General features: G+C 66.8%; 54 protein-coding genes, 2 tRNA genes and 1 pseudogene (1 of these 57 only partly in view). 31 read left to right on the forward strand and 26 right to left on the reverse strand.

Annotation, left to right across the window (positions count from 1 at the left end; genetic code table 11):
* Positions 1-253 precede the first annotated feature (253 nt).
* Both AC5P60_RS14875 and AC5P60_RS14880 read right to left on the reverse strand, forming a co-directional pair.
* Positions 254-2,359, reverse strand: a complete 2,106-nt coding sequence (locus AC5P60_RS14875) for a phosphoglycerol transferase I (RefSeq protein ID WP_111109162.1) — start codon at positions 2,357-2,359, stop codon at positions 254-256.
* Positions 2,360-2,603: 244 nt separating this feature from the next.
* A pseudogene (locus AC5P60_RS14880) lies at positions 2,604-4,250 on the reverse strand (ABC1 kinase family protein); the annotation flags it as partial.
* Between the two features lie 207 nt (positions 4,251-4,457).
* On the opposite strand from AC5P60_RS14880, the gene AC5P60_RS14885 reads away from it, so the two are divergent.
* Positions 4,458-5,384: a DUF808 domain-containing protein gene (locus AC5P60_RS14885; protein ID WP_005411357.1), complete on the forward strand. Its 927-nt coding sequence runs from the start codon at positions 4,458-4,460 to the stop codon at positions 5,382-5,384.
* Between the two features lie 214 nt (positions 5,385-5,598).
* On the opposite strand, the gene AC5P60_RS14890 is transcribed toward AC5P60_RS14885, so the two are convergent.
* Complete coding sequence (locus AC5P60_RS14890) at positions 5,599-7,137, reverse strand: GGDEF domain-containing protein (RefSeq protein WP_033833889.1); 1,539 nt, start codon at positions 7,135-7,137, stop codon at positions 5,599-5,601.
* A gap of 106 nt (positions 7,138-7,243) precedes the next feature.
* On the opposite strand from AC5P60_RS14890, the gene AC5P60_RS14895 reads away from it, so the two are divergent.
* The 3 genes from AC5P60_RS14895 to AC5P60_RS14905 all read left to right on the forward strand — a co-directional run bounded on the left by AC5P60_RS14895 (position 7,244) and on the right by AC5P60_RS14905 (position 9,222).
* Entirely contained in the window at positions 7,244-7,879 is a 636-nt protein-coding gene (locus tag AC5P60_RS14895) for a Rossmann-fold NAD(P)-binding domain-containing protein (RefSeq protein WP_231522943.1), read from the forward strand.
* Positions 7,879-8,586, forward strand: coding sequence for a helix-turn-helix transcriptional regulator (locus tag AC5P60_RS14900; protein WP_049454149.1), 708 nt, complete (start codon positions 7,879-7,881; stop codon positions 8,584-8,586). Before AC5P60_RS14895 ends, AC5P60_RS14900 begins: the two co-directional genes overlap by 1 nt.
* A gap of 249 nt (positions 8,587-8,835) precedes the next feature.
* On the forward strand, positions 8,836-9,222 hold the full coding sequence (locus AC5P60_RS14905) for a VOC family protein (protein WP_033833887.1): 387 nt from the start codon (positions 8,836-8,838) through the stop codon (positions 9,220-9,222).
* Positions 9,223-9,347: 125 nt separating this feature from the next.
* Here AC5P60_RS14905 and AC5P60_RS14910 read toward each other — a convergent pair whose 3' ends face one another.
* From AC5P60_RS14910 to pdhA, 4 genes are read right to left on the reverse strand one after another with little or no spacing between them, the layout of a single operon-like run.
* On the reverse strand, positions 9,348-10,739 hold the full coding sequence (locus AC5P60_RS14910) for a dihydrolipoamide acetyltransferase family protein (RefSeq protein WP_033833886.1): 1,392 nt from the start codon (positions 10,737-10,739) through the stop codon (positions 9,348-9,350).
* Positions 10,736-11,089: an SH3 domain-containing protein gene (locus tag AC5P60_RS14915; protein ID WP_005411349.1), complete on the reverse strand. Its 354-nt coding sequence runs from the start codon at positions 11,087-11,089 to the stop codon at positions 10,736-10,738. The genes AC5P60_RS14910 and AC5P60_RS14915 overlap by 4 nt, the downstream gene beginning before the upstream one ends.
* A 1-nt stretch (position 11,090) precedes the next feature.
* Positions 11,091-12,158, reverse strand: a complete 1,068-nt coding sequence (locus AC5P60_RS14920; RefSeq protein WP_005414714.1) for an alpha-ketoacid dehydrogenase subunit beta — start codon at positions 12,156-12,158, stop codon at positions 11,091-11,093.
* Positions 12,151-13,233, reverse strand: coding sequence for a pyruvate dehydrogenase (acetyl-transferring) E1 component subunit alpha (gene pdhA / locus AC5P60_RS14925; protein ID WP_005411347.1), 1,083 nt, complete (start codon positions 13,231-13,233; stop codon positions 12,151-12,153). The genes AC5P60_RS14920 and pdhA overlap by 8 nt, the downstream gene beginning before the upstream one ends.
* 335 nt (positions 13,234-13,568) lie before the next feature.
* On the opposite strand from pdhA, the gene AC5P60_RS14930 reads away from it, so the two are divergent.
* From AC5P60_RS14930 to AC5P60_RS14945, 4 genes are all read left to right on the forward strand, one after another.
* Positions 13,569-14,444 (forward strand): tryptophan 2,3-dioxygenase, encoded by an 876-nt coding sequence (locus tag AC5P60_RS14930; RefSeq protein WP_033833885.1) that lies wholly within the window; start codon positions 13,569-13,571, stop codon positions 14,442-14,444.
* Between the two features lie 181 nt (positions 14,445-14,625).
* Complete coding sequence (locus AC5P60_RS14935) at positions 14,626-16,125, forward strand: peptide MFS transporter (protein ID WP_005411345.1); 1,500 nt, start codon at positions 14,626-14,628, stop codon at positions 16,123-16,125.
* A gap of 19 nt (positions 16,126-16,144) precedes the next feature.
* Positions 16,145-16,750 carry a thioredoxin family protein gene (locus AC5P60_RS14940; RefSeq protein WP_033833884.1) on the forward strand — a complete coding sequence of 202 codons (606 nt, stop codon included), beginning with the start codon at positions 16,145-16,147 and terminating at the stop codon, positions 16,748-16,750.
* Between the two features lie 222 nt (positions 16,751-16,972).
* A complete protein-coding gene (locus AC5P60_RS14945) occupies positions 16,973-18,112 on the forward strand; it encodes a hypothetical protein (RefSeq protein WP_033833883.1) in 1,140 nt (379 codons plus the stop codon).
* A gap of 31 nt (positions 18,113-18,143) precedes the next feature.
* Here AC5P60_RS14945 and AC5P60_RS14950 read toward each other — a convergent pair whose 3' ends face one another.
* Together AC5P60_RS14950 and AC5P60_RS14955 are read right to left on the reverse strand one after the other, a co-directional pair.
* Positions 18,144-19,199 (reverse strand): PDDEXK nuclease domain-containing protein, encoded by a 1,056-nt coding sequence (locus AC5P60_RS14950; RefSeq protein WP_033833882.1) that lies wholly within the window; start codon positions 19,197-19,199, stop codon positions 18,144-18,146.
* Between the two features lie 375 nt (positions 19,200-19,574).
* Positions 19,575-20,132: a MarR family winged helix-turn-helix transcriptional regulator gene (locus tag AC5P60_RS14955; RefSeq protein WP_005411341.1), complete on the reverse strand. Its 558-nt coding sequence runs from the start codon at positions 20,130-20,132 to the stop codon at positions 19,575-19,577.
* A 66-nt stretch (positions 20,133-20,198) separates the two neighbouring features.
* On the opposite strand from AC5P60_RS14955, the gene hppD reads away from it, so the two are divergent.
* Complete coding sequence (hppD, locus tag AC5P60_RS14960) at positions 20,199-21,311, forward strand: 4-hydroxyphenylpyruvate dioxygenase (protein ID WP_005411340.1); 1,113 nt, start codon at positions 20,199-20,201, stop codon at positions 21,309-21,311.
* An 85-nt stretch (positions 21,312-21,396) separates the two neighbouring features.
* Complete coding sequence (gene hmgA / locus AC5P60_RS14965) at positions 21,397-22,695, forward strand: homogentisate 1,2-dioxygenase (RefSeq protein WP_005411339.1); 1,299 nt, start codon at positions 21,397-21,399, stop codon at positions 22,693-22,695.
* Between the two features lie 84 nt (positions 22,696-22,779).
* Here hmgA and AC5P60_RS14970 read toward each other — a convergent pair whose 3' ends face one another.
* Positions 22,780-23,316, reverse strand: coding sequence for a hypothetical protein (locus AC5P60_RS14970; protein ID WP_033833880.1), 537 nt, complete (start codon positions 23,314-23,316; stop codon positions 22,780-22,782).
* A 125-nt stretch (positions 23,317-23,441) separates the two neighbouring features.
* Between AC5P60_RS14970 and AC5P60_RS14975 the strand changes: the two genes are divergently transcribed.
* Both AC5P60_RS14975 and AC5P60_RS14980 read left to right on the forward strand, forming a co-directional pair.
* Positions 23,442-24,098 carry a hypothetical protein gene (locus AC5P60_RS14975; protein WP_033833879.1) on the forward strand — a complete coding sequence of 219 codons (657 nt, stop codon included), beginning with the start codon at positions 23,442-23,444 and terminating at the stop codon, positions 24,096-24,098.
* A gap of 73 nt (positions 24,099-24,171) precedes the next feature.
* Entirely contained in the window at positions 24,172-25,131 is a 960-nt protein-coding gene (locus tag AC5P60_RS14980; RefSeq protein WP_033833878.1) for a sodium:calcium antiporter, read from the forward strand.
* A 74-nt stretch (positions 25,132-25,205) separates the two neighbouring features.
* On the opposite strand, the gene AC5P60_RS14985 is transcribed toward AC5P60_RS14980, so the two are convergent.
* The 8 genes from AC5P60_RS14985 to AC5P60_RS15020 form a co-directional block, all read right to left on the reverse strand.
* Positions 25,206-25,595 carry a Na+/H+ antiporter subunit G gene (locus tag AC5P60_RS14985; RefSeq protein ID WP_049402775.1) on the reverse strand — a complete coding sequence of 130 codons (390 nt, stop codon included), beginning with the start codon at positions 25,593-25,595 and terminating at the stop codon, positions 25,206-25,208.
* Entirely contained in the window at positions 25,592-25,876 is a 285-nt protein-coding gene (locus AC5P60_RS14990) for a K+/H+ antiporter subunit F (protein ID WP_005411334.1), read from the reverse strand. The genes AC5P60_RS14985 and AC5P60_RS14990 overlap by 4 nt, the downstream gene beginning before the upstream one ends.
* Complete coding sequence (locus AC5P60_RS14995; protein WP_005411333.1) at positions 25,873-26,379, reverse strand: Na+/H+ antiporter subunit E; 507 nt, start codon at positions 26,377-26,379, stop codon at positions 25,873-25,875. Before AC5P60_RS14995 ends, AC5P60_RS14990 begins: the two co-directional genes overlap by 4 nt.
* On the reverse strand, positions 26,376-27,911 hold the full coding sequence (locus AC5P60_RS15000; RefSeq protein WP_483693774.1) for a monovalent cation/H+ antiporter subunit D: 1,536 nt from the start codon (positions 27,909-27,911) through the stop codon (positions 26,376-26,378). The genes AC5P60_RS14995 and AC5P60_RS15000 overlap by 4 nt, the downstream gene beginning before the upstream one ends.
* Positions 27,908-28,300 carry a Na+/H+ antiporter subunit C gene (locus AC5P60_RS15005; RefSeq protein ID WP_012481447.1) on the reverse strand — a complete coding sequence of 131 codons (393 nt, stop codon included), beginning with the start codon at positions 28,298-28,300 and terminating at the stop codon, positions 27,908-27,910. The genes AC5P60_RS15000 and AC5P60_RS15005 overlap by 4 nt, the downstream gene beginning before the upstream one ends.
* Positions 28,300-31,128, reverse strand: coding sequence for a monovalent cation/H+ antiporter subunit A (locus tag AC5P60_RS15010; protein WP_483693773.1), 2,829 nt, complete (start codon positions 31,126-31,128; stop codon positions 28,300-28,302). Before AC5P60_RS15010 ends, AC5P60_RS15005 begins: the two co-directional genes overlap by 1 nt.
* 333 nt (positions 31,129-31,461) lie before the next feature.
* Positions 31,462-31,947, reverse strand: coding sequence for an Mpo1 family 2-hydroxy fatty acid dioxygenase (locus AC5P60_RS15015; RefSeq protein ID WP_005411329.1), 486 nt, complete (start codon positions 31,945-31,947; stop codon positions 31,462-31,464).
* 139 nt (positions 31,948-32,086) lie between these two features.
* On the reverse strand, positions 32,087-33,013 hold the full coding sequence (locus AC5P60_RS15020; protein WP_005414703.1) for a phosphoribosylaminoimidazolesuccinocarboxamide synthase: 927 nt from the start codon (positions 33,011-33,013) through the stop codon (positions 32,087-32,089).
* Positions 33,014-33,157: 144 nt separating this feature from the next.
* Here AC5P60_RS15020 and AC5P60_RS15025 point away from each other — a divergent pair, with 144 nt between their 5' ends.
* The 10 genes from AC5P60_RS15025 to AC5P60_RS15070 all read left to right on the forward strand — a co-directional run bounded on the left by AC5P60_RS15025 (position 33,158) and on the right by AC5P60_RS15070 (position 41,831).
* A complete protein-coding gene (locus AC5P60_RS15025; RefSeq protein WP_231522938.1) occupies positions 33,158-33,487 on the forward strand; it encodes a J domain-containing protein in 330 nt (109 codons plus the stop codon).
* Positions 33,488-33,516: 29 nt separating this feature from the next.
* The gene (gene rpe / locus AC5P60_RS15030; RefSeq protein ID WP_005411326.1) at positions 33,517-34,191 is read left to right on the forward strand and encodes a ribulose-phosphate 3-epimerase; all 675 of its coding nucleotides are present in this window, start codon (positions 33,517-33,519) and stop codon (positions 34,189-34,191) included.
* A 59-nt stretch (positions 34,192-34,250) separates the two neighbouring features.
* Positions 34,251-34,733 (forward strand): GNAT family N-acetyltransferase, encoded by a 483-nt coding sequence (locus tag AC5P60_RS15035; RefSeq protein WP_012481443.1) that lies wholly within the window; start codon positions 34,251-34,253, stop codon positions 34,731-34,733.
* Positions 34,734-35,058: 325 nt separating this feature from the next.
* A complete protein-coding gene (gene yegS, locus AC5P60_RS15040) occupies positions 35,059-35,988 on the forward strand; it encodes a lipid kinase YegS (protein ID WP_242898904.1) in 930 nt (309 codons plus the stop codon).
* A gap of 300 nt (positions 35,989-36,288) precedes the next feature.
* Entirely contained in the window at positions 36,289-37,764 is a 1,476-nt protein-coding gene (gene trpE, locus AC5P60_RS15045; RefSeq protein WP_483693772.1) for an anthranilate synthase component I, read from the forward strand.
* 66 nt (positions 37,765-37,830) lie between these two features.
* On the forward strand, positions 37,831-38,610 hold the full coding sequence (locus AC5P60_RS15050) for an SIMPL domain-containing protein (RefSeq protein WP_049402337.1): 780 nt from the start codon (positions 37,831-37,833) through the stop codon (positions 38,608-38,610).
* Between the two features lie 2 nt (positions 38,611-38,612).
* Positions 38,613-39,200 (forward strand): anthranilate synthase component II, encoded by a 588-nt coding sequence (locus AC5P60_RS15055; RefSeq protein WP_012481439.1) that lies wholly within the window; start codon positions 38,613-38,615, stop codon positions 39,198-39,200.
* Between the two features lie 16 nt (positions 39,201-39,216).
* A complete protein-coding gene (gene trpD / locus AC5P60_RS15060) occupies positions 39,217-40,248 on the forward strand; it encodes an anthranilate phosphoribosyltransferase (protein ID WP_005411320.1) in 1,032 nt (343 codons plus the stop codon).
* Between the two features lie 75 nt (positions 40,249-40,323).
* The gene (trpC, locus tag AC5P60_RS15065) at positions 40,324-41,118 is read left to right on the forward strand and encodes an indole-3-glycerol phosphate synthase TrpC (RefSeq protein ID WP_483693776.1); all 795 of its coding nucleotides are present in this window, start codon (positions 40,324-40,326) and stop codon (positions 41,116-41,118) included.
* Positions 41,115-41,831 (forward strand): haloacid dehalogenase-like hydrolase, encoded by a 717-nt coding sequence (locus tag AC5P60_RS15070; protein WP_005411318.1) that lies wholly within the window; start codon positions 41,115-41,117, stop codon positions 41,829-41,831. Before trpC ends, AC5P60_RS15070 begins: the two co-directional genes overlap by 4 nt.
* A 116-nt stretch (positions 41,832-41,947) precedes the next feature.
* On the opposite strand, the gene AC5P60_RS15075 is transcribed toward AC5P60_RS15070, so the two are convergent.
* Both AC5P60_RS15075 and crp read right to left on the reverse strand, forming a co-directional pair.
* Positions 41,948-42,709, reverse strand: coding sequence for a sulfite exporter TauE/SafE family protein (locus AC5P60_RS15075; protein ID WP_005411317.1), 762 nt, complete (start codon positions 42,707-42,709; stop codon positions 41,948-41,950).
* Positions 42,710-42,771: 62 nt separating this feature from the next.
* Complete coding sequence (crp, locus tag AC5P60_RS15080) at positions 42,772-43,461, reverse strand: cAMP-activated global transcriptional regulator CRP (protein WP_012481435.1); 690 nt, start codon at positions 43,459-43,461, stop codon at positions 42,772-42,774.
* 149 nt (positions 43,462-43,610) lie between these two features.
* Between crp and speD the strand changes: the two genes are divergently transcribed.
* Positions 43,611-44,405, forward strand: coding sequence for an adenosylmethionine decarboxylase (speD, locus tag AC5P60_RS15085; protein ID WP_005411315.1), 795 nt, complete (start codon positions 43,611-43,613; stop codon positions 44,403-44,405).
* 168 nt (positions 44,406-44,573) lie between these two features.
* A complete protein-coding gene (locus AC5P60_RS15090) occupies positions 44,574-44,894 on the forward strand; it encodes a DMT family transporter (protein WP_005411314.1) in 321 nt (106 codons plus the stop codon).
* An 82-nt stretch (positions 44,895-44,976) separates the two neighbouring features.
* Here the strand turns inward: AC5P60_RS15090 and coq7 are convergent, their stop codons facing one another.
* The gene (gene coq7 / locus AC5P60_RS15095; protein WP_005411313.1) at positions 44,977-45,621 is read right to left on the reverse strand and encodes a 2-polyprenyl-3-methyl-6-methoxy-1,4-benzoquinone monooxygenase; all 645 of its coding nucleotides are present in this window, start codon (positions 45,619-45,621) and stop codon (positions 44,977-44,979) included.
* Positions 45,622-45,819: 198 nt separating this feature from the next.
* On the opposite strand from coq7, the gene rplM reads away from it, so the two are divergent.
* Positions 45,820-46,248, forward strand: coding sequence for a 50S ribosomal protein L13 (gene rplM, locus AC5P60_RS15100; RefSeq protein WP_005414692.1), 429 nt, complete (start codon positions 45,820-45,822; stop codon positions 46,246-46,248).
* Between the two features lie 2 nt (positions 46,249-46,250).
* Positions 46,251-46,643 (forward strand): 30S ribosomal protein S9, encoded by a 393-nt coding sequence (gene rpsI / locus AC5P60_RS15105; RefSeq protein ID WP_005411311.1) that lies wholly within the window; start codon positions 46,251-46,253, stop codon positions 46,641-46,643.
* Between the two features lie 322 nt (positions 46,644-46,965).
* Here rpsI and AC5P60_RS15110 read toward each other — a convergent pair.
* Together AC5P60_RS15110 and AC5P60_RS15115 are read right to left on the reverse strand one after the other, a co-directional pair.
* A tRNA-Gln gene (locus AC5P60_RS15110) sits at positions 46,966-47,040 on the reverse strand.
* Positions 47,041-47,095: 55 nt separating this feature from the next.
* Positions 47,096-47,172: transfer RNA gene (locus tag AC5P60_RS15115), tRNA-Met, on the reverse strand.
* 121 nt (positions 47,173-47,293) lie between these two features.
* Here AC5P60_RS15115 and AC5P60_RS15120 point away from each other — a divergent pair.
* From AC5P60_RS15120 to bfr, 3 genes are all read left to right on the forward strand, one after another.
* Positions 47,294-47,914: an RNA pyrophosphohydrolase gene (locus AC5P60_RS15120; RefSeq protein WP_005411310.1), complete on the forward strand. Its 621-nt coding sequence runs from the start codon at positions 47,294-47,296 to the stop codon at positions 47,912-47,914.
* A 108-nt stretch (positions 47,915-48,022) separates the two neighbouring features.
* Positions 48,023-48,232 (forward strand): (2Fe-2S)-binding protein, encoded by a 210-nt coding sequence (locus AC5P60_RS15125; protein WP_005411309.1) that lies wholly within the window; start codon positions 48,023-48,025, stop codon positions 48,230-48,232.
* 142 nt (positions 48,233-48,374) lie between these two features.
* On the forward strand, positions 48,375-48,845 hold the full coding sequence (gene bfr / locus AC5P60_RS15130; RefSeq protein WP_005414691.1) for a bacterioferritin: 471 nt from the start codon (positions 48,375-48,377) through the stop codon (positions 48,843-48,845).
* A 1-nt stretch (position 48,846) separates the two neighbouring features.
* Here the strand turns inward: bfr and AC5P60_RS15135 are convergent, their stop codons facing one another.
* The 3 genes from AC5P60_RS15135 to AC5P60_RS15145 are packed head-to-tail and all read right to left on the reverse strand — an operon-like array spanning position 48,847 to position 53,631.
* Complete coding sequence (locus AC5P60_RS15135) at positions 48,847-51,081, reverse strand: ATP-binding protein (RefSeq protein ID WP_483693771.1); 2,235 nt, start codon at positions 51,079-51,081, stop codon at positions 48,847-48,849.
* A 1-nt stretch (position 51,082) separates the two neighbouring features.
* Positions 51,083-52,969: an EAL domain-containing protein gene (locus AC5P60_RS15140; RefSeq protein ID WP_005411306.1), complete on the reverse strand. Its 1,887-nt coding sequence runs from the start codon at positions 52,967-52,969 to the stop codon at positions 51,083-51,085.
* Positions 52,970-53,013: 44 nt separating this feature from the next.
* A complete protein-coding gene (locus tag AC5P60_RS15145) occupies positions 53,014-53,631 on the reverse strand; it encodes a DUF4126 domain-containing protein (RefSeq protein ID WP_005411305.1) in 618 nt (205 codons plus the stop codon).
* A gap of 179 nt (positions 53,632-53,810) precedes the next feature.
* Here AC5P60_RS15145 and AC5P60_RS15150 point away from each other — a divergent pair, with 179 nt between their 5' ends.
* Positions 53,811-54,554, forward strand: a complete 744-nt coding sequence (locus AC5P60_RS15150; protein WP_005411304.1) for a DUF6776 family protein — start codon at positions 53,811-53,813, stop codon at positions 54,552-54,554.
* A 4-nt stretch (positions 54,555-54,558) separates the two neighbouring features.
* Positions 54,559-54,915 carry the 5' portion of a bactofilin family protein gene (locus AC5P60_RS15155; RefSeq protein ID WP_024958552.1) on the forward strand. 108 nt of this gene lie beyond the right edge of the window, so 357 of the gene's 465 nt are visible here — the first part of the coding sequence; the start codon lies at positions 54,559-54,561; the stop codon falls past the right edge of the window.

Genomic DNA, 54,915 nt, shown 5'->3' on the forward strand with positions numbered 1-54,915 from the left:
GCGTGAGCCGCATGGATGCGGCGACCGAGCTTACATGGGTGAGGGCGCTTTGCTTGCGAAGCACTGCTTCGCAAGCGCCCGAACGCACAGCCGCCAGCGGCTGGGCCGGGCCCCGGAAGGGGGACTTGCAGCGTCCCCCGCGACCGGACCCACCCCGCCCAACCACGGAATGCCCGCTGTTGCCGTTGCTTCTGAGGTTGCCGGCCAGCGGCCGGCACTACCACGGGTGCAGGGCGCAGCCCTGCAAAGAGCCCTACCCCCGCGGTCGGCCGCGCGAGGGCACCAGTGCGAACGTGTCCACCGCCAGCTTCTCGGCATGATTCAACCACGCGCGGATCTCCAGATCATCCACTTCATGGTCCAGCCCGAACGACACGTTGATCTTGCCGTTGGCATCGGGCTGCACCCACTGCTGGGCCAGCACCACCTTGCGCTGCGAGGACACCGCCTCGATCCAGAAGCCGCGATCCGGGCGCGTGCTCGCCACCAGCTGCAGCATGTACTGGCCGGCGCGGGTGCGGCGACCCTTCTGGGTGATCATGTGCGCCTGGCGCACGCTCGGGCGCGGGCCCTGGAATGCGTCCAGCGGTGCGTCCACGGCAATGCCGCCACGCAGGTCGTTGTCGCGGTACAGCTTGATGCCGTTGTCACGGTTGACCAGCAGAGCGCACCAGTCGCCATCGGCCGAGCCGTCCTCGAACGCGGTGCAGCGGTCGACATAGGCCAGGGTGTTGTCCGGGTCGGCATCATCAAACTGGCGCGAGGTGTTCTCCAGATACACCGACTTCAATCCCCAGTCCTTGTCGTATTCCAGCAGCACCGGCGGTTGCACGTGCTGCAGGCCGACCACCACCTGGTCGTCGCCGTCGATCCTCAGTTCGCGGGTCGGCTCACCCAGCCACAGCGAGCGGGCGAAGGCGAGGTACTGCGGGTAATCTCGGCCGCCATCACGCTGGGTGGCCACGCTGGCGCTGGGCGCGCGCTGGGTATCGATCAGTGAACGGCCAAAACCCATCGTCTTCAGGTTCGGGTCCAGCAGGCTGAGCAGGGTCGCACCCGAATCCAGGGTGGTGCCGGCGTCGGCGCTGAGCTGCTGCGGCGCAATGCCATCGCCCAGGAACAGCAGCAGGTTCTCGCGCTTCTGCCGGGTCAGGATGTGGGTCAGATCGTTGGGCATCGCTAGGTGGTCGGAGGCGATCACGATCAGCGTGTCCTTGTCGTACGGGCTGGCCTGGATGCGTTCGACCAGCTGCGAGATCAGCCGGTCACTGCACTTGAGCGCGTTGAGCATGTTGATGTTGCCGTACTGGCTCTGGTAGCGCTCGCCCTTGCACGACACCGGCAGATGGCCCGCCGGGTGGTGGGTGTCCATGGTGAGCGTGGTGAGCATGAACGGCGAGCCGGCGCGCGAGAGCTGTTCGAAGCGCTGGTAGGCGGCATCCAGCAGCACGTCGTCGTGCACGCCCCAGGCGGAGTAGTGGATGCGTCCGATCTTTTTCTGCTGCTTGAACCAGGCGAGGTCATGCACTTCGTCAAAACCGTGGCTGGCCAGGAACTGGCCCTTGCCGGCGAACTGGCCGTTGGCCCCGCCCAGGTAATGGTTGGTATAGCCCTGCTGCTTCAGGTAGTCGCCCAGGCACACCGCCTTGGGCAGGAAGCTGCCCATCCGGTCCATGCTGTTCTCATCGCCCTGCGAAGTGGTCAGCGGCACGCCGCACATCGACGACACCAGGCCGGCAATGGTCCAGCCGCTGCCCTCGGCCGAGGCCAGGTTGCGCACGTCCAGCGACTCGGACGCCAGCCGGTTGAGATTGGGCATCAGGCCCGGGAATACGTTTTCGTCCAGGTAGGTGCGCTCCAGGCTCTCGCCGTAGATCCAGACGATGTTGCGCGGGCGCTGCAGCGGCTGCGTCGGTACCTGGTATTCGGGGGCGATGCGGGCGAAGTCGACCGGGCGCAGCTGCTGGTACAGGCGTTGGCCGTCGCGGGCCAGCGGGCTGATCATGATCGTGGCCACCCACACGGCCGCGAAGCCCGCGAACAGCGCGCCACCGTGGCCGGGCCGGCGCCAGCGCTTCACCCGCGTGGCGAACAGCGGCAGCAGCGAGACCAGCGCCAGCACGATGAAGCCGGCGATGTAGCCCTTGAAGTCGGAGACTCCGGCGCCTTCCATGTCGGCGCCGAGGTGGTACAGCGTGGCGGCGTTGAGCCCATCACCGGACAGCTTGTCGATCAGCCACCATGCGCTGAGCGTGAGCAGCAGCAGCGAGAACGCACTGGCCTTCCACCACACCCATTTGCCGGACGCGAGGAACAACCAGCACAGCAGCAACAACGACAGCAGCAGTATCCAGAGCATAGGCAGCTTCGGCAGTGACGGGGTGGTGGTGATGGACGTCGTACCGACGCGTGTCCATCCGACCGGCGCTGCCGCAAGCACATGCATGTGACAGGCCGATGACCCGATAGTGCATGCACGAACCTGACTGAAATGTTTGTTGAAATGACGCGCGCGAAATCGCGCTCAGAAGGTAAAACGAGCGTGAAAGGCTTCGTTGGATTGCATTAAAAACCGCATGAATACGGGTGTTTTCGTAGATTCGCTAGCGATGCCCGCGCTCTTCGCGTGCCCGCGCGCGACGATCGAACAGCAATGCACTGGTCACGATGCCAAGGCCGAGCACTACGCCGATGAACAACAGAATCAGGGCGATGAGCGGGTAGCCGAACAGATGCCAGCCGGTGTCGATCTTCATCATCATCGCGGCGGCCATGATCAATGCCGCGCTGATGATGCCGGCCGCCACGCGGTTGGCGATCTTCTGCAGGTTCTCCATCAGCCGCGATTCTTCCAGGCCCGTCACCTTCATCTGCAGACGGTTCTCGGCCAGCAGCGCCATGATGTCCGACAGCTTGCGCGGCCCATCGCGCAGCAGCTGCTGCAGCTCCATCGCCTCGCTGGCGATGTTGGCTGCCGACAGGGACTTCTTCAGGCGCGCACGCATCACGTGCTGCAGCTGGCGTTCGACGATACGGCGGGTATCCAGGTCCGGTGCCAGCAAGCGGCATACGGTTTCCAGGTTGAGCAGCGCCTTGCCGAGCAGGCTCAGTTCCGGCGGGGTGCGCAGGCCGCAGGCGGTGGCGATGCGCACCATGTCCAGCACCACGCGGCCTTCGGAGAAACTGCCGCTGGCGGCGTAGCGCGCGATCAGCTGGCCGGTCTCGCGCAGGTAGCGCTCTTCGTCGAAGGCCTCCAGCCGCGTGCTGATGCTGATCAGATCGTCGGCTACTTCCTCGCCACGGCCATCGACTGCGGCGAACAGGATCTTCAGCAGCCGCTCGCGAAGGCGCGGCGGCATGTGCGCGACCATGCCCAGGTCGAAGATCGCCAGCCGTCCATCGGGCATCACCCGCAGGTTGCCGGGGTGCGGGTCGGCGTGGATCTCGCCGTGCACGAAGATCTGGTCCAGGTAGCCGCGGATCAGCGCCGCCGCCAGCGGGTCCATCGATTGTTCGGTGCGGCGCACATCGGGAATCGCATCCACGCGCACGCCGGTGGCCAGTTCCATGGTCAGCACGCGCTGGCTGCTGTAGTCCCACAGCGGCTGCGGAATCCACAGGCGGCGGAACGGCTTCAGGTGTCGGCCGAAACGGGCCAGGTTCTCGGCCTCGGCGTGGTAGTCCAGCTCCTGCATCAGGGTCTTTGCGAACTCGTTGAGCCAGTCGCGCAGGCGCACGCGGCGGCCCACCTGGGTCAGGTGGTCGGCGGCCAGCGCGAAGCTGCGCAGCGCCTCCAGGTCCGAGCGAAGTTGTGCAGCCACTTCAGGCTTCTGCACTTTCACTGCCACCTGGCGTCCGTCGTGCAGCACCGCGCGATGCACCTGCGCGATCGAGGCACAGCCCAGCGGTTCGGGATCGAATGAGGCGAACAGCTTGTTCACCGGTGCGCCCAGCTCCTGCTCGACGATCGCATGGATGCGCTCGACCGGAATCTCGGCCACCTTTTCCTGCATGCGCTCCAGGGCTGTGGCGAACTCCACCGGCACCATGTCCGGGCGCGTGGATAGCATCTGGCCCAGCTTGACGAAGGTCGGGCCCAGCGCTTCCAGATCGCTGACGAACTGTTCCGGGTTGCCGTCCGCGGGAACGTCGGCTGGATTGCCTGCGGCATCCAGGTTCATGCCCGAGAACACCCCTGAATGGCGATAGCGCATCAGCAGGCGCAGGATCTGGCTGCGCCGGTTCATGCCTTTGACCAGCGGAGGATTGCCATTGGCGGTGGGCGGATTGCTCAAGCGGAACTCCCATGCGACGAAGACAGGTAGCGCCGGCCACGGGCCGGCGATGTCCGGATTCCGCAGTGTCGCCGGGGGGCGGTGGGCACGCGGTGAATCCGACGTCTTCCGCAGTCCCCACCGGATCGGTCAGAATCCGCTCATTCCCTCTCTGGACTTCCCATGGCCGGTGCCAGCCTGTTCGCCCTGCTCGACGATATCGCCACCCTCCTCGACGATGTCTCGGTCCTGACCAAGGTCGCGGCGAAGAAAACCGCCGGCGTGCTGGGCGACGACCTGGCGCTGAACGCGCAGCAGGTCACCGGGGTCAACGCCAACCGCGAACTGCCGGTGGTGTGGGCGGTGGCCAAGGGCTCGCTGGTCAACAAGGTGATCCTGGTGCCCGCAGCATTGGCGATCAGTGCGCTGGAGGCCTGGTTGCACAGCCGCGGCTGGAACGTGCCGCTGATCGTGCCGCTGATGATGATCGGCGGCGCGTTCCTGTGCTTTGAGGGCGTTGAGAAGCTGGCGCACCGGTTCCTGCACTCGGCCGAGGACGACGCCGAGCATCAGGCCGAGCGGCGCAAGGCGCTGGCCGACGCGCAGGTGGACATGGTGGCGTGGGAGAAGGACAAGGTGAAAGGCGCGATCCGCACCGACTTCATCCTCTCGGCCGAGATCATCGTACTGACCCTGGGCGTGGTCGCCACCGCATCGTTCACCAACCAGCTGGTCACGCTGGCCGTGGTTGCACTGGCGATGACGGTCTTCGTCTATGGGCTGGTGGCGGGCATCGTGAAGCTTGATGACGTCGGCCTGTACCTGTCGCGCAAGGGTGGGGCCGTGGCCGCCTTCGGTCGCGGCCTGGTGGCCTCGGCGCCGTGGCTGATGAAGTTCCTGTCGGTGGCCGGCACCATTGCCATGTTCCTGGTGGGCGGAGGCATCCTGGTGCACAACGTACCGGCGCTGCACCACGCAGTACAGGCGATGGGCGGCGAGGGGCAGTGGGGCTGGCTGGTCAGCGCGGTGGGTAACATGGTGGTCGGCATCATCGCCGGCGCCATCGTGCTCGCGGCCGTGACCGGGTTCCAGAAGCTGCGCGGCAAGTAATCACCGGCGGGTCGCAAGGTAGAGGCCGACCTTGGTCGGCGCTTCGTTTCCTGCGTGTGCCAACCAAGGTTGGCACCTACCAAAGCGGTTCAGGGGGGTCGGGATCATCGCCGGCGGGTTCCCCGGTAGAGGCCGACCTTGGTCGGCGCTTTGTTTGGCGCGCGTGCCAACCAAGGTTGGCACCTACCAAAGCGGTTCGCGACGGGCCGGACGGTCAGCCCGCCTGCACGCGGTTCTTGCCCTGTCGCTTGGCCGCATACAACGCGTCATCCGCACGGCGCAGCAAAGCCTCGGTATCGTCGCCCGGCTGCCATTGCGCCAGCCCGGCGCTGAAGTGCACCGGCACGCGCCGGTCCTGCACGGTCAGCACACGGTGCGCCAGTGAGCGTTGCAGGCGCTGCACGGTGGCCATGCTGTCGGCACCCTGGGTTTCCGGCAGCACCAGCACGAATTCGTCGCCACCCAGCCGTGCGATGCCGTCAGTGGCGCGCAGCAGCAGCCTGCAAACGGCCACCAGGTGCTGCAGCAACGCATCGCCGCCGGCGTGGCCGTGCGCCTCGTTGGTCAGGTGGAAATCATCCAGGTCGATCACCGCCACGCCCAGCGGTGAGTTGTTGCGCGCAGCACGCGCCAGTTCACGCTGCAGCAGTTCGTCCAGGCCGCGGCGGTTCAGCGCCTGGGTCAGCGGATCGATGCGCGCCAGGTCACCGGCGGCACGCAGTTCCTGCTCCAGCTCGGCAATGCGCTGTTCGGCGCGTTCCACTTCCTGCCGCGCATTGGCCAGGTGATCGCGGGCCTGCGCGGCCTGCTGCTGTACCTTGCCGGTGTCGCGCATCACGTCCTGCAGCAGCTGGTTGAGGTCGGCGATGCTACGCGCCTCGCGCAGCTGCAGTGCGTAGCTGCCGATGCGGTCGTGGTATTCGCCGGTGCTGGTGGCCATGCCATCCATGCGCTCGATGAACTCGCCCATCAACCCGCGCATCGCCGCCTTCGAATCGTCGATGCCCTGGCGCAGCAGGCCCTGCTTGTAGATCACTTCGCGCAGTTCGGCACGGGTGCGCTCGACTGCCTCGGCTTCCAGCGGCCCGTCCAGCAGCTGGCGCACCGCCGCGATCTGGCCCTGCAGCCAACTGCGGTCGTCCAGCAGCTCGCTCACGTTTTCCAACAGCAGCGCGAACAGTTCCAGCAGCAGCGCCTGCTGCTCCTGCCAGCTCTCGGCACGCACGCCGACCTGGTGCCCGAGTTCGCGCACGCCCTGTTCGATCGGCTCCAGTGCGGTACCCGGCTGCCACTGGCGCAGGCGCGTGGCCAGCGCCTGCGCTTGTTCGCGCAGATCCGGGTCGTGCTGCAGCAGGGCCACCACCGCGCCACCCAGCAGCAGCCGCAGCTGCTCGGACAGGCGCAGGCTTTCCGGCTGTCCGTCCGGCGAATGCTGTTCGATGGTGCGGATGTACTTGTCGATCAGCTGCCGCATCGCGCGCCCGTAGCGCGGCCAATCGGCACTGGCCTGCGCCGACTGCAGGCGGTCGCCCATGTCACCCAGTTCGCCGGGCAGGGTGGCCATACCGTTGGCGAAGGCGGCCAGCAGCGGTTCCGGCGCGTCGGCGCCGGCGAACAGCTGCTGCAGTGCCACGGCACCACCGCCCTGCAGTACCACGCGGTCGCCCAGCCCATCGTCCACCACCGCGCGCACGCGTGCCGGCGGCCCAAGGGCGGTACCGGGGGCAGGGCGGTGGTCGGGCTGGTCCGTCATGGAGCGAATCCTGGGGGCTGGCAGGGACTGGTTCCAGCATATCGGCGCGGCCGCCGACGGCTTGAACGGCTAGGATGGGCGACAGGATGCCGCAGTGGAGGTGGTGATGCGCGTGATGTTGCTGGGGGCGACCGGCCTGGTCGGCGGGCTGGCCCTGCCCCGGCTGCTGGACGACCCGCGCTGCAGTGACGTGGTGGCGCCCACCCGCCGCCCGTTGGGCATGACCCACGGGAAGCTGGAGAACCCGGTACTGGCCTTCGACGCGTTGCCCACTTCGCCAGCATGGGCGCGCGTGGACGCGGTCATCTGCGCGCTCGGCAGCACCATTGCCCAGGCCGGCAGCCGCGAGGCCTTCCATCGCATCGATCATGACTACCCGTTGGCCTTCGCCCGCCTGGCGCAGGCACAGGGTGCACAGACTTATGTGCTGAATTCCGCGGCCGGCGCCAATCCACAGTCGTCGATCTTCTACAGCCGGGTGAAGGGCGAGCTGGAGCGTGACCTGCGCGCGCTGGGCTTCAACGCGTTGACCCTGGTTCGTCCAGGGCTGATCGGGGGCGAGCGCAACGAGGTGCGTCGTGGCGAGCGCCTGGCCCTGACGATGTTGGGTGCATTGGGGCCGGTGTTGCCACGGGCGTGGCGGATCAACCCGGCGAGCGAGATCGCCAAGGCACTGGTCGAGTCCGCGCTGGCCCCGCAGCCGGGTGAGCACGTGGTTGCATCGAGCGCACTGGTCGGCTGATGTCACGTGCGCTGCGCCTGACCCAGTTGCTGCAGCTGCTGCGCCGCCATCGGCGGCCGGTGGCCGGGCAGACGCTGGCCGAAGCGCTGGGCATCAGCCTGCGCACGCTGTACCGCGATATCGAGACCCTGCGTGAGCAGGGCGCTGACCTGCGTGGCGAGGCCGGCGTTGGCTACCAGCTGGCGCCGAGCGACACCCTGCCACCGATGACCCTGCCGCCGGCCGAGATCGATGCGCTGGTGCTCGGCCTGCGCTGGGTCGCCGCGCGCACCGAGCCGGCGCTGGCCGAGGCCGCACGTGATGCCCTGGCGCGCATCGCGCATGTGCTGCCAGCAGCGCGCCGGGAAGCCTTGCGTGACAGTGGCCTGCGCGTTGGCCCTTCGCGCGCTGCGGCCAAGGTGCCGGCTGCGCGTCTGCAGGCCGTGCGCGAAGCAGTGGGTTCACAGCAGCGCCTGAAGTTCGGCTACGAGGATGCGCACGGCCAGCGCAGCGAGCGCATCGTCTGGCCGTTCGCGCTGGGCTACTTCGATGAGGTGCCGATGCTGGCGGCGTGGTGCGAGAGCCGCGAGGATTTCCGCCATTTCCGTCTGGACCGCATCCGCCAGGCGCGTGTGCTGGAGGATCACTACCTCGTGCCACGCGCCACCCTGCTGCGACGCTGGCAGAAGGCGCAGGGCATCGCACCGGACTGGCTGGACCGTTCGTAGCGTCGGGCTTGCTCGACCGTCCTTGCACTTCGCTTTCTGCTGCTGGTGCGATGGGTTGGCGGCTTTTGCTCTCTGCTCCTGGTAGGGGTCGAGCTTGCTCGACCGCCTTTGATCTTCGCGAACAGCAGTCGAGCAAGCTCGACCTCTACCAGGGCAGTGGCAACAGCAGTCAAGCACGCTCGCCGCTACTGACAGAATCTGTCAGCAGGGCCATACCACCATGAGCGCTCCCAACAACGGAGCTTCCCCATGTTCACGCCCAGCACCCTGCTGCAGTACGTGCGCGACGTCGCCGCCAGCGCCACCTTCTACAGCGGCATCCTCGGCAAGCCGCCGGTCGAGCAGTCGCCCGGCTTTGCCCTGTTCCTGCTCGGCGATGGCGCCGCACTGGGCCTGTGGCAGCGCGACGACGTGCAGCCTCCGGTGTCCGCGCAGGCCGGTGCCGCCGAACTGGCGATGGTGGTCGCCAACCAGGAGGCCGTGCAGCAGATGCACGATGCGTGGCGCGCTCTTGGTGTGGAGATCCTGCAGGCGCCGGTGACGCTGGAGTTCGGCCACACCTTTGTCGGGGCAGATCCTGATGGCCACCGCCTGCGGGTCTACAGCCGTGCTGAAGGCCTGGTCGCGCGCGATTGATCGCCCGCATTGTGTAGATCCACGCCATGCGTGGATGGAGCGCGACGGAGCAGGCACAAAAAAACGCCGGGCTGTGCCCGGCGTTTTTCCAGTGCATGTGCCAACCAACGGTTGGCACCCACCGATCAGCTGGCCAGTGCCAGGTCGTCCATCATCGCGCGCAGGAAGCGGGCGGCTTCGCCACCGGTGGCCGCGCGGTGGTCGAAGGTGACCGACAGCGGGATCACCTTGTGCGCTTCCACGCCGCCCATCACCGGGGTCATCTGGTGGCGGGCACGGCCGGCACCGACGATGGCCACGCACGGCGGCACCACGACCGGGGTCGCGTAGCGGCCGGCGAACATGCCGAAGTTGGACAGCGAGATGGTGTAGCCACTCAGTTCCGAAGCGGCGATCGAACGCGATTCCACCTGCTCGCGCAGGCGATTGACGCCTTCGCGGATGCCGCGTGCGTCGAGCATGTCGGCATTGCGCAGGGCCGGCACGAACAGGCCGTCGTCTGTGTCCACGGCGATGCCGATGTCCACCTGTGCGTGCAGGGTGCGGGTCAGCGCTTCACCGTCGAACCAGGCGTTCATCGCCGGCACCTTCTGCGCGGCGACCACGATCGAACGCACCAGGCGCGCGGTGACGTCGTTGCCCGGCAGCCAGGCGTGGATGTCGGCGTCGTCGTTCAGCGTGGTCGGCACCACCTTGCTGTGCGCATCGGCCATCACGCGTGCCATGTTGCGGCGCACGCCCTTCAGCGGTTCCGGCTGGCCCTTGGCGACCACGCCCGGCGGCTGGGTACGCATCGGCTTGCCGGCGGCGGACAGCGGGGTGCGGGCTTCGCTCTGCACCGGGGCAGACACCTGCGCCGGGACCGGCGCGGCATAGGCAGCAGCGGCAACCGGTGCCGGAGCAGCGCCGAGCTTGGCGGTGCCGTTGGCGGCGGCCTGCTTGACGTCGGACATGGTGACCGCGCCATCGGTCCCGGTAGCGGCCACGCGGCTCAGGTCCACGCCCAGCTTGCGCGCCATCGCACGCACGGCCGGCACGGCCTTGACGCCACCGACGGCCAGCGCCTGTTCGGCATGCACGGCGTTGGAGCTCTGCATGGCGCCGACCACGGTACCGGCGTCGTCACGCTCGGCGGCGGCCGGCTTGGCTTCCTCCGCAGCGACCGGCGCAGCCGGCAGCGGCGGCGGGGTCGGTGCGGCAGCCGGCGTGGCCGGTGCGGCATGACCATGGCTGTGGCCGGTGTCCTGGCCGTCGGCACGCTGCGGCAGGTTCGGGTCCAGTTCGAAGCTGGCCAGCACCGAACCGGTCGGGATGATGTCGCCGGCACCGCCGGACAGCTTCAGCACCTTGCCGGAGAACGGCGAGGGCACTTCCACCACGGCCTTGGCGGTCTCCATCGACACCAGCGGCTCGTCCAGCTTGATCACATCGCCTTCCTTGACGAACCACTCGACGATGGTCGCGTCCGGCAGGCCTTCGCCCAGGTCGGGCAGGTTGAAGTTCTTGGTCTGGCTCATTTGCAGTTCTCTTCCAGCAGTTCCAGTTCGCGGGCCGGCAGCCAACCCGTCGCGCCATTGGCGCGCTCGGACCACCACCACCCGCCGTGTTCGTGATGAAGCTTCACCATCTCGCCGCTTTCCACATCCAGCTCGCGGGCGTCGTAGTCGCACAGCGCTTCGGCGCGACCCTCGTCCAGCAGCTGCAACCAGGCGATGGGCGCCCAGCCAGCGCGCCCATCGTTGGTGCGTACCCAGGCAAACGCCGGCCATTCCTCGTCACGGACACCTACTTCGACGATCTGGCCGGTGTGGAACCGGAGCGGGTTGGGATACTGGCTGCGGTAAGCCCCCAGAAGGCGGGCCCGCATGTCAGCCGGCCGCCACCGCGCGCTTGGCCGCAGCCACGATCCGCTCAACGCTCGGCAGGTACTTCATTTCCAGGCGGAACAGCGGAATGTGGGTGTCGTAGCCAGTGACGCGCTCGACCGGGGCCAGCAGGTCGTAGATCGATTCCTCGGCCAGGCGCGCGGCGATCTCGGCGCCGAAGCCCGCGGTTTTCGGGGCCTCCTGCACGATCACGCAGCGGCCGGTCTTGGCCACCGATTCGGCGATGGTGGCGAAGTCCAGCGGACGCAGCGTGGCCACATCGATGACTTCGGCACTGATGCCTTCGCCGGCCAGCTTGTCGGCCGCTTCCAGCGCTTCCTTCACCTGCGCGCCCCAGGTCACCAGGGTCACGTCGGTGCCATCGCGCAGCACAAAGCAGACGTCCAGCGGCAAGGCTTCGCCGTCGTTGACGACCACTTCCTTGTACTGGCGGTAGATGCGCTTGGGCTCCATGTAGATCACCGGATCCGGTTCGCGGATCGCGGCCAACAGCAGGCCATAGGCACGCTGCGGCGACGACGGCAGCACCACGCGCAGGCCCGGCACGTTGGTGAAGATCGCCTCGTTGGCTTCGCTGTGGTGTTCCGGCGCGCGGATGCCACCGCCCCACGGCACGCGCAGCACCATCGGGCAGTGCAGGCGGCCACGCGTGCGGTAACGCAGGCGTGCGGCGTGGCAGACGATATGGTCGACCATCGGGTACATGAAGCCATCGAACTGGGCTTCGGCCACCGGCTTCATGCCCTGCGCGGCAAGACCAATCGTCAGGCCGGCGATGGTGGTTTCATCCAGCGGGGTGTCGAGGATGCGGTCCGAGCCGAAGCGCTGCTGCAGACCGGCAGTGGCGCGGAACACGCCGCCGTTGACGCCCACGTCTTCGCCCAGCACCAGCACCGACGGGTCGTGTTCCAGCTCCCAGGCCAGCGCCTGGGTGATGGCTTCGATGAGGGTGATCGGGGTGGTGGTCATGCTCTCTTCTCCGCGCGCGACCGCAGCGCTGTCGGCGGCGTTGGTGTGCGCGCCGGGCGCGCCGTTCTTGATCTCATCCATGGCGCTTCTCCAGGGCGATCGCCTGGGCACGCTGGGCCAGCAGGTCCGGCGGCGGATCGGCATACAGGAAGTCGAACATCGCCTCGACCGGCTGCACCGGCGTGTTGAGGTACAGGTTCACTTCCTCGTCCACGCGCGTGCCGCACTCGGCGACCCAGGCGGTTTCCTCTTCTTCGCTCCACACACCGGCGTTGATCAGGTACTTGCGCAGGCGCAGCATCGGCTCGCGCTGCCAGGCATCCTTCACTTCGGCGTCGTCGCGGTAGCGGCGCGCGTCATCGGCGGTGGTGTGGTCGGACAGGCGGTAGGTCATCAGTTCCAGCACGGTGCCGCCGTCGCCGGCCAGCGCACGTTCGCGCGCCTGCTCCATGGCCGCCAGCACCGCGATCAGGTCGTTGCCGTCCACCTGCAGGCAGTGCAGGCCACCGGCCAGGCCCTTCTGCGCCAGCGTTTCGGCACCGGTCTGGGCCGAACGCGGAACCGAGATGGCCCAACCGTTGTTGACGATGCACAGGATCAGCGGGAGCTTGTAGGCGCCGGCCGAATTCAGTGCTGCGTAGAAGTCGGTCTTGGAGCTGCCGCCGTCGCCGCACACCGCCACGGCGATCTGCGGTTCCTTGTTGAGCTTGAACTTCAGCGCGGCGCCTGCGGCATGCAGGCACTGGGTGGAGATCGGCACGCAGAACGGGAAGTCCTTGGCCGCGTTGCCGCCGTAATCGTTGCCGCGTTCGTCGCCGCCCCAGTACATCAGCACGTCGTGCGGGCGCACGCCACGCATGAACATCGCGCCATACTCGCGGTACGAAGGCGCGAACACGTCGTCCTTCTGCATCGCCGCGCCGATACCCACGTGTGCGGCTTCGTGGCCCAGGCAGGCGGCATAGGTGCCGAGCTTGCCGGTGCGCTGCAGTGCGATGGATTTGCTGTCGAACGTACGTACGAACAGCATCTGCTTGAACAGCGGTACCAGGACCTTGGGGTCGCGCAGCGACGCGGGCAGGTCATCGCGGACGAGTTTGCCGTCCGTATCCAGGTACTGCAGGTATTCGATCTTGAATTCAGCGGCAACCGTCATTGCGTACTGCACCTTCGACAGAGAAGTTACAAATGATATGAATCGCCATGTTAAGGAACGCGTACGGAATAGCCTTCCTGCGCCGCAACACGGGGATTCCCCGTTTTACCCCTGCCGGCGGGTGGGGGGCCAATAACAACAACGTATTCAGTCGTTGCTGCAAAGCATCAGAATACGCCTCAGGCTGACCACCAGTACAACGGCCTGGACGGTTCCACGCGCAGGCCTGCGATCGGCCGATGCTCCACGGCCAACCGCACGCCCCGGTATGGACCCGGCGGCTGCCAGCGCGGCGGCAACGCGCTACCCTTGCCGCCCCCGATCTGGTCCCGCCCATGTCCGTCGACAACAACCAACGCGATCTTGAAGCCGGCATCCACACCGACCTGCAGGGACGCCTCACCTACGGCGGCTACCTGCGGCTGGACCAGCTGCTCAGCGCGCAGCAGCCGCTGTCCAGCCCGCCGCACCATGACGAGATGCTCTTCATCATCCAGCACCAGACCTCGGAGCTGTGGCTGAAGCTGCTGGGCCATGAGCTGCGTGCCGCAATCGGCTTCCTGCAGCGCGATGAAGTCTGGCAGTGCCGCAAGGTGCTGGCGCGCAGCAAGCAGGTGCTGCGCCAGCTGACCGAGCAATGGTCGGTGCTGGAAACCCTGACCCCGTCCGAATACATGGGCTTCCGCGACGTGCTGGGCCCGTCGTCGGGCTTCCAGTCGCTGCAGTACCGCTACATCGAGTTCCTGCTGGGCAACAAGAACGCGCAGATGCTGCAGGTGTTCGAGCACGACCCGGCCGGGCAGGCGCAGCTGCGCACCGTGCTGGAGGCGCCCAGCCTGTACGAGGAATTCCTGAAGTACCTGGCCCGCTTCGGCCATGCCGTGCCGGCGGTCTACGAGGCCCACGACTGGACCCAGCCGCACGTAGCCGACGACGCCCTGCAGCCGGTCTTCGAACGCATCTACCAGGACACCGACCGCTACTGGCGCGAGTACGCGCTGTGCGAGGACCTGGTGGACCTGGAGACCGCCTTCCAGCTGTGGCGCTTCCGCCACATGCGCACGGTGATGCGGGTGATCGGCTTCAAGCGCGGCACCGGTGGCTCGTCCGGCGTGGGCTTCCTGGCCAAGGCATTGGAGCTGACCTTCTTCCCCGAGCTGTTCCAGGTGCGCACCAGCCTGCAGGCCGCGCCCCCGGCCGAACAGGGCTGATCCGTATTCAGCTTGGATCTCGGCCGGCGGCTGGATCGTTTCAGATGCAAGTTCAGCGAGCAGGCTGGCACCTGCCTCAAACGGCGTGTATTTGACGTGAACGCCAGAAGTCGGTGATCCTCGCGCGTTGCTCCAACTGCACACCGGACGTGCTCGTCATCCACCGAACCAGGAAATCCGCATGAGCGTAAACGCCACTGCGAACACCCCAGAGCCGGCACTGCCGGACTTCAAGACCACGCTGGGCCACCCGCGCCCGTTGTGGATGCTGTTCATGACCGAGTTCTGGGAACGCTTTGCGTTCTACGGCATCCGCTGGGCCTTGGTGCTGTACATCGTTGCCCAGTTCTACAACGGCAGCGCTGCCGGTGAAGGCGACGCCAGCCGCATCTACGGCGCCTACCTGGCCCTGGTGTACGCCGCGGCGATCTTCGGTGGCTACGTGGCCGACCGGGTACTGGGCTACCAGCGCTCGATCCTGACCGGCGCGATCATCATGGCCGCTGGCCTGTTCATGATCTCGCTGCCGCAGGAGCACATCTTCAAGCTCGGCCTGGCCACGATCATCGTCGGCAACGGCCTGTTCAAGCCGAACATCTCGACCATGGTCGGCAAGCTGTACGGGCTGAAGGACGAGCGCCGCGATTCGGGCTTCACCATCTTCTACATGGGCATCAACATCGGCGCGATGATCGCCCCGGTGCTGACCGAGTACCTGGCCCGCAAGGTGTTCGGTACCGACGCGATGCCGTCCTACAAGGTCGTGTTCATCGCCTCGGGCGTGGGCATGCTGATCTCGCTGGTGTGGTTCTACATCGGTCGTGCCGGCCTGAAGGGCATCGGTGCACCGCCGGCCGGCGCTGAAGGTTTCGGCCGCATCATCATGGTGCTGGCCGGTGCCGTGGTCGCCATCCCGGTCGCGTACTTCCTGCTGGCCACCGGCGCCACCGCGCTGGCTTGGATCCTGGGTGCGATGTTCACCGCGCTGGCCGTCCTGCTGCTGGTCGAGGGCATCCGCGAAGGCAAGGTGCAGCGCGACCGCGTGATCGCCATGCTGATCATCTTCGCCTTCAACGTGATGTTCTGGATGTTCTTCGAACAGGCCGGCAGCTCGTTCACCTTCCTGGCCGAGAACATCGTCAACCGCCAGTTCGGTGACTGGACCTTCCCGACCGCGTGGTTCCAGTCGGTCAACTCGGTGGCGATCATCACCCTGGCCCCGGTGATCGCCTGGATCTGGGTGGCCATGGGCCGCGCCAATCCGTCGATCCCGCGCAAGTTCGGCCTGGGCCTGCTGTTCAACGGCGCCGCCTTCGCGCTGCTGATGTTCGCCCTGTCGCAGATGGTCGTGGACGGCAAGATCCCGTTCTGGACCCTGTTCATGGTCTACGTCATCCAGTCGGTGGGTGAGCTGTGCCTGTCGCCGATCGGCCTGTCGATGGTGACCAAGCTGGCCCCGGTGCGCCTGGTCGGCTTCGGCATGGGCGGCTGGTTCCTGTCCACCGGCATCGGCAACAACCTGTCGGGCATCTTCGCTGGCGTGGTCAGTGGTGAAGGCGGCATGACGGTCGAGTCGGCCCTGAAGGGGTATACCTTCGGGTTCTGGGCCCTGATCGGCTCCGGCGTGGTGCTGTTCCTGATCGCCCCGCTGATCAACAAGCTGATGCACGGCGTCAAGTAATGATGAGAGGGTAGAAGGCATGCGTAGCAAGCTCGGTACTGCGGTAGTGGTGGTCTGTGCGGCGCTGATCGGCGCCTGTTCCCAACCGCAACCGCCTGCCACCGCCGAGCCCACGCAGCCCCTGGATACCCGACCCACCGAGCCACCGGTCGCTGACCCCAGCGAACCGGTGGCCTCGGGCAACACCCCGGTGGCGGCAGACATCGCCGCCATCGCCGGGCTCGGTGCGCAGTTCGACCCGGCCCGCAACCCCGCCGATGACCTGGCCACCGCCAAGGTGGAAGCCCAGCGGGGCAAGAAGCGCATCCTGCTGGAGGTCGGCAACGCCGCCTGCGAGCGCTGCCGCGCGCTGGACGATGTGGTGGAAGGCAACGGCGACCTGCGTCGCTTCCGCGATGCCCACTACGTGTGGGTGAAGGTCAACGCCAGCGACGAGCAGCCCAACACCGCCTTCTTCGCCCAGTTCCCGGTGATGGAGCGCGACTACCCATACCTGCTGGTACTCGATGCCGATGGAAGCCTGCTGGTCTCGCAGGCCACCGGCGAACTGCGCAGGGGCGAAGCCTTCCAGCCGGCACGGGTGAGCGCGTTCCTGAAACAATGGGCACCTGACAAACCGGAATAGGGGTAGTGCCGGCCGCTGGCCGGCAGGGGTGGGCCGACCGCTGACCGCCATCTCCGGTGGGTGCCGACCGTTGGTCGGCACAGAAGTGCATCCACGCATGGCGTGGATCTACTGTGGTTGCGGTCACATTCCCGGAATCGGCATCTCAATATCGCAACGCGCTCGCCGTTACCGGCAAGGACCTCAGTCGACATCCCGTCGATGCAACCTTCCGGAACGCCCATGCACAGCGACCACGCCGAACGACTGCCCGAATCCGCCAGTGAGTTGGCCGAGGGTGGAGCAGGCGAGGGCGTAACCTTGCCGCCGCAGGAGGCGCTGCTGGATGACACCGGAACCGGCGAGGCCACCGTCGACCTGGCGCCGCCGCGTCATCGCCTGCCGCAGATCGCGCTGCCCGACAACGTGGTGCTGAAGGGGGCGGTGCAGACGCTGGTCGAGCAGAAGTCCCGGCTTGATGCGCTGGCCGCCGATGGCCAGCTGGCCGGGCTGCTGCCACCGGAGTGGCAGGGGCACGGCGTGCGTGCGATCGAGCTGTCCACCTTCATCCAGGGCGTGCTGCCGTTCCTGCAACCCGGCGAACGTGGCGAAACCGCGCCCGCGCGCCTGCCGGTGCGCCATGTGCTGGGAGACGACAGCCGCTGGGGCCTGGACGATGTCGCCGAACCGAAATCGCTGGCCTGGTACCTGGCCAGCGACGAACGCGCCACCGCTGGCAGCAAGGACGTGGCCGAGGCCTATCTGGTGGGTGCGCTGGGACTGGCGTGGATGCAGGAAGGGCGCAGCCGCCCCGGCTTCCTGCGCGCGATGGGGCAGGACAGCCTGGCCGCGCGGGTGACCATGCTCGGCTACCCGCCGGCCAACGAACTGGCGCTGTACAGCGTCACCGCGCATGGGCAGCAACAGATCTGGTGCGTGCATGGCCGCCGTCGCATGCGCCCGCTGGTGGCGCCGTGGCTGAGCGTGCCGGTGCTGACCGCGTATGGCGTGCCGGCGCCGGTCGCGTGGCCGTCCAGTTTCCCGCCGGTGGAGGCCGTGGCCGAGCTGCTGGCGACCGCACGGCAGGGGCGCGCGCTGCCGGAAGTGGACCTGGCCAAGGCGGTGGCGAAGATCGCCGAGGACGCTGCCTCGGAAGCCTGGCAACCGGTCAGCCTGCTGCAGCTCAATACCTGGTCACCGCGTTGGCATTTCTTCCTGGGCACCTTCGTCGGCCTGCCGTCGCTGCTGCTGGTGGCGGCAGCGCTGGCGCTGCCGGGGGCGGTCGAAGCAGCCACGGTTGCGGCTTCCCTCGGCTTCGCCGGTGGTGCCATCGCGGCGCTCGCGGTGCCGTGGATCCATGCACGGCGCAAGCATCTGAGCTGAAGCATGAACGCCATCCGCGCGTGGCGTAGATCTACGGGAGGCCGGGCGCCGCGGTCTGCAGCTGCTGCCGCGCCCGCTCCATGGCAGTCTGCAATCTTTGCTTGAGGACCTCCCGGGAGGGCAGCGTGGTCAGGTACTCCGCAACATGGATGCCTGAGCGATCCAGCTCCAGCAATTCAATCTGGCCCGCTTTCTTCCCTGTGCAGAGGATGATGCCCAACGGCGCCTGCTCGCCGTCCTCACGTTCGTACCGGTCCAGCCAGCGCAGATAGAGTTCCATCTGTCCCTTGTAGGCCGGCTTGAACTCGCCGATCTTCAACTCGATGGCAATTAGTCTGCGCAGGCGCCGGTTGTAGAACAGCAGGTCCAGGTGGAAGTCATCGCCGTCGATCTGGATGCGCTTCTGGCGGGCGACGAAACTGAAGCCCGTGCCAAGTTCAAGCAGGAAGCCCTGCATCTCGCGAAGGATCGCGGTTTCAAGGTCCTGCTCGTCCCAGCTGTCCTTGAGGCCAAGAAAGTCCAGTACGTAGGGATCACGCAGTACCAGCCCTGGAGACAGCTGCTGGTTGCCGCGCAGTGCCGCCAACTCTTCGGCGATGGTCTGCTCTGGCTGACTGGAGAGTGCCGTGCGCTCATACAGCATCGAATCGACGCGCTGGCGCAGCGTACGTACACTCCAGCCCTCGGTGGCGGCCATCTGTGCATAGAAGTCGCGCTTGAGTGGGTCCGCCAGTGGGATCAGCGCGATGAAATGGGTCCAGCTCAATTGTCGTATCAGCGATACGACAATCTGCTCGTCTGCAAATGCGATGGAGAACTGCACCATCCGGCGCAGGCTCTTCTCACCGAAGGATGTGCCGAACTCGGCAGACAACGCCTTGGCGATCCGGGTGAAGAGAACCTCGCCGTAACGCGCACGCTGCCCCGCCATCTGGTCAACATGGATGCGACGACCGATTCGCCAGTACAGCAGCGTCAACTCGGCGTTGATGGACCTGTGCATCCTGCTGCGCGCTGCGCAGATCAGCTCTCTGAGATCGGCCAGCAATTCCTGGCCATGCGGCGACGTTGAACGCGAGTCATCCATGAGGGAGCCCGTTCGATGTGGATGGCCGGGCTGATACCCGTTGAACGTTTACCGTCCGGCCGCACACGTGAGCAGTCCAATAGGAGAATTCACTGGATCAGCCCGTTCCGATACACCAGCCTGGCGGAAACGGGCCGTATCGGGCCAATGCGGAAATGCCGCTGGGCGAAGGCGACACTTCAGGACGGGATCTGCGGAAGGTGAATGCGTCCGATGGCATCGTTCGCGGTCGGTCCGCAGTCCGCCAAGAAGCGGGTCCCGTCAGATCAAAGGGGGCGGACGGCAATCGCCCAGCCACTGTTCCGCTACCGGCCGGGGTCGGCACCCGCGACTTGGGGCCCAAAACGACTTAATCCCCTCCGTCCCCTTTTTCTTTTAGACCCCTTCGCCCATCCGCTCCAGGCCTTCGCCGGCCAGGCGCAGGATCAGCTTCTCCAGCACCTGCTCTTCCTCTTCGCTCAGCACCGACATCAGCTTGCGGGTGATTTCGATCACCATCGGCGCGATGGTCTCGTACACCTCAAAGCCGGCTGCCGACAGCGCCAGCACCGAGCGGCGGCGGTCGTCGCCGTGGGTCTCGCGCTTGATGAAGCCGCGCTCCAGCAGGCGGGCCACGGCACGGCTGACCGCCACCTTGTCCATCGCCGTGCGGTCGGAGACCTCGCTGGCCGAGGAGCCCGGGTACAGCGCCAGGATGGTGATCACCCGCCATTCGGGAATCGCCAGACCGTAACGATCGCCGTATAGCTTGGCGATGTTGCCGCTGACCCGGTTGGACAGCACGCTCAGCCGGTACGGCAGGAACTGTTCCAGGTCGAGCAGGACGTGCGAGGAACGCAGGCGGGTCGAAACGGGATCGGCGGGGCTCATGTTGCGGTGCACCTTGCTGGTGGTTTCAAGTGTAACTATAAGGGGTAGGTCCAGACCCTGCATTCTCGCCGGGTCCCTACCTGCCCGCACCTGGTTTGTACCGATGCGGTACCGATTCGGAGCCACGCCATGAATACCGCAGTCCCGACCGCCTCGCATCCCAACCCCGGCATGCAGGTCACCACCTTCGAGAACCCGATGGGCATCGACGGCTTCGAGTTCGTCGAGTTCGCCGCCCCGGCCGGCCGTGGCCAGGAGCTGCACGAGTACTTCCGGAAGATGGGCTTCAGCGCGGTGCTTAAGCACAAGCAGCGTCCGATTACCGTCTATCGCCAGGGCGACGTCAACTTCCTGGTCAATGAGGACCCCGATTCGTTCGCCGCCGACTTCGCCGAGAAGCACGGTCCGTGCGCCTGCGGCTTCGCCATCCGCTTCAAGAAGCCGGGCCAGGAGGTCTACCAGACCGCGCTGGGCAACGGCGCCGAAGCCATCGCCTTCAAGCCGGACAGCAAGGCGGTCAGCGCGCCGGTCATCAAGGGCATCGGCGACTGCATGCTGTACCTGGTCGATCGCTACGGCAGCGCCGGCAGCATCTATGACGGCGACTACGAGCCGATCGCCGGTGCCGACCTGCACCCGGTGGGCTTCGGCCTGACCTTCATCGACCACCTGACCCACAACCTGTATTTCGGCAACATGCAGCAGTGGTCGGACTACTACGAGCGCCTGTTCAACTTCCGCGAGATCCGCTACTTCGACATCAAGGGCCTGAAGACCGGCCTGGTGTCCAAGGCGATGACCGCGCCGGATGGCATCGTGCGCATCCCGCTGAACGAATCGTCCGACCCGAAGAGCCAGATCAACGAATACCTGGACGCGTACAAGGGCGAGGGCATCCAGCACATCGCCTGCTTCACCGAGAACATCTACGAGACCGTCGAAGCGATGCGCGCGCAGGGCGTGGACTTCCTCGATACGCCGGAGACCTACTTCGACGTGATCGACCAGCGCGTGCCGAACCACGGTGAAGACGTGCCGCGCCTGGCGAAGAACAAGATCCTGATCGATGCCGATCCGGAAACCCACCAGCGCAAGCTGCTGCAGATCTTTACCCAGAACTGCATCGGCCCGATCTTCTTCGAGATCATCCAGCGCAAGGGCAACGAAGGCTTCGGCGAAGGCAACTTCACCGCACTGTTCGAGAGCATCGAGCGCGACCAGATCCGCCGCGGCGTGCTGTAAGGTCTGCAGGCAATGTCGGCGTCCCGCCGGCATTGCCTGTCCGAATGGTCGTGCCGGCCGCTGGCCGGCAATCTCTGGAGTTCCCATGTCCCCCGCCATCACCGCCCGCGGCTACCAGTCCGGCTTCGGCAACGAATTCGCCACCGAGGCCGTTGCCGGCGCGCTGCCGGTCGGGCAGAACTCACCGCAGAAGGTGGCCCACGGCCTGTACGCCGAACAGTTGACCGGCACCGCCTTCACCGCGCCGCGTGGCAGCAACCGCCGCAGCTGGCTGTACCGGATCCGCCCGGCGGTGACCCATGGCGAGTTCACCCCGTTCGCGCAGTCGCAGCTGCAGTGTGATTTCGGCGCACAGCCGGCTTCACCGAACCAGCTGCGCTGGAGCCCGCTGCCGCTGCCGGAGCTGCCGACCGATTTTGTCGAAGGCCTGTACACGATGGGTGGCAACGGCTCGCCCGATGCGCATGCCGGCGTGGGCATCCACCTATACGCTGCCAACCGCGACATGGTCGGCCGCTACTTCTACGACGCCGACGGCGAGCTGCTGATCGTGCCGCAGCTGGGCGCGCTGCGCCTGCTGACCGAGCTGGGCGTGATCGAGATCGAGCCGCAGCAGATCGCGGTGATCCCGCGCGGCGTGCGCTTCCGCGTTGAACTGCCCGATGGCCCCAGCCGCGGCTATATCTGCGAGAACTACGGTGCGCTGCTGAAGCTGCCCGACCTCGGCCCGATCGGATCCAACGGCCTGGCCAATCCGCGCGACTTCGAGACGCCGCATGCGGCGTTCGAGGACGTCGATGGCGATTTCGAACTGATCGCCAAGTTCGAGGGCCGCCTGTGGCGTGCGCCGATCGACCATTCGCCGCTGGACGTGGTGGCCTGGCACGGCAACTACGCGCCGTACCGCTACGATCTGCGCCGCTTCAACACCATCGGTTCGATCAGCTACGACCACCCGGATCCGTCGATCTTCCTGGTGCTGCATTCGCCCAGCGACACCCCGGGCACCAGCAACATGGACTTTGCGATCTTCCCGCCGCGCTGGCTGGTGGCGCAGAACACGTTCCGTCCGCCGTGGTTCCACCGCAACATCGCCAGTGAGTTCATGGGCCTGGTGCATGGCGCCTACGATGCCAAGGCCGAAGGCTTCGTCCCGGGTGGCGCATCGCTGCACAACTGCATGAGTGGTCACGGCCCGGATGCGCCGACCTTCGACAAGGCGTCCAATGCCGATCTGTCCAAGGCCGATGTGATCAAGGACACGATGGCCTTCATGTTCGAGACCCGCGCAGTGATCCGCCCGACCGCACAGGCGCTGGCCGCTGGCCACCGCCAGGGCGATTACCAGCAGTGCTGGAATGGCCTGCGCAACAACTTCCGCTGACCCTAGAAAGGGGACGGAGGGGATTAAGCCGCAATCAGCACACGTGTGCCTGAAACGACTTAATTCCCTCCGTCCCCTTTTTCTTCAGGCGACCTCGGCGAACGCGTCGCAATGCTCCAATGGCAACGCCTCCAGCAGGCGCTGCCGTACGCGCTGGCAATAGCCATCCGAAGTGAGCGTGGGCAGCAGCTGCATTGCCGACTGCAGTCGCTGCAGCACCTCGTCCTCCGCACGCGCTTGCTGCAGGTCGCGGAACAGCGCCGCCGCCTGTGGATGCCGCTGCATTTCCAGGATGCCCAGCACGTAGATGCGCGCTGCCACCAGTGAGCGCCGGCGTTCGACCGCGGGTGCAGCAGGTGTCGCTGCCGGCGGCGCGGGCACCGGCGCTACCGCGGCTGCGGTCGACGGTGCTGGGGTCGTGGCGCCCGTGCCGGTGCTCAGGTACCCCGCCTGTACCAGCTGGATGACCATCGCCGGTGCTTCCTGGCCGAGCAGACCGGTCAGGTCGGCGACGGTACGCTGGCCGTCGCACAGGATCAGCAGCCGGCGCTGGCGCATGTCCAGCGGCGCGCGGTGGGCCTGCAGCGCGGTTCGGGCGAGATCGGTCTTGCGCGGTTGCATGGAAGGGACGGCCAGGTCGGTGCTCGCCGAGCCTGAACGAAGGCGATGAAACCGCGATGACAATGCAGCGCCTGCACACCGGATGGGCTAGCGTGCAGCCATCCTTGTGCCAGGGAACCGCACCGATGAAGCACCTTCCGCTTGCTGGTCTGTTGCTCCTTTCGCTCACCGCCTGCAGTGCTGGCCCCGACAAGCAGGGGGCGGCCGGCAGCGGCAGCGACACCCCGGCGGAAACCGCCTCGGCGACCGGACCCGCGCAGTCGACGGATCCCGACCTGGCCACCCGTCCAGCCAATGACCGTCGCGAGGACAGTCCCGCGCGCCTGGATGGCTTCGCTGGGGCGAAGCTGGGTGCCGGCATCGCCGAGGTCCGTGCCGGCTTCGGCACGCCGCTGCAGGGTCTGGGCACCGATGCGGCCGGCAAGCCACTGCCGGCTGACGACAGCAACGACGGCTGCTACTTCCTGCGCCCGCAGGATGCCGAAGATCCGCGCCTGATGATCGAGGGCCGCAAGCTGGTGCGCTACGACGTGCGCAGCGCCGCCATCACCGCACCGGGCGGTGGCAAGGTCGGCATGACCCTGGGTGAGCTGCAGGTGCTGTATCCCGAGCGCGCGGACGTCGGCCCCGACAAGTATGACGAGAAGGCCCAGCACCTGCGCGTGCGCCCGGCGCAGGAGGGCGGGACGGTGATCGACTTCGCACTCGGTGCCGATGGCCGGGTGGGTGCCTGGCGCGTCGGACAGACCCCGCAGGTCGATTATGCGGAAGGCTGTGGCTGATCCTTGATCCACGGCCCAGCCGCGCGTACGGGCCAAGCGTAGAATCGCGCCACGACCGCTGGGGGAGTGCTCGATGATCGCCATTGCCATTGCCTGGTTCCTGCTCGGCCTGCTGCTGCTGGCGCTGGGCGGGGACTCCATCGTCAAGGCCGTGTCCGGCCTGGCCCAGCGTTTCGGGGCCAGCCCATTCACTGCCGGGCTGTTGCTGCTCGGGGTGACCACCTCGTTGCCGGAACTGGCAGTCAACGCGCGCGCCCTGGCGGTGGGCCAACCGGAGCTGGCACTGGGCAACGTGGTGGGCAGCAGCATCGTCAACCTGGGCGTGACCCTGGCCGTGGCGGCCATGGCTGCGCCCCTGCTGCTGTGCGCGCGCCTGCAGACGGTGCTGTGGTGGTCGCTGCTGGCGGCGGGTGTGCTGCTGATCCTGTTCGGGCTTGATGGCGGCCTGGCACGTTGGGAAGGCGGCATACTGCTGGTCGGCTTCATCGTGGTGCAGGTGCTGCTGCTGCGCCGCGGTCGCAGCGAGAGCGCGGAGGTGCAGGTGGCCATCGCCGAGTCCGCACTGAGCCGCACCAGCCTGCCGTTGAACGTGCTGCGCGTGCTGATTGCCGCGTTGACGCTGTACTGGGGCGCGCGCCTGGTGGTGGGCGCCGCCGCCGACTTCGGCGCCGCCCTGGGTTGGACGCCCCTGCTGGTCGGCCTGCTGCCGGTGGCGATCGGTACCGCACTGCCGGAGGTGGCCACCGCCATCGCCGCCGCGCGTCGCGGGCATGGCGACATGGTGCTGGGCCACGTGCTGGGTTCCAGCGTGGTCAACCTGCTGCTGGTGATCGGTGCGATGGCCGTGCTGCAGCCGCTGGCGCTGCCGGCCTCGTTCGTGCGCCTGGAACTGCCGGCGCTGCTGGCGTTCGCGCTGGTGCTGTACCCGATGCTGCGTGGCGACCTGAAGATCAGCCGCGGCGAAGGTGTGATCCTGCTGGTCGCGTTTGTCGGCTGGTTCGTGCTGGAGCTGCTGCTGGTCGGCGCGGCATGAGGTAGTGCCGGCCGCTGGCCGGCAACCTCACTGCCTCTGACGGAACCCTTGCCACTGCCGGCCAGCGGCCGGCACTACCGGTTCTGCGTGGTTTTTTCTTCCCGCACCGGCTCCGGCGGCGGCAGCTGCTCCTCGGCGGCACGTTCGTTGCCCGGCAGGGTGGGGCGGGTCTCCATCAGCAGCGACAGCGCGGCCTTGGCCATCATGTGCGCGCTGATCGGTGCGGTGATGAACAGGAACACGGTGATCAGCAGCTCGCGCGGCTGCGGGTCCTGGCCGAGGAAGATGTGGTAGCAGACCGAGCACACCAGCACGCAGCCGACGCCCAGCGTGCTGGCCTTGGTCGGCGCGTGCAGGCGCTTGAAGAAGGTCGACAGCTTCACCAGGCCCAGTGCGCCGACCAGGATGAAGAAGCAGCCGAACAGCAGCAGGATCGACAGGCCGATCTGGATCGCGGTGATCATTCGACGATGTCCCGGCGCAGCACGAACTTGCTCAGCACCACGGTGCTGCCGAAGCCGAGCATGGCGATGATCAGCGCCGCCTCGAAGTAGATCGGCGAATTGAGGTACATGCCGAACAGCATCAGCTCGGCGATCGCGGTCACCGACAGGGTATCCAGCGCAAGGATGCGGTCGGGCACGGTCGGCCCGCGCAGCAGGCGCCAGGTGGCCAGCAGCATGGCCAGGCCGACCACGTGCATGCACACCACCAGGGTGGTCTGGATGACTTCAAAACCGGTCATGGGAAGATCTCCATCAACGGCGCCTCGTAACGGCGCTTGATCGTATCGATCAGGTCCTGTGGGTCCTCCAGGTGCAGCACATGCACCAGCAGGAACTTGCGGTCGTCGCTGAGCGCGGCCGAGACCGTGCCCGGGGTCAGGGTGATCATGCTGGTCAGCGCGGCGATGCCGTGGATGTTGGCGATGTCCAGCGGCAGCCAGATGAAACCCGGGTGGATGTTCTTTTCCGGGCCCAGCACCTGCAGGGCGACGCGGATGTTGGACATCAGGATGTCCCACAGGGTCACGCACACCAGCCTGGGCAGTGGCCGCAGGGTGCCGATGCGGGCGAACTCGCGGTCCAGGCGCGCGGCGAACAGCGGCACCACCACGCCCAGCAGCAGCCCCAGCACGATCTGGCCGAGGGTGAAGCTGTCGGACATCAGCAGCCAGAACGCCACCACCATGATGCTGAGCATCGGCGAGGGAATCAGGCGACGGAACAGGGAGCGCTGGGCGGTCATGGCTGGCGGATCTCCGGCGTGGTCGCACGCAGTTGCTGCACGTACTCGCTGGGTTGCAGCAGCTGTGCGGCGGTGGCGTCGGTGTAGCGCATCAACGGTGCCGCGGCCACGGTCATGCCGATGCCGTAGGCCAGCAGCAGGCAGGCGGCGTAGAGTTCTACCCGGCGCAGGGGAGCCTTGCGCGGCTTCGGTGCATCGGGATCGACCGGCGGCACGCGCCAGAACAGGCGGATGCCGCCGCGGGTCAGGCCCATGATCACCAGCAGGCTGCTGACCAGCACGGCGGTCCAGACCGGGCCGGTGTACTGCGCCGGCATGCCGGCCAGCAGTGCGGCCTTGGCCAGGAAGCCGGACAGAGGCGGCAGGCCGGCCACCGACACTGCCCCGATCAGGAACAGCACCGCCGGCGTTTCCTTGCCCGGCATCGGCGCCACCACCTCCTTGCGGTCGCTGGCGCCACCACGGCGGCGGCGGATCAGGTCGGCAACCAGGAACAGCGCAGCGGCCACGAAGCTGCTGTGCGGCAGGTAGTACAGGCCGGCCGACAGCACCTGCGGCGTGCCCACCGAGAAGGCGATGAACAGCGTGGCTGCCGACACGATGACCAGGTAGGAAATCAGTACGCGCAGGCGGGTCGCGGCCAGGGCGCCGAGCCCGCCCAGCACCAGCGTCGCCACGCCGGCCCACAGCAGCCAGTCGCGGCCATAGCCGGCCATCGCGCCGGCATCGTCGCCGAACCACAGCATCTGGATGCGCAGCACCGAATACAGGCCGACCTTGGTCATGATCGCGAACAGCGCCGCCACTGCGGCCGGCGCGCGCGAATAGGCTTCCGGCAGCCACAGGTACAGCGGCATCAGCGCGGCCTTGGCGCAGAACACCAGCAGCAACAGGCCCATCGTAGCCTTCACCAGGGTCAGCTGCGTCGGCGGCACCGCGGCGATGCGCTGCGACAGCTCGGCCATGTTCAGCGAACCCAGCGTGGCGTACAGCAGGCCCAGCGCGATCAGGAACAGGGTCGAGGCGGTGACGTTGAACACCACGTAGTGCAGGCCGATGCGCATGCGCAGGCCGCGGCCACCGCTGAGCAGCAGGCCGTAGGAGGCGATCAGCATCACCTCGAAGAACACGAACAGGTTGAAGATGTCGCCGGTCAGGAACGCGCCGTTGAGGCCGACCAGCTGGAACTGGAACAGTGCATGGAAGTGCGGTGCGCGGCGGTCCCAACCCGAGCAGGCGTGCAGCAGGCAGGGAATGGCCAGCAGCAGGGTGGTCAGCAGCATCCATGCCGACAGCCGGTCGGCCACCAGCGCGATGCCCAGCCGCGACGGCCAGTCGCCCAGCAGGTAGACGTTGATGTCACCGCCCGCGGTCGACGCGAACAGCAGGCCCACCGTAAGCGCCAGCGCCGACAGTGCGGTCCAGGCCACCGCGCGCTGCACCCTGGGGCCGTAGCGGCGGTGTTCGACGAACAGCGACAGCGCGGCGCCGAGCAGCGGAATCAGGATCGGCAGGATCACCAGATGGTTCATGCGCGATCCTCGCCCTGGCGCGCCGATGCGCTCTCATCCTGCAGGTCGTCGTCGGGCTCGTGGGCGTCCACATGGTCGCTGTGGTTGTCGCTGCGGCTGCGCATGGCCAGCACGATGCTCACTGCGGTCATCGCGAAGGCGATCACGATCGCGGTCAGCACCAGTGCCTGCGGCAGCGGGTCGGTGTAGTTGCCCAGGTGGCTGTCCACGCCCTCCTGCAGCACCGGCGCCTTGCCCAGCACCACGCGGCCACCGGCGAAGATCAGCAGGTTGGTGGCGTAGGACAGGAAGGTCATGCCGAGGATCACGTCGAAGCTGCGCGCACGCAGCAGCAGGTAGATGCCGATGGCGGTCAGCACGCCGATCGCGGTAGCCAGGGCCAGTTCCATCAGTGCATCTCCCCGGTGCGGGCCGAACGGCGTTGCAGGTCGATCTCACCCTTGCGGGCAGCGCGGGTACGTGAGGGCTTGATCGTGCCCATCATCGACAGCATCAGCATGGCGCCGCCGAACACCACCAGATAGACGCCGATGTCAAAACCGATCGCGCTGGCCAGCGGCACGTCGCCGATCAATGGCAGATGCAGGTCGAGGTGGCCACTGGTCAGGAACGGCACGCCGAACAGCATCGAGGCGCTGCCGCTGAGCAGGGCGATCAGCAGCCCCATGCCAATGCAGCGGATGTAGTCGAAGCCGAAGCGCGATTCCACCGACGCGGTGCCCTGGATCACGTACTGGATCAGCAGCGGCACCGCCAGCACCAGGCCGGCGATGAAGCCACCACCGGGCGCGTTGTGGCCGCGCAGGAACAGGAAGATCGACACGGTCAGCGTCAGCGGGAACATGATCTGCGCCAGGTCGGCCGGTACCGGCAGCTTGATCGGCGGGCCGGGCATGATCTGCTCCGGTGCCATCCGCGTGCGCCGCAGCAGTGCGTGCACCACCAGCGCGGCGATGCCGAACACGGTGATCTCGCCGAAGGTATCGAAGCCGCGGAAGTCGACCAGGATCACGTTGACCACGTTCTGGCCGTAGGCCTCGGGCAACGCACGGGCGAGCAGTTCGCCGGCCATGGTGTTCGGCGGCAGGGTCATCGCCGAATAGGCCAGCGCACCCAGCCCGGCGCCGGCGATGATCGCGATCACCGCATCGCGGCGCTTGCGCCAGCGCGGGCGTTCCGGCCCGGACTGCGCGGGCAGGTAGTTCATGCCCAGCAGCATCAGCACCAGGGTCACCATCTCAACGAGCAGCTGGGTCAGGGCCAGGTCGGGTGCGGACAGGAACACGAAGGTCAGCGCCACCATCAGGCCGACGCCGCCGACCAGCAGCACCGCCAGCAGGCGTTGCTTGTAGATGCGCAGGGTTGCCACCGCGCAGGCCATCATCACCAGCCACAACGCCCAGCCCAGCAGCGGCATCGGCTGCGGCGCGCTCCAGTTTGGCGACGCCGGATCTGCCACGAATGGCGCGGCGGCAACTGCGATCGCCACCAGCACCAGGCCCAGCAGCATGCGCTGCAGGCTGCCGTTGGCGATGCCGTTGGTCAGGCGCATGGCCAGTGCGGACACGGCATCCAGCTGTGCATGGAACACATTGCGGCCAGTGCTGACGTTGGTCACGGCATGCAGGTTGATCAGCTTGCGCAGGCCGAAGTACAGCGCCACGCCGCCGATCACGCCGATCGCGCTCATTGCCAGCGGCAGGTTGAAGCCGTGCCATACCGCCAGGCTGTACTCGGGCATGGCGCTGCCGAGGATCGACGCCGCAGCGGCATGCAGCACCGGTGCCACGGTCAGTGCCGGGGCGATGCCTACTGCCACGCAGATCACCACCAGCAGTTCCACCGGTACCTTCATCCAGCGCGGCGGCTCATGCGGCACGCGATCCAGGTCGTGCGGGCCGGCGCCAAAGAAGGTGTCGTGCACGAAGCGCAGGCTGTAGGCCACCCCGAACACGCCAGCCAGCAATGCGGCGATCGACACCGCCGTGCGCATGATTCCCGGGCCTCCGGCCGTGATCGCCTCGGCAAACAGCATTTCCTTGGACAGGAAGCCGTTGAGCAGCGGGATGCCGGCCATCGCCAGCGAGGCGATGATCGCCAGCGCGCTGGTGAACGGCATCAGCCTGCGCAGGCCGCCCAGCTTGCGCATGTCGCGGGTGCCGGTCTCATGGTCGATGATGCCGGCGGCCATGAACAGCGAGGCCTTGAAGGTGGCGTGGTTGAGGATGTGGAACACACCGGCCACCACCGCCATCGGCGTGGACAGGCCGAACAGCAGGGTGATCAGGCCCAGATGGGAAATGGTCGAATAAGCCAGCAGGCCTTTCAGATCGTGCTGGAAGATCGCGTTCCAAGCGCCGATCAACAGCGTGATCGCACCGATGCCGCTGACCGTGTAGAAGAACAGGTCGCTGCCGGCCAGCGCTGGATGCAGGCGCGCCAGCAGGAACACACCGGCCTTCACCATGGTGGCCGAATGCAGGTAGGCAGAGACCGGAGTGGGCGCGGCCATCGCGTGCGGCAGCCAGAAATGGAACGGGAACTGCGCGCTCTTGGTGAAGATGCCCGCCAGCACCAGGAACAGCGCGTACGGGTACAGCGCGCTGGCGCGGATCTGCTCGCCGGCGGCCAGCACCACGTCCAGGTCGAAGCTGCCGACGATGCGCCCGATCAGCAGTACGCCACCGAGCAGCGCAAGGCCGCCGCCGCCAGTGATCACCAGCGCCATCCGCGCGCCCTCGCGGGCGTCCTGGCGGTGCGACCAGAAACCGATCAGCAGGAACGAGCTGATGCTGGTCATTTCCCAGAAGATCATCAGCAACAGCAGGTTGCCCGACAGCACCATGCCCAGCATGGCGCCCATGAACAGCAGCAGGTAGCAGTAGAAGCGGTGCGCGTTGTCCTGCTGGCTCAGGTAGTAGCGCGCGTACAGCACCACCAGCGCGCCGATGCCCAGCACCAGCCCGGCGAACATCCACGCCAGCCCGTCCAGGCGCAGGGTGAAGTCCAGGCCGATCTGCGGCAGCCAAGGGACCATCGTCCGCACCACCTGGCCGTCGAGCACGGACGGGGTCAGCCAGCCGAGGATGGCCAGTCCGCCCAACGGCGCCAGCGCCGCCAGCCAGGCAGCAGTCGAGCGCGAACTACGGGGGAAGGCCGCAACAGCCGCTGCCATCAGGAACGGCAGGGCCAGCAGCAGGGGCAGGCTGGGGAGCATGCAGGGAATCCATGATTCACGAGCAGGTCAGGGAGGATAACAGGCTGCGAAATGTCGCTGAAACCCATCGAACAGCGATCAATTGCATGTAACGTCCGCTGATTCATATTTTCTGCGACGCAACATCGCGTTCCTGCGTCTTCTCCTCGCTTGCCCTCAGGGGACGCCCTACGCCCACGCAGGGAGACCGCAGGCCCTGTCGCACAGGGGCTGCCGTCGACGGGCGGGAAGTGGGGAGCGGATCACCGGCGCAGGCTGGCAGGGCCGTCGTGGAGTGCGGGTGATGGAATCTGCCCGTTCAGGAAACCAGGGGCGCCGTCGACCCTGGGCAGGTCAGTAGCGCCAGTCGAGCTTGCGGTAGAACTTGGCCATCACCCAGGCCGGGCCGATCAGCAGGTAGGTCAGGTCGGTCAGGAAGCTGGGCTTGCGGCCCTCGAACTTGTGGCCGATGAACTGCGCGATCCAGGCCACCACGAACACGCCCACCGCCAGCCAGAACAGGTTGTGCAGGCCGATTTCGGCCTCCAGCAGGCGGCACAGGCAGCCGAACACGAAGAACTGGATGAGCATGCCGATGCCCAGCGGGCGCGACAGTTTGTTGTAGAAGCACCAGGCGCTGAACATCGCGAACGCCGACCAGATGCCGTACTGGAACCAGGTGATCAGCGGCGGCAGGCACCAGAGCAGAGCCACCACCGACCACAGGATCGCCGGGACCGCCACCACGTGGATGCGCTGGTTGATCACATTGCGGTGGTCGTCGGAGTAGCTGGCGAAATAGCGGTCGATCGGCCGCGCAAGCTCGGTGGATGTCTGCATGCTGCGTTGCTTCCTCGGACAACGGTAGTACCGGCCGCTGGCCGGCACTCCAGAGCATAGCCGAGTTCATGAGTTTGCCGGCCAGCGGCCGGCACTACCGAACGCGCCCCCCGCCTTTCCGGCCGGGGGCGCAGGGGGGTCAGTCGACGCTGATCCCGGCCAGGCGCTGCAGTGCCTCGGCATACTTGGCGCGGGTGCGCTCGATGATCTCGGCCGGGATGGTCGGGCCCGGGGCGGTCTTGCCCCAGTCCAGCGTCTCCAGGTAATCACGCACGAACTGCTTGTCGTAGCTCGGCGGGCTGGTGCCCACTTCGTACTCGTCGGCCGGCCAGTAACGCGAGGAATCCGGCGTCAGCATCTCGTCCATGATGTACAGGCGGCCATCGGCGTCGGTACCGAACTCGAACTTGGTATCGGCCAGGATGATGCCGCGCTCGCGGGCGTAATCGGCCGCGAACTTGTAGATGCGCAGGGTGGCGTCGCGCACGCGCTCGGCCAGCTCCGCACCGACCTGCTTCACCATCGCATCGAAATCGATGTTCTCGTCATGGTCGCCGACAGCGGCCTTGGTCGAGGGGGTGAAGATCGGCTCGGGCAGCTGCTCGGCCTGGCGCAGGCCGTCGGGCAGGTCGATGCCGCTGACCTTGCCGGTGCGCTGGTAATCCTTCCAGCCGCTGCCGATCAGGTAGCCGCGGGCGATTGCTTCCACCGGCACCGGCTTCAGCTTGCGGGTGACCACCGCGCGCTTGGCATACAGGGCCGGGTCCACCCCTTCGGGCAGCACGCTGGCCACGTCGATGCCGGTCAGGTGGTTGGGCATCAGGTGCGCGGTCTTGGCGAACCAGAAGTTGGAGACCTGGCAAAGCATCTCACCCTTGCCCGGGATCGGGTCGGGCAGGACCACGTCGAACGCCGACAGGCGATCGGTGGCCACCATCAGCAGGTACTCGCCCGGCGGGGTTCCGGCTGGCAGCCGCTCGCGCGGGATATCGAACACATCACGCACCTTGCCGCGATGGCGCAAGGGCAGGCCGGGGAGATCGGATTGCAACAGCGTGGTTGGCACGGGCACTCCTGGGGCGTTGTCGATACGGCTGCTGCCCAACGGACCCGGCGGGCCCGCTGACCAGCGGGCGGCCTAGTGTAAAGCCGTCCGGGCCCGCTGTGACGTAAAATGAGCGTCCATTTCGTCGGTCGACCCCGGAGCGCCATGCGCTGGTACGGAAAACTGCTCGGATTCATCGCCGGCGCCCTGCTGTTCCGGCCCAATCCGCTGTTCGGGGCGGTGGTCGGCCTGCTGATCGGCCATGCCTTCGATTCGGACTGGTTCCGCCTGAGCAAGGAGAACCCGTACCGGGAGCTGGGGCTGACCTCCGAGGCCACCGATGCCGAGGTCGAGCGCGCCTACCGAAAGCTGATCTCGCAGTACCACCCCGACAAGCTCGGCGGCGCCGCCCCCGAGCTGCAGCAGCAGGCCGAGCAGAAGTCGCGGCGCATCAACGCCGCCTACGACCGCATCAAGACCCTGCGCAAGCGCTGACCCCTTTCCCCTCGTTGCAAGGCCCGGCCATGTCCCACTGCCTCATCGCCCCCTCCATCCTGTCCGCCAACTTCGCCCGCCTCGGCGAGGAAGTCGACAACGTCCTCGCCGCTGGCGCGGACTGGGTCCACTTCGACGTGATGGACAACCACTACGTGCCGAACCTGACCATCGGCCCGATGGTCTGCCAGGCGCTGCGCAAGCACGGCGTGACCGCGCCGATCGACGTGCACCTGATGGTCGAGCCGGTGGACCGCATCATCCCGGACTTCGCCGAGGCCGGTGCCACCTACATCAGCTTCCACCCGGAGGCGAGCCGCCACGTGCACCGCACCATCCAGCTGATCCGTTCTCTGGGCTGCAAGCCGGGCATCGTGCTGAACCCGGCCACGCCGGTGGACATCCTCGACTGGGTGCTGGAGGACCTGGACCTGGTGCTGCTGATGTCGGTCAACCCGGGCTTTGGTGGCCAGGCCTTCATCCCCTCGGCGCTGGACAAGCTGAAGGTGGTGCGCAAGATGATCGATGCCAGCGGCAAGGACATCCGCCTGGAGATCGACGGCGGCGTGAAGGCCGACAACATCGGCGAGATCGCGGCTGCCGGTGCCGACACCTTTGTCGCCGGCTCGGCCATCTTCAACGCCAAGACCAGCTACCAGGACGTGATCGCGCAGATGCGCGCCAACGTCGCCGCCGCCCGCTGACAAAAAGGGGACGGAGGGGATTAATCTCGTTTAATTCCCTCCGTCCCCTTTATCTGCGCATGGCACTGTTGAACATCCGTCCGGCCACCGTGGCCGATGCTGGCCTGATCCTGCATTTCATCCGCGAACTGGCCATCTACGAGAAGGCCGAGCATTCGGTACAGACCGATGAGATCGGCATCGCCGAGAGCCTGTTCGGCGCCGATGCCACGGCGCGCGCGTTGATCTGCGAAGCCGACGGCGAGGCCATCGGCTATGCGGTGTACTTCTACAACTACTCTACCTGGCTGGGCCGCAAGGGCATCTACCTGGAAGACCTCTACGTCAGCCAGGAAAAGCGCGGCGTGGGCGCCGGCAAGGCACTGCTGAAGTACATCGCACGCCAGGCCGTAGCCGAGGGCTGCGGTCGCTTCGAATGGTCGGTGCTGGACTGGAACACCCCGGCCATCGAGTTCTACACCGCTGCCGGTGCGAAGCCGCAGGACGAGTGGACCGTGTACCGGCTGCAGGGCCAGGCGCTGCACGATTTCGCCAACGGTTGAAGCGAAGTGCATCCACGCATGGCGTGGATCTACCAACCGGGTGGGTGCAAACCGCAACCCGGGGGGGGGCGAACCGCAACCTGGGGGCAGCGAACCGCAACCTGGTGGGTGCGAACCTTGGTTCGCACTCCCTGCACACCCCAAAAAAAAGCCACGCCAATCACTGGCGTGGCCTCGCTGCATGCGTGGGAGGCTGATCCTGCCTCCATCCGTCGTCCCTGCTATGGACTCCCATTCTCCGGTAGCTGAATGACATCTGCGTGACATTCACCGCGGGCAAACAGCGCATTGCTAGCCTGTGCCACCGCATCCTTGGAAGCTCTGCATGACCACCCCGCGCTGGCGCCTGATCCTCAATGGAAAATCCGCTGGCAACGAGGAGTTGCGCGACGCCGTCGACCATTGGCGCGGACAGGGCGTGCAGCTGGAAGTGCGGGTGACCTGGGAGGACGGTGACGCCGAGCGCTATGTCGCCGAGGCGATCGATCATGGCGTGGATGTGATCGTGGCCGCCGGTGGCGATGGCACGCTCAGTGCAGTGGCCGAGACACTGGCGCATCGTGAGGAGCTGGCAGATGCGCTGCCCTCGCTGGCGCTGATCCCGATGGGGACCGCCAACGATTTCGCGACTGCGGCCGGCATGCCGACCGAACCGAAGGAGGCCTTCGCCTTGATCGGGCAGGCGACGCCGCACGCTATTGACCTGTTGCGCGTTGACGCCGATGGCACCCAATGGTGGTGCGCCAATCTCGCCAGCGGTGGCTTCGGCACGCAGGTGACGGTGGAGACTGATGCGGGCTTGAAGAAGATGCTGGGCGGGCTGGCCTATGTGATCACCGGCATCGCCAAGCTGGGCCGCATCGAGCCGATCACCGCGCGCCTGTCCGGCCCGGATTTCGCGTGGGAAGGCGACTTCATCGCGCTCGGCATCGGCAATGGCCGCCAGGCCGGCGGTGGTCAGCAGCTGTGCCCGCAGGCCCTGATCGACGACGGGCTGCTGGATGTGACCGTGCTTCCGGAACTGGAAGGGGAGGTCACCGCCACCCTCGGCCAGATGCTGAAGTCGGGCACCCAGGCTGCGCTGGAACAGCTGGCCACGCGTGCGCGGCTGCCGTGGCTGGAGATCGCATCCGAGCGCCCGCTGACCCTCAATCTGGATGGCGAGCCGGTACAGGCCCGCCAGTTCCGCATCGAGTGTGTGCCGGGCAGGGTACGGATGCATCTTCCGGCCGGCTGCCCGTTGCTGGGTGGGTAGGGAGGTAGAGTCGACTGTTAGTCGACTGCTCTTCGTTCCGACGGCGTAAAACCCCGCGCTACGCGCGCAAGTCGACCAACAGTCGACTCTACCGGTCCGCGTCGTCGGTTTCCGTGGCTGGCCCCGCCCGTCCCGTGGTTCAGTTTTCCAGGGTTCCCCTGCCGTCCAAGCTGCGATACAGTCAAGGGGTGTCCAGCCTGACGACCCCGCATACCCTTTCTTCCGCACGCCGTTGGTGGCGATGGTGGCCCGTTGCCGTCGTCCGCCCCCATAACGCTGTGTCCCGGAAGGAAAGTCGTCTTGAACTCGCACGCTCAGTTTCAGCAGCAGGCCGCTGAAGGCCACACCCACATTCCCGTCGTCCGCGAAGTGCTGTCCGACCTGGACACGCCGCTTTCGGTCTATCTGAAGCTCGCCGACGGCCCCAATACCTACCTGTTTGAATCCGTCGAAGGCGGCGAGCGCTTTGGTCGTTACTCGATCATCGGCCTGCCGGCGCGCCGCGTGTACGCCTTCCACGGCCACACGCTGACCGTGCGAGAAGACGGCCAGGTGGCGGACACCCGCGAGGTCGCCGACCCGTTCGCTGAAGTCGAGGCGCTGCGCAGCGCCCACTCGGTGCCGAAGCTGGAAGGCCTGCCGGGCTTCACCGGTGGCCTGGTCGGCTGGTTCGGCTTCGAGTGCATCGGCTACATCGAACCACGCCTGGCCCCGCCGGCCGGCCGCGATGAGCTGGGCACGCCGGACATCCTGCTGCTGGATTCCAACGAGCTGGCCGTGTTCGACAACCTCAAGGGCCGCCTGTACCTGATCGTGCACGCCGACCCCCGGGTCGAGGGCGCCTTCGAGCAGGCCCAGGCGCGCCTGGATGCGCTGACTGCCAAGCTGCGTGCACCGGGCGCCGGTTATCCCGCACCGCTCAACAGCGATGTGCTGGACGAATCCGATTTCGTTTCCGGGTTCACCCGCGAAGGGTTCGTCGATGCGGTCCAGCGCAGCAAGGAATACATCCGCGCCGGTGACATCTTCCAGGTGGTGCTGAGCCAGCGCCTGAGCGTGCAGTTCAAGGCGCGGCCGGTGGATGTGTACCGCGCGCTGCGTGCACTGAACCCGTCGCCGTACATGTATTTCCTGGATGTCGGCGACCTGCAGGTGGTCGGCTCCTCGCCGGAAATCCTGGTGCGCCTTCAGGATGGCAAAGTCACCGTGCGCCCGATCGCCGGCACCCGCCCGCGTGGCGCCACGCCCGAGCAGGACCTGGCGCTGGAAGCCGAGCTGCTGGCCGACCCGAAGGAACGCGCCGAGCACCTGATGCTGATCGACCTCGGCCGCAACGATGCCGGTCGTGTGTCCAGGGCGGGCACCGTGGAAGTGGGCGAGCAGTTCGTGATCGAGCGCTACAGCCATGTCATGCACATCGTCAGCGAAGTGACCGGGCAGCTGCAGCCGGGCCTGAGCTACGCCGACGTGCTGCGCGCCACCTTCCCGGCAGGCACCGTCAGCGGCGCGCCGAAGATCCGCGCGCTGGAAGTGATCCGCGAGCTGGAACCGATCAAGCGCAATGTCTACGCCGGCAGCATCGGCTACATCGGCTGGCACGGCGATGCCGATACCGCGATCGCGATCCGCACCGCGGTGATCAAGGACGGCCGCCTGTACGTGCAGGCCGGCGCCGGCATCGTCTACGACTCGGACCCGGACAAGGAATGGGACGAGACGATGAACAAGGGCCGCGCGCTGTTCCGCGCCGTCGCCCAGGCCGCCAAGGGCCTGTAAGCCTGCCTCGCCACGGCGCCGCGCCGTGGTCGTTCCGCTGTTCCCGTTCAAGACAAGGAGTACTGCATGAAGCTGCTGAGCGCATTGCTGTGGTCGTCACTGCTGGCCACGATGGCCCCGTCTGCGTGGGCGCAGGCCAATACCATTCCGTCGCAGCCGCACCTGCTGGTGAAGGGCGAGGCGCGTCGCGTGGTGATGCCGGACCGGTTCGGCCTGCAGTTGAACATCGAAGAGACCGACATGGATGCCGACGCCGCGCGCCGCCGCGTGCAGGACAACGTTGCCCGCGTGCTGGCACTGTTCAAGCAGCACAAGGCGGTGGAAGGCAGCGTGCGCGCGGACAACCTGCGGGTCGGTCCTGCCACGCGCTATGAGCAGAACCGGCAGGTTTTCATCGGCACCCGCGTGTCACGCCAACTGCGCGCCAGCTTCGCCAGCGTCCAGCAGATGCAGGACGTGCTGGGGGCGCTGAAGGCCAACGAGAACCTGCAGGTCAGCAGCGTGGCGCCGATGTACTCGGGCGAAGTGGCGCTGCGCCGCGAACTCAAGGGCGAGGCGGCGGCCCAGACCCGCCAGTCTGCGCAGGGCCTGGCCAAGGCCTACGGCACCCAGCTGCGCGGGCTGTACAGCATCTCCGATGTGGCGCCGAACTTCGCCTATGGCGTGCAGGCGGGCAATTGGCCCAGCAGTGGGGATCTGGTGACGCCGCCCTCGCCGCCCGCGCCCGAGGCACCGATGAACAGCATCGAGACCACGGGCTCGCGCCTGCGCGAGTCGGTGGAAGCCGGCCCCATCACCTACACCGAAAACGTATACGCCATTTTCCTGATAAGCGACGGAACCTGACCATGTTGTGGATGATCGACAACTACGACAGCTTCACCTACAACCTCGTGCAGTACCTGCAGACGCTGGGCGCCGAGGTGAAGGTGGTGCGCAACGATGCGATGAGCGTGGACGAGATCGCCGCGCAGAAGCCCGAGCGCATCGTCATCTCGCCCGGCCCGTGCACGCCCAACGAAGCGGGCGTGTCGCTGGAACTGATCGAGCGCCTGGGCCCGACCACGCCGATCCTCGGCGTGTGCCTGGGCCACCAGGGCATCGGCCAGGTCTACGGCGGTACGGTCATCCGTGCCGGCAACATCATGCACGGCAAGACCTCGCCGATCCGCCATGAAGGCAAGGGCGTGTTCGCTGGCCTGCCGGACCGCTACCAAGCCACCCGCTACCACTCGCTGGTGGTGGACAAGAACAGTCTGCCGGACTGCCTGGAAGTGACTGCCTGGACCGAGAACGACGACGGCTCGATCGAAGAGATCATGGGCCTGCGCCACCGCCAGTTCCCGGTGGAAGGCGTGCAGTTCCACCCCGAGTCCATCCTCACCGAACACGGCCACGCCCTGCTGCGCAATTTCCTGCAGCGCCCGGCGGCCTGATCCAAGGAGCATTCCCATGAGCTTCTCCCCCCAGGAAGCCCTGCATCGCACCATCGAACACCGCGAAATCTTCTTCGACGAAATGGTCGACCTGATGCGGCAGATCATGCGCGGCGATGTCTCGCCGATGATGACCGCCGCCATCCTCACCGGGCTGCGCGTGAAGAAGGAGACCGTGGACGAAATCGCCGCCGCGGCCACCGTGATGCGTGAATTCGCCCGGCCAGTGCCGGTGGCCGATACCTCCAACCTGGTTGACATCGTTGGCACCGGTGGCGATGGCTCGCACACCTTCAACATCTCCACCTGCGCGATGTTCGTCGCTGCTGCTGCAGGCGCGCGCGTGGCCAAGCATGGCAACCGCAGCGTGTCGTCCAAGTCCGGCAGTGCCGATGCGCTGGAAGCGCTGGGCGCGGTGATCGAGCTGCAGCCTGACCAGGTGGCCGCGGCCATCGACCGGACCGGCATCGGCTTCATGTTCGCGCCGATCCATCACCCGTCGATGAAGGTCGTCGCGCCGGTGCGCCGCGAGATGGGCGTGCGCACCATCTTCAACATCCTCGGCCCGCTGACCAACCCGGCCAGTGCACCGTCGGTACTGATGGGCGTGTTCCATCCCGATCTGGTCGGCATCCAGGCGCGCGTGCTGCGCGAACTGGGTACCGAGCGCGCGATGGTGGTCTGGGGCCGTGACAACATGGACGAGATCTCGCTGGGCGCCGGCACCCTGGTCGGCGAACTGCGCGACGGCAAGGTGCGCGAGTACGAGATCCACCCGGAGGACTTCGGCATCGCCATGTCGGCCAGCCGCAACCTGCGCGTGGACGGTCCGGAACAGTCCATCCAGATGCTGCGCGCCGTGCTCGACAACGAGCCGGGCCCGGCGCTGGACATCGTCGCGCTGAATGCCGGTGCCGCCCTGTACGTGGCTGGTGTGGCCAGCGACATCGGAGACGGCCTGGCCCGCGCCCGTGCCGCCATCGCCAATGGCAGCGCCCGCCAGCGCCTGCAGCAGTATGTGGAGACCACCCGCGCGCTGGTTGCCTGAGCGCGCGGTTCAGCCTCACCCTCTCGATGGCCGATAATGGCCGTCCTCACCGCCCCCCGCACCGACCCGAAGACGATGAGCGACATCCTGCAGACGATCCTGGCCCGCAAGGCCGAAGAAGTGGCCCAGCGCCGCGCCCAGCGCCCGCTCGAGGAGCTGCAGGCCGCCGTGGCCAGCGCCCCGCCGGTACGTGGCTTCGTGCGCGCGCTGCAGGCGGCGGTGGCCAATGGCGACCCGGCGGTGATTGCCGAGGTGAAGAAGGCCAGCCCCTCCAAGGGCGTGATCCGCCCGGATTTCCGCCCCGCCGACATCGCCGTCAGCTACGAGTTCGGTGGCGCCAGCTGCCTGTCGGTGCTGACCGACGTGGACTTCTTCCAGGGCGCCGACGCCTATCTGCAGCAGGCCCGCGAAGCCTGCACGCTGCCGGTGCTGCGCAAGGATTTCGTCATCGACGCCTACCAGGTGTACGAGGCGCGCGTGCTGGGCGCCGACTGCATCCTGCTGATCGTCGCCGCGCTGGACGATACCCAGCTGGCCACGTTGTCCGAGCTGGCGCTGTCGCTGGGCATGGACGTGCTGGTGGAAGTGCATGACATCGACGAACTGGAGCGCGCGCTGCAGGTGCCGGCGCCGATGATCGGCATCAACAACCGCAACCTGCGCACCTTCGAGGTGTCGCTGCAGACCACGCTGGACATGCAGCAGGCGGTGCCGCGTGACCGCCTGCTGGTCACCGAGAGTGGCATCCTCAGCCCGCAGGACGTCGCGCTGATGCGCGATGCCGGCATCCATGCATTCCTGGTCGGCGAGGCCTTCATGCGCGTGGAAGAGCCGGGCGAGGGCCTGCGTCAGCTATTCTTCGCGGCATGACAACGCACTATCCGACGCCGCGCGACGATGCGCCGCTGGTGGTCTTCGATTTCGACCACACCCTCTACGACGGCGATTCGGGCACCCATCTGTTCGCCTCGCTGATCAAGCGCAACCCGCTGCGCATGCTGGCCGCGCTGCTGGTCACGCCGATCGCCGGGCCGTTGGTGGCGATGCTGCCGACCCGCCGAACGGGTATTTCGGTCTACGTGTGGATCGGCAGCTTCGGCCTGCACCGTGCGCGCGATTTCAACAAGGTGATCGATGCCTACGTGCTGCGCAACGAGGCGCAGATGCGCGCCAAGCTGCTGCCACAGGCGCTGGAGGTGTTCGCCGCGCACCGTGCCAAGGGCGACCGTGTAGTGGTCGCCACCGGCGCGCCGCCGGAACTGGCCCGCGCCATCCTGGCGTTCGTTGCCCACCAGGACGTGCCGGTGATCGGCACCGAGGTCGGCCCGCGACTGGGCGGCGTCGGCCCGACCCGCCATTGCCACAACGAAGAAAAGATGCGCATGCTGCGCGAGCGCGGCTACGGCAATATCGACATCGCCTACTCCGACAGCACCGCCGACCTGCCGTTGCTGCTGGCCGCCAAGGCGCCGGTGGTGGTGAACCCGAAGCGATCCAGGGTGGACTTCTTCCGCCGCGTGCTGCCGGCCGGCACCCGCATCCTCAACTGGGGCTGCGTGGACCGCGGCGGCGACAAGGCGTAGCCCGGGGCCGGATCCCGTCCGGGGCCTGACCCCATCGCACGATGACGGATCTGCCGGCCAGCGGCCGGCACTACCCTCCTCCGTCCCGGTAGTGCCGGCCGCTGGCCGGCAAACGCTCAATGCCCCAGGTACCCGTACACCGCATGGCCGATCTGGAACAGGCTGATCCCCAGCACCAGCACGCCCACGGCCACCAGCACCCAGCGCTCCTTCACCCGCTTGACCAGGATCGCCGCCACCGGCGCGGCCATCATGCCGCCGATCAGCAGGCCGGCGACGATCTGCAGGTGCTGCACGCCCATCGACAACAGGAAGGTCGCTGACACCGTCAACGTGACCACGAACTCGGCCGCGTTGACCGTACCGATGGTGGTGCGCGCCTGGCCGCCACGGGCGAGCAGGGTGGACGTGGCGATCGGTCCCCAGCCGCCACCGCCGCTGGCGTCCAGCAGGCCCGCGAAGAAGCCCAGCACCGGTACCCGGCGGATCTCGCCCTTGGGCATCCAGCGCCCCGCGGCGCGCGCCAGGATGATGATCGCCAGCACCAGCAGGTACAGGTAGATGAGGGGGCGGATGATGTCGCCGGGGATCTGGGTGAGCACGTACGCGCCCAGGGCGCCGCCCACCGCACCGGGCAGGGCCAGCCGCAGGAACAGGCGTTTATCGACATTCCCGGCGGCGAGGTGCGACACGCCCGAGGCGCCGGTGGTGAACACTTCAGCGGTGTGGATGCTGGCGCTGACCTGCGCCGGTGGCAGGCCCATGCTCAGCATCACCGACGAGGACACCAGGCCGAAGGCCATGCCCAGTGCGCCGTCAACCAGCTGCGCGCCAAGGCCGATGAGGATGAACCACCAGAATTCGCTGCTCAGTTCCATGCAACGAGCCTAGCGCGCGAAGGAGTGCGGACCAAGGTCCGCACCCACCGGGTGCTCAACGGTCAACGGGTGCCGTACAGCACCACGGTCTTGCCGCGGGCATGCAGCAGGCCGTCGGTCTGCAGCTTCTTCAGCACGCGGCCGGCCATTTCGCGCGAGCAGCCGACCAGGCGCGCCAGTTCCTGGCGTGACACGCGCAGCTGGCTGCCCTGCGGATGGCTCATCGCTTCTGGTTCCTGCGCCAGATCGTGCAGTGTGCGCACGATCCGATCGGTAACATCCAGGAATGCCAGGCGACTGGCCTTGCGGCTGGTATCGAGCAGGCGCTTGGAAATCTGCTGGCCCAGCGCATACAGCAGGCGCGGGGCGTCGGCCGACAGCGGGCCGAGGAACAGCTGGTGCAGGCGCTCGTAGCTGATTTCGGCCAGTTCGCAGGCGGTACGGGTCCGCAGGATCACCTCGCGGCGGTCCGATTCGACGAACAGGCCCATTTCGCCAACGAACTCGCCGGCACCGAAGTAGCCCAGCACAAGCTCTCGATCGTCATCTTCCTCGGCCATGATTGAAACCGAGCCGCTGACAACGTAGTACAGGGTTCCCGCCGGGTCACCGGGTCGGAAGACGTCGGTACGGGTGGGATATCGCCGCCGGTGGCTGTGCGCCAGGAAACGATCGATGGTGGCGATATCCAAGGCCAGTGGACTGCTAGCTAGGCGCACGGTTGACACGATAGGGGCGCTCCCTCTGCGCATGAACGGATTCACGGGGTCGATAGCGGAGCTTAACCAGCGCAATTGTTAAGGGCAAACAGTGTGCCAGAACTCTTGCGTCTTCACGTTCCCCCCGGGGGCAGTTTGCCCCATAATTCCCCCTTTCCCTTCTTACACAGGAATCGACCGCCGTGGTCAAGCCGTTGCCTCGCCTGAGGCTGCAGGGTTTCAACAACCTCACCAAGGCGCTGAGCTTCAACATCTATGACGTGTGTTACGCGCGCACCGAAGAGGAGCGTCAGCGTTACATTGAATACATCGATGAAGAGTACAACGCCGACAGGCTGACTCAAATCTTGACCGATGTCGCCGAGATCATCGGCGCCAACATCCTGAACGTGGCCCGCCAGGACTACGACCCGCAGGGTGCCTCGGTGACCATCCTGATCTCCGAAGAGCCGGTGATCGACAAGAAGCTGGCCGGCAAGGAGCTGATCTCCGACGCCGTGGTCGCGCACATGGACAAGAGCCACATCACTGTCCACACCTACCCGGAAACCCATCCGCAGGAAGGTATCGCGACGTTCCGCGCGGACATCGACGTGGCCACCTGTGGCGTCATTTCCCCGCTGAAGGCCCTGAACTACCTGATCGAGAGCCTTGAGTCGGACATCGTGATCATGGACTACCGCGTCCGTGGCTTCACCCGCGATGTGAAGGGCAAGAAGCACTTCATCGACCACAAGATCAACTCGATCCAGAACTTCCTGGCCAAGAACATCAAGTCGCGTTACGAGATGTTCGACGTCAACGTCTATCAGGAAAACATCTTCCACACGAAGATGCACCTGAAGGACTTCGACCTGGACCAGTACCTGTTCGAGGAAAAGGCCAAGAACCTGTCGTTCAAGGAACGCATGAAGATCGAGGCGCTGCTCAAGCGCGAGATCGAAGAGCTGTTCCACGGCCGCAACCTGTCCGAGTAAGCCCCATGTGCGATGCCCGCAGGCATCGCCACCCAGGCGGGACGACCCGCCCCGTGGAACCGGTGCCCCGCACGCGTTACAGTTCCACGGTGATGTACCGACCCACGGCCCGGTGTGAAAACACCGGGCCGTTTCGTTTTTTTCAAAAAAGGTAAGGAGCCCCCACCCATGCCCTGGATCTACCTGCTGCTGGCCGGCCTGTTCGAGATCGGTTTCGCCCTCGGAATGAAGTACTCCGAAGGCTTCAGCAAACCCCTGCCCACCGCTGCCACGGTGGTATCCGCGCTGATCAGCCTGTACCTGATGAGCCAGGCGATGAAGAGCATCCCGGTCGGCACGGCCTACGCGATCTGGACCGGTATCGGTGCCATGGGCGTGGCGGTGCTGGGCATCTACCTGTTCAACGACAGCGCATCGCCGGCCCGCCTGGCCTGCGTGGGCCTGATCGTGGCTGGTGTGATCGGGCTGAAGCTGGTCTCGCCGAACTGATTGATGGCCCGACCAACGGTCGGGCCCCACCGTCGCCCCCCGCACCTCCTGGTAGGCCCGCACCGTTGGTGCGGGCGACCCTTCAAATGCGGTAGGCGATGGTCTTCATCACCCTGGAGGCCAGTGCCATCACGCCCGGGATCGGGAACGGCAGGCGGCGAGCGCCGGCCTGCTCGGCGTGGTCCGCATGGCGGGCCTCGTCTTCCTTCATCACCGCGATGACCGCGCGGCTGCGCAGGTCGCCGGCCGGCAGGTCGACCAGGTGCTCGTCCAGGTGGGCCTCCACCTGGCGCTCGGTCTCGACCACGAAGCCCAGGTTCCAGCCGTCGCCGCGCAGCCCGGCCAGGGTGCCGATGGTGTAGCTGCCGGCGTACCAGAGCGGGTTGAACAGGCTCGGACGGCTGTCCAGTTCGGCCAGCCGGGTGGCGCACCAGGCCAGGTGGTCGGTTTCTTCCTGCGCCGCTTCCAGCAGGTGCTCCCGCGTGGCCGGGTCGCGCGCCACGGCGGCCTGGCCGAAGTACAGGCCCTGCGCGCAGACCTCGCCGACGTGGTTGATCCGCATCAGGCCTGCGGCATGGCGCCGCTCGGCGCTGTCCATGCCGGGCTCGCCGGTGTCCGTGGCGGGGTAGGGGCGGGCCGCCGGCGGATTGCCGAACACTGTGTCCAGGGCGCGCTGCGCCTCGGTCAGCAGGTGGTCCAGCGGAGTGGTCTGGCGGAGCACGGTCATGGCAGTACGCGGTGGGGCGGAAGACCCCCCGATTCTCGCCCGGCCCCGCGCCCCTGCCAACCCGGCCCAGGGGACGGGTTGCGCTCCCGCGGCAGGATGAGTACAATCCCGCCTCTTACGCTTCACCTTTTCACAACGCGTGGCAGAGTTCCGGCGAGCCTTTCGCCGCAATGAGCCCGACCTAACCTAGAGTTCTTCATGAGCACTTTCACTGCCAAGAACGAGACCGTCCAGCGCGACTGGTACCTCGTCGACGCCGAGGGCAAGACCCTGGGCCGTCTCGCCACCGAGCTGGCCCGCCGTCTGCGTGGCAAGCACAAGCCGGTCTACACCCCGCACGTTGATACCGGCGACTACCTGGTCGTCATCAATGCAGAAAAGATTGCCGTCACCGGCAAGAAGCTGCAGGACAAGATGTATCACCGTTTCACCGGTTACATCGGCAACCTGAAGACCGAGTCCCTGGCCCAGGCGCTGGAGCGCCACCCGGAGCGCGTGATCGAGATCGCCGTCAAGGGCATGCTGCCGAAGGGCCCGCTGGGTCGCCAGATGTACCGCAAGCTCAAGGTCTACGCTGGCACTGAGCATCCGCACGCCGCACAGCAGCCGCAGGTTCTGGATATCTAATCATGGCTATCACTCAAAACTACGGCACTGGCCGCCGCAAGTCCTCCACCGCTCGCGTGTTCCTGCGCAAGGGTTCGGGCAACATCACCGTCAATGGCCGTCCGCTGGACGAGTTCTTCGGTCGTGAGACCGCGCGCATGATCGTGCGCCAGCCGCTCGAGCTGACCAAGAACACCGAAAGCTTCGACATCCTGGTCACCGCCGCTGGCGGCGGCACCACCGGCCAGGCCGGTGCGATCCGTCTGGGCATCGCCCGTGCTCTGGTCGAGTACGACGAAACCCTGAAGTCCGAGCTGCGCAAGGCTGGCTTCATGACCCGTGACGCCCGTGAAGTCGAGCGCAAGAAGGTCGGTCTGCACAAGGCCCGCCGCGCCACCCAGTTCTCCAAGCGCTGATTTACCGCGCCTGGTTGGGCTCCTTCGGGAGCCCGCTGGATGGAAAAGCAAAAGCCCGGCTTCGGCCGGGCTTTTGTCGTTCCGGGGTCATGGATTTCCTGGTTGCCGGCCAGCGGCCGGCACTACCCGTGGTCTCGCGTGTCGGGAGGGTGGGGTCAGGGCCTTTCCCTGCGGAAAAGGATCCGACCCCAGGGTTCTTTCTGGAGAAGAGCCCCCTTGTTGTTCAAGGGGGTGTGCCGACAGGCGCGGGGACAAGGTGGAATGCGCGACCAGATGAAAAGCAAAAGGCCAGATCTTTCGATCTGGCCTTTTGTTTTTAATTTGGCTGCCCCGGATGGATTCGAACCACCGAATGCCTGAGTCAGAGTCAGGTGCCTTACCGCTTGGCGACGGGGCAAAACGTGCAACTATTTTCTCACTTTTCACGCTGAAAAACAACTTGATTTTCAGTGTGGTGGCTATGGGTGGACTCGAACCACCGACCCCAGCATTATGAGTGCTGTGCTCTAACCGGCTGAGCTACATAGCCTTGGTGAGCCCGCTATTCTGCGGATGTGTACCGCCCCTGTCAACACTTTTGTGTCGTGCTTGTGGGCCGACAGAGGGCATGGGATAGTCCCGGCCAGTAGATTTTCTTAGGAGTCCGCATCGTGATCGATCCGGACGGCTATCGACCGAACGTCGGCATCGTGCTGATGCGGCAGGACGGCCAGGTGTTCTGGGCACGACGCGTGCGCCGGGACGGCTGGCAGTTCCCGCAGGGTGGCATGAACACCGACGAGACGCCTGTCGAGGCCATGTATCGTGAACTGCAGGAAGAGACCGGCCTGCTGCCCGAGCATGTGGAAGTGCTCGGGGCGACGCCCGGCTGGCTGCGCTACAAGCTGCCGGCGCGGGCCATCCGCCGCAATGAGCGGCAGGTCTGCATCGGCCAGAAGCAGGTCTGGTTCCTGCTGCGCCTGACCGGCGACGAATCCCACGTGAAGCTGGACCACACCGACTCGCCCGAGTTCGACCACTGGCGCTGGGTGGACTTCTGGTACCCGGTGGAGCATGTGGTGATGTTCAAGCGTGGCGTCTATGCGCGTGCGTTGCGACATCTGGCGCCGCTGGCCCGCGGGGTGGCCGGGCAGGGGGTTACCGCCATGCCCAAGAGCGCCGCCGAAGCCTGGATGCCTGGCCATACCGCCGGGCACGACCGCCCACGCAAGCGCCCTCGGACCCGCGGCTACTGGCCGAAGAAGGCCACGGGCGATGGCCCGGCCAGCTGACGGGCTGAACGGTATCGAGAATGGTTCAGGTCTCTGATTGACAACCATTCTCGTTTCCATTGGAATAGCCAACAGGCCGCTTCTGGCCTGCCAGCCCGGTTCACGCCTGTGTACGTCTGCATCTGCAACGGAGTCACCGACCACCAGATCCGCGAAGCCGCCAGCCATGGCGTCAGTACGGTGGCCGAACTGACCATGCGTACCGGCTGTGGCGCTACCTGCGGTTCCTGCCTGGACATGGCCGGCGATCTGCTGGCCAAGGCACGTGCCACCCACGATCTGCCGCTGCCGGTATTGGGTCTGGCCCAGGTCGCCTGATCGTCTCTTGGCGGCGCGTTGACGGCGCGCTTTCGCATTCTTCACGTGCGGCCGCACAGGCCAATGCGCACGATTCGCGTTCCTTCACGACCGCAGGCAAGGCGTTAAAGTGCCTGCGTTTTCAGCGTGCAGGAGCATCCCCATGAAGGGCGACACCAAGGTCATCGAATTCCTCAACAAGGTCCTCTACAACGAGCTGACCGCGATCAACCAGTACTTCCTGCATGCCAAGATGCTGAAGAACTGGGGCATCAAGGAACTGGCCGAACACGAGTACAAGGAATCGATCGACGAGATGAAGCATGCCGACATGCTCGCCGACCGCATCCTGTTCCTCGAAGGCCTGCCGAACTTCCAGGCGCTGGGCAAGCTGCGCATTGGTGAGAACCCGACCGAGATCCTGCAGTGCGACCTGTCGCTGGAACGCGATGGCGTGGTCACCCTGCGCGAGGCCGTGGCGTATGCCGATTCGGTCGGCGACTACGTCAGCCGCCAGCTGTTCGTGAAGATCCTCGATTCGGAAGAAGAGCACATCGACTGGCTGGAAACCCAGCTCGACCTGATCGAGCGCATCGGTGAACCGAAGTACCTGCTGAGCAAGCTGGAAGAGTGAGTCAGCCGGCCTGGCCGGCGCGATGCTGTGCCAGGTAGCCCGTCAGTGCCACGCGCGCTCGGGCGAATTCCGCAACCAGCAGCGCCACCGCTACTGCGGGGCGCTGCAGGCTGCCGCTGCGGGCTTCGTGCTCGATGCGCTGCGCGACTGACGACAGCGACAGTGCGCCCACGTTCGCGCTGGATGACTTGAGGCTGTGCGCGACGGCCTGCAGGCGAGGCTCGTCGCCGTTCTGCGCGGCCTGCTGCAGCTGCTGCACCATTGCCGGCGCATCCTCCAGGAACACCGAGACGATCTGGATGGCGCTCTCCCCGATCACTGCATGCAGTTCGTCCAGCACGTCGCGGTCCAGCACCGGCTGCGGCTTGGAGCCGACTCGGCTGTCATCGTCCTGCAGAGCCGAGCCATGCTCGGCTGATGGAGCGCGACGGCTATCGGCCGTCAGCCGGGCATGGCTCGGCTCTATCGAAGGCCGTGCAGGTGATGCGGCTTTGCCGCCGCCCCAGCGCTGCAGCAGCGCATGCAGGGTGTCGCGTGCAATCGGCTTGGACAGATAGTCGTCCATGCCGGCCTGCAGGCAGCGCTCGCGGTCACCGGCCATGGCATTGGCGGTCATCGCGATGATCGGCAGGCGCGGGCGCCCGTTTTCCACTTCCTCGGCGCGCCAGCGGCGGGTGGCGGCATAGCCGTCCAGCACCGGCATCTGGCAATCCATCAGCACCACATCCACGTCGCCTTCGCGCAGGGCAAGCAACGCCTGCTCGCCATCGGCGGCGTTGCGCACTTCGCACTGGAACACGCGCAGCAGCTGCTCGGCCACCATGCGGTTGACCGTGTTGTCCTCCACCAGCAGCACGCGCAGGTGCAGCGGTGGCAGCGTGGGCGTGGGCTGGCCCTGTCCGGCGTTGGCCAGCAGCGCGGCAGGGCGCGCATGCGCAACCGGTGCAGCCAGCAGTGCATGCAGCCCAGCGTCTTCGAAATGCGAGGGTAGCTGCCTCTGGCGTGGGCGTGGAGGAAGGGCATCGTCCTGCAGCCACAGCACCTGCAGCCCGTCGTCTTCGCCACGTTCGGCCAACGCCTGTTGCAGCGTCGCTTCACCGATGCGGCGCGCACGTGCATCGACCAGCAGCCACGCCGGTGCCGGTTGCCCCGGCCTCCGCACCGCGCGCAGGCGCTCGACCACGGCATCGAACTGCGCCAGGGCGTGCACCAGCAGTCCATGATGGGCCGCGATGCGCTCGATGCGTGCCTGCAGGATGGCATCGCTACTGAACAGCAGCAGCGCGTCTGGCGTGCGCGCCATGGCCGGCAGGTCGCCGGGCACCTTCAACAACGGGATCTCGAACCAGAACGTGGCGCCCTGGCCGGGCGTGGACTGCACGCCGATGCGCCCGTGCATCAGGTCGATGATGCGCTTGCAGATCGCCAGGCCCAGGCCGGTGCCACCGTAGATGCGGGTCGTTGAGGCATCGGCCTGGCTGAAGGACTGGAACAGGCGCGCCTGCAGTGCCTCGTCGATGCCGATGCCGGTGTCGATGATCTCGAAGCGCAGCTGGTGCTGGGCCGCGCCTTCGCCCAGCCGCTGCACGCGCAGCTGTACCTGGCCGCGCGCGGTGAACTTGATCGCGTTGGCCAGCAGGTTGCTCAACACCTGGCGCAGTCGTACAGGGTCGCCACGCACCGGCAGGCGTACCGACGGGTCCAGCTGCAGCCCCAGCGACAGGCCCTTGGCGTCGGCGGCGCGCTGCATCAGCTGCACCACGCCATCGAGCAGGTCGCGCAGGTTGAAGCTGGTGATCTCCAGTTCCAGCGCCTGTGCTTCCAGCCGCGAGTAGTCGAGGATGTCGTCGACGATGCGCAGCAGCTGCTGCGAGCTGGCCGAGGCGGTGGCCAGCATCTGCCGCTGGTCCTCGCCCAGCGGGCCGCGTGCGATCAGCTCCAGCATCGGCAGGATGCCATTGAGCGGCGTACGGATCTCGTGGCTCATCGTGGCCAGGAACTCACCCTTGGCCAGCACCGCCGCCTCGGCGGCCTGCTTGGCCTGCAGCAGCTGCTGTTCCAGCTGCCCCTGTCGTTCGGTGGTGCGGCGCAGCTGGTCACGTTCGGCGGCCAGCAGGCTGCGCTCGCGTTGCAGCTGGGCCAGTGCCCGGTTGCGCGCGCGCAGCCGCAGGCCCAACAGCAGCGCGGTGATGGAGGCCGCAGCAAGGGCAGCCAGCAGCGCGACCCACATCGGCACGTCAGAGCACCGCGTTGTGGAAGTCGAAGTTCAGATCGCTGCCGGCCGACTGCACCATGTTGCCCTGGATGTAGTCGACACCGCCCACCCACATCGCGGCGGCGGCCTGCGGATCTTCGATCTGCTGGCCGATGATCTGCTGCCCGGCGGCGTGCGCCCGCTCGATTGCCCGGCGCAGCTCTTCGCGCGTGGCCGGATTGGAATGACTGCTGGAGAAGCGCGCGGCCATGCGCACGAACGACAACGGCAGCTGGGTCAGCAGCGCATCGGCTTCGCCCCCGGGTTCGAACTGGCTCAGGCAGAAGCGCACGCCGGCGCCGGCCATGCGCTGGCAGAACTGCTGTAGCGGCACGGTATGGATCAGCGCGTCGGGCAGGCGGACGTCGATCACCAGCGCGCTGCCGGGCAGGTCGCGCTGCTGCAGCGATTCCAGCAGCCAATCCGCGAACGCATCGCGTTGCAGGGTGCGCAGCGACTGCGAAACGAACAGGTTCAGTGGTTGCGTCGCGTGCCGGTAAAGGTCGAGAAGGCCCAGTGCGTGGTCCATGACCTGCTGGTCGAGATCGGCGATGCGCCCGGCAGCCTCTGCGGCCGGAATCACCTGGCCTGCCGCCAGCAGCGTACCGTCGGCTTGGCGAAGGCGCAGCAGCAGCTGGTACTGCGCGGTGTTGCCGCCGGCGACGGCGACGATCGGCTGGTAGGCCAGCTCAAGCTGGCCTTCCAGCAGTGCCAGGTGTTCCTGCTCGCTGGTCACGTCGCGGTGCACGTGGCCGGCCACGCCGGCGCTGAGCAACCGTGCCTGCAGGGTGGTGCGCTCGACTGCCTCCAGCGCGCTGTTGGCATCGTCGAAGCCCGGCGACAGCGGTGCATAGCCGACCACGCCCCGCAGATGCACCGATTCGTCATCGCGGATCACGAAGGCCCGCGCCGACAACTGCTCGCGCAGCGCAGCGGCAATGCCTTCCAGGCTGTCCTCGCTGACATTGCGCGCAAGCAGCAGGAAGCTGTTGTCGTTCAGGCGCGCCAGCAGGTGCGGGTGGCCGGCTTCTGCCAGGCGTTGCCCGGCCTGCACCATCAGGCGCTCGAAGGCGGCATAGCCATAGCGCTCGCGCAGGCCCAGCGCGCTGGATATCTCGACGAACAGCACGCCGCCCTGGTCGCGGTGGGCGAGCGCGGCGTTGAGCTGCTGCAGCACGTGATGCCGCGTCGGCAGCCCGGTTTCCGGATTGCTGGTGGCCGGGGTGCCGGATACGCCGGGCAGGGTTGCGGCCTGCGCCCGCGCGCGGCGGATGCGGTTGGCCACGGCGGCGATCAGGTGGCGCGGGCGGATCGGCTTGCTCAGGTAGTCGTCGGCGCCACTGTCGAGCACCTCGAACTGGCGTTCCGGGTCCGGGTCGCCGCTGAGGAACACGATGGGCAGCAGCTGCAGGCCGGGCTGCTGGCGGATCAGCGCGGTCAGGCGCATGCCGTCCAGACCGGGCAGGTGCAGGTCCATCAGGATCAGGTCAGGGCGATGTTCCTTGATCGCCTGCAGCGCACCGTCGGCATCGCTGTGCACGATCGCCTGCATGCCGGCGCCATGCAGCACGCTCTGTGCGAACAGTGCCTGGGCGCGATCATCCTCGACGATCAGCACGCGGTAGGGCGAATCGGAGTGCAGCGGTGCCGGGTCATTGCCGCCGGCCTCGGCCAGCAGGGATGGGCCGGGCAGCGGCGGCGGTGCGCTGCCGATCGATGCGGGTGCGTCGGAGGCGGCCAGCGGCGGAACCGCTGCCGGCGCTGCGGCGACGGCGCTCGCCGGTTCAGCGGTCCAGCGTTGCCAATGATCGGCCGGAGGGGTTTCAGCGCGTCCCGGGCGGGCGCCCGCGGGGGATTCGTTTGCGGCCATCGGTGCTCCTGGTGTTCGCGTCCATTATGCGACAAGCCCGGCGATCAACCGGTGCCGGGCTGGCGTGGACTGTCGGGCGACGCACTGCGTGCCAGCCAGCGCACGCCCTTCCACAAGGTGCGCCAGACCAGCCACACCAGCAGCGCGCCCGCCAGGCTGCAGGCCAGCACCACGATCAGCGCGATCCACGGGTGTGCCAGGGCCAGGGCCAGGCCACCGACCACCACGGTGTCCTCGGCGGCGGAGGCCACCCAGTTGCTGGCAGGCTCGGGCGAGGTATTGAGCAGGGCGCGGGTGCCTGCCTTCAGGCCGTGGCTGGCCAGCGCGACACCTGCACCGGCAGCAAGTGCGCCGGTGCCCAGCTGCCCATCCGGCGACAGCGTGGCTGCGGCAAGGAAGGCACCTGCGGGTACACGTGCCAGGGTCTGCACCAGATCCCACGCCGAGTCGACGCCGGGAATCTTGTCGGCGAAGAATTCGGTCACCGCCAGCGCCGCCGAAGTGCCCAGCACCCACCACGATTCAGTGGCCTGCAGGGCCGGTGGCAGGTCGACCCAGCCGAGCAGGCCGGCCAGGCCGACACCGAACACGGTGAGGTAGACGCGGATGCCGGCCAGCCAGGCCAGCAGGATGCCGATCACGAACAGGTGGGCTTCGGTCATGGCGATGCTCCGGCGACGGAACTGTGCAGGGGACCACACTATCGACGATGGCATGCCTGAACGCCACAGACCGTGGCTCGCCACTGCGCAGGAAACCCACCCGTCCTGTCATACACTAGCCCGTCGTTTGCCACAGGGGCCGTACCGGTGTCGCCCTCGCGATGCCCCGGAATCCACCCATGACCAACCGTCCTCCCATGCGCGTGCAGGTCCGCCTGCCCGGCGCGCCGCAACCGCCGGCCGACCGCCGCCGCCTGCTGGTGATCGGCGGCATCTGGCTGCTCAGCCTGGTGCTGGCGGTGCTCGGCGGCTGCTGGATGGCCACCCCGCGCGATGCGCAGGGCCAGCGCCTGCAGGCCGCCGAGAAGCGTGCCGAGACGCTGCAGGCGCAGCTGACCGAACTGCGCCAGAAGCAGGCCACGCTGGAAGCCTCCGACCGCATCAGCCGCGCCGCCAATACCGAGGTGCAGTCCTCGCTGGCCGAGCGCGATGAGGAAATCGCCGGCCTGCGTGCCGACGTTGCCTTCTATGAGCGCCTGGTGGGTTCGACCAGCCAGCGCAAGGGCCTGAACACCCATTCGATCGAGTTCAGCCCGGAAGCGGCCGGCACCTGGCAGTACACCGCGGTGCTGACCCAGAACCTCAACCGCGGCGCCATCAGCCAGGGGCAGATGCGCTTCACCGTGGAAGGCGTCAAGAACGGCAAGCTGGCCACGATCAGCTGGGATGATCTGCACCAGCGCAGCAAGGTACCGGGACAGGATTACTCGTTCCGGTACTTCCAGCAGCTCACCGGCAGCGTGATGCTGCCGGCTGACTTCACCCCGCAACGCGTGCGGGTGACATTGGGGAGTGGTACGGGGGGTACCACCCAGGTATTCGACTGGAAACAGGCCGGTGCGCCGGCCAGCAAAGGGGAGTAGGCAGATGTTCGGAAGCAGCAAATCCAACCGTGAAGGCCAGCTGGTGGTGGATGCCCTGATCGGCAACCAGGTGGTGATCCGCGGTGATGTGGAATTCAGTGGTGGCCTGTACGTGGAAGGCCGCATCCATGGCAAGGTGATCGCCGCCGAAGGCGCCAGTGGCGCGACCCTGACGGTCGCCGAGCATGGCGTGATCGAGGGCGAGATCCGTGCCCAGGTGGTGGTCATCAGTGGCCGCCTGGACGGCGACGTGCACGCCAGCGAGAAAGTCGAACTGACCCCGAGCGCGCGGGTCAACGGCAACGTCCATTACCAGGTGGTGGAGATGAATGCGGGCGCCCAGCTGAACGGCCGCCTGATC

It is taken from the genome of Stenotrophomonas sp. YJH_SMC_120 (assembly GCF_059368675.1).

Excerpts from the sequence above, each read along its gene's own strand:
- AC5P60_RS14875 (WP_111109162.1), bottom strand. The coding sequence starts at position 2,359 with ATGCTCTGGATACTGCTGCTGTCGTTGTTGCTGCTGTGCTGGTTGTTC.
- AC5P60_RS14885 (WP_005411357.1), top strand. The coding sequence starts at position 4,458 with ATGGCCGGTGCCAGCCTGTTCGCCCTGCTCGACGATATCGCCACCCTC.
- AC5P60_RS14890 (WP_033833889.1), bottom strand. The coding sequence starts at position 7,137 with ATGACGGACCAGCCCGACCACCGCCCTGCCCCCGGTACCGCCCTTGGG.
- AC5P60_RS14895 (WP_231522943.1), top strand. The coding sequence starts at position 7,244 with ATGCGCGTGATGTTGCTGGGGGCGACCGGCCTGGTCGGCGGGCTGGCC.
- AC5P60_RS14900 (WP_049454149.1), top strand. The coding sequence starts at position 7,879 with ATGTCACGTGCGCTGCGCCTGACCCAGTTGCTGCAGCTGCTGCGCCGC.
- AC5P60_RS14905 (WP_033833887.1), top strand. The coding sequence starts at position 8,836 with ATGTTCACGCCCAGCACCCTGCTGCAGTACGTGCGCGACGTCGCCGCC.
- AC5P60_RS14910 (WP_033833886.1), bottom strand. The coding sequence starts at position 10,739 with ATGAGCCAGACCAAGAACTTCAACCTGCCCGACCTGGGCGAAGGCCTG.
- AC5P60_RS14915 (WP_005411349.1), bottom strand. The coding sequence starts at position 11,089 with ATGCGGGCCCGCCTTCTGGGGGCTTACCGCAGCCAGTATCCCAACCCG.
- AC5P60_RS14920 (WP_005414714.1), bottom strand. The coding sequence starts at position 12,158 with ATGGATGAGATCAAGAACGGCGCGCCCGGCGCGCACACCAACGCCGCC.
- pdhA (WP_005411347.1), bottom strand. The coding sequence starts at position 13,233 with ATGACGGTTGCCGCTGAATTCAAGATCGAATACCTGCAGTACCTGGAT.
- AC5P60_RS14930 (WP_033833885.1), top strand. The coding sequence starts at position 13,569 with ATGTCCGTCGACAACAACCAACGCGATCTTGAAGCCGGCATCCACACC.
- AC5P60_RS14935 (WP_005411345.1), top strand. The coding sequence starts at position 14,626 with ATGAGCGTAAACGCCACTGCGAACACCCCAGAGCCGGCACTGCCGGAC.
- AC5P60_RS14940 (WP_033833884.1), top strand. The coding sequence starts at position 16,145 with ATGCGTAGCAAGCTCGGTACTGCGGTAGTGGTGGTCTGTGCGGCGCTG.
- AC5P60_RS14945 (WP_033833883.1), top strand. The coding sequence starts at position 16,973 with ATGCACAGCGACCACGCCGAACGACTGCCCGAATCCGCCAGTGAGTTG.
- AC5P60_RS14950 (WP_033833882.1), bottom strand. The coding sequence starts at position 19,199 with ATGGATGACTCGCGTTCAACGTCGCCGCATGGCCAGGAATTGCTGGCC.
- AC5P60_RS14955 (WP_005411341.1), bottom strand. The coding sequence starts at position 20,132 with ATGCAGGGTCTGGACCTACCCCTTATAGTTACACTTGAAACCACCAGC.
- hppD (WP_005411340.1), top strand. The coding sequence starts at position 20,199 with ATGAATACCGCAGTCCCGACCGCCTCGCATCCCAACCCCGGCATGCAG.
- hmgA (WP_005411339.1), top strand. The coding sequence starts at position 21,397 with ATGTCCCCCGCCATCACCGCCCGCGGCTACCAGTCCGGCTTCGGCAAC.
- AC5P60_RS14970 (WP_033833880.1), bottom strand. The coding sequence starts at position 23,316 with ATGCAACCGCGCAAGACCGATCTCGCCCGAACCGCGCTGCAGGCCCAC.
- AC5P60_RS14975 (WP_033833879.1), top strand. The coding sequence starts at position 23,442 with ATGAAGCACCTTCCGCTTGCTGGTCTGTTGCTCCTTTCGCTCACCGCC.
- AC5P60_RS14980 (WP_033833878.1), top strand. The coding sequence starts at position 24,172 with ATGATCGCCATTGCCATTGCCTGGTTCCTGCTCGGCCTGCTGCTGCTG.
- AC5P60_RS14985 (WP_049402775.1), bottom strand. The coding sequence starts at position 25,595 with ATGATCACCGCGATCCAGATCGGCCTGTCGATCCTGCTGCTGTTCGGC.
- AC5P60_RS14990 (WP_005411334.1), bottom strand. The coding sequence starts at position 25,876 with ATGACCGGTTTTGAAGTCATCCAGACCACCCTGGTGGTGTGCATGCAC.
- AC5P60_RS14995 (WP_005411333.1), bottom strand. The coding sequence starts at position 26,379 with ATGACCGCCCAGCGCTCCCTGTTCCGTCGCCTGATTCCCTCGCCGATG.
- AC5P60_RS15000 (WP_483693774.1), bottom strand. The coding sequence starts at position 27,911 with ATGAACCATCTGGTGATCCTGCCGATCCTGATTCCGCTGCTCGGCGCC.
- AC5P60_RS15005 (WP_012481447.1), bottom strand. The coding sequence starts at position 28,300 with ATGGAACTGGCCCTGGCTACCGCGATCGGCGTGCTGACCGCCATCGGC.
- AC5P60_RS15010 (WP_483693773.1), bottom strand. The coding sequence starts at position 31,128 with ATGCTCCCCAGCCTGCCCCTGCTGCTGGCCCTGCCGTTCCTGATGGCA.
- AC5P60_RS15015 (WP_005411329.1), bottom strand. The coding sequence starts at position 31,947 with ATGCAGACATCCACCGAGCTTGCGCGGCCGATCGACCGCTATTTCGCC.
- AC5P60_RS15025 (WP_231522938.1), top strand. The coding sequence starts at position 33,158 with ATGCGCTGGTACGGAAAACTGCTCGGATTCATCGCCGGCGCCCTGCTG.
- rpe (WP_005411326.1), top strand. The coding sequence starts at position 33,517 with ATGTCCCACTGCCTCATCGCCCCCTCCATCCTGTCCGCCAACTTCGCC.
- AC5P60_RS15035 (WP_012481443.1), top strand. The coding sequence starts at position 34,251 with ATGGCACTGTTGAACATCCGTCCGGCCACCGTGGCCGATGCTGGCCTG.
- yegS (WP_242898904.1), top strand. The coding sequence starts at position 35,059 with ATGACCACCCCGCGCTGGCGCCTGATCCTCAATGGAAAATCCGCTGGC.
- AC5P60_RS15050 (WP_049402337.1), top strand. The coding sequence starts at position 37,831 with ATGAAGCTGCTGAGCGCATTGCTGTGGTCGTCACTGCTGGCCACGATG.
- AC5P60_RS15055 (WP_012481439.1), top strand. The coding sequence starts at position 38,613 with ATGTTGTGGATGATCGACAACTACGACAGCTTCACCTACAACCTCGTG.
- trpD (WP_005411320.1), top strand. The coding sequence starts at position 39,217 with ATGAGCTTCTCCCCCCAGGAAGCCCTGCATCGCACCATCGAACACCGC.
- trpC (WP_483693776.1), top strand. The coding sequence starts at position 40,324 with ATGAGCGACATCCTGCAGACGATCCTGGCCCGCAAGGCCGAAGAAGTG.
- AC5P60_RS15070 (WP_005411318.1), top strand. The coding sequence starts at position 41,115 with ATGACAACGCACTATCCGACGCCGCGCGACGATGCGCCGCTGGTGGTC.
- AC5P60_RS15075 (WP_005411317.1), bottom strand. The coding sequence starts at position 42,709 with ATGGAACTGAGCAGCGAATTCTGGTGGTTCATCCTCATCGGCCTTGGC.
- crp (WP_012481435.1), bottom strand. The coding sequence starts at position 43,461 with ATGCGCAGAGGGAGCGCCCCTATCGTGTCAACCGTGCGCCTAGCTAGC.
- AC5P60_RS15090 (WP_005411314.1), top strand. The coding sequence starts at position 44,574 with ATGCCCTGGATCTACCTGCTGCTGGCCGGCCTGTTCGAGATCGGTTTC.
- coq7 (WP_005411313.1), bottom strand. The coding sequence starts at position 45,621 with ATGACCGTGCTCCGCCAGACCACTCCGCTGGACCACCTGCTGACCGAG.
- rplM (WP_005414692.1), top strand. The coding sequence starts at position 45,820 with ATGAGCACTTTCACTGCCAAGAACGAGACCGTCCAGCGCGACTGGTAC.
- rpsI (WP_005411311.1), top strand. The coding sequence starts at position 46,251 with ATGGCTATCACTCAAAACTACGGCACTGGCCGCCGCAAGTCCTCCACC.
- bfr (WP_005414691.1), top strand. The coding sequence starts at position 48,375 with ATGAAGGGCGACACCAAGGTCATCGAATTCCTCAACAAGGTCCTCTAC.
- AC5P60_RS15140 (WP_005411306.1), bottom strand. The coding sequence starts at position 52,969 with ATGGCCGCAAACGAATCCCCCGCGGGCGCCCGCCCGGGACGCGCTGAA.
- AC5P60_RS15145 (WP_005411305.1), bottom strand. The coding sequence starts at position 53,631 with ATGACCGAAGCCCACCTGTTCGTGATCGGCATCCTGCTGGCCTGGCTG.
- AC5P60_RS15150 (WP_005411304.1), top strand. The coding sequence starts at position 53,811 with ATGACCAACCGTCCTCCCATGCGCGTGCAGGTCCGCCTGCCCGGCGCG.